The 56,402-nt window shown below is 57.7% G+C and carries 50 protein-coding genes, 4 tRNA genes, 3 rRNA genes and 1 pseudogene (2 of these 58 only partly in view); 31 read left to right on the plus strand and 27 right to left on the minus strand.

Annotated elements, in window-relative coordinates:
- A protein-coding gene (metF, locus tag QY76_RS03120; RefSeq protein WP_034165432.1) for a methylenetetrahydrofolate reductase crosses the window boundary here: on the plus strand, positions 1-147 show its final stretch. It extends 753 nt beyond the left edge of the window; only the last 147 of its 900 coding nucleotides appear in the window; its start codon lies beyond the left edge, outside the window; it ends in the stop codon at positions 145-147.
- Positions 148-195: 48 nt separating this feature from the next.
- Here the strand turns inward: metF and ppc are convergent, their stop codons facing one another.
- Together ppc and argE are read right to left on the minus strand one after the other, a co-directional pair.
- Entirely contained in the window at positions 196-2,829 is a 2,634-nt protein-coding gene (ppc, locus tag QY76_RS03125) for a phosphoenolpyruvate carboxylase (RefSeq protein ID WP_034165431.1), read from the minus strand.
- A 235-nt stretch (positions 2,830-3,064) separates the two neighbouring features.
- Positions 3,065-4,216 (minus strand): acetylornithine deacetylase, encoded by a 1,152-nt coding sequence (gene argE / locus QY76_RS03130; protein WP_034165430.1) that lies wholly within the window; start codon positions 4,214-4,216, stop codon positions 3,065-3,067.
- A 203-nt stretch (positions 4,217-4,419) separates the two neighbouring features.
- Between argE and argC the strand changes: the two genes are divergently transcribed.
- The 4 genes from argC to argH all read left to right on the plus strand — a co-directional run bounded on the left by argC (position 4,420) and on the right by argH (position 8,955).
- Positions 4,420-5,442 carry an N-acetyl-gamma-glutamyl-phosphate reductase gene (gene argC / locus QY76_RS03135; RefSeq protein WP_034165429.1) on the plus strand — a complete coding sequence of 341 codons (1,023 nt, stop codon included), beginning with the start codon at positions 4,420-4,422 and terminating at the stop codon, positions 5,440-5,442.
- Positions 5,443-5,471: 29 nt separating this feature from the next.
- Positions 5,472-6,245 carry an acetylglutamate kinase gene (argB, locus tag QY76_RS03140; protein ID WP_034165428.1) on the plus strand — a complete coding sequence of 258 codons (774 nt, stop codon included), beginning with the start codon at positions 5,472-5,474 and terminating at the stop codon, positions 6,243-6,245.
- A 38-nt stretch (positions 6,246-6,283) separates the two neighbouring features.
- On the plus strand, positions 6,284-7,501 hold the full coding sequence (locus tag QY76_RS03145) for an argininosuccinate synthase (RefSeq protein ID WP_034165427.1): 1,218 nt from the start codon (positions 6,284-6,286) through the stop codon (positions 7,499-7,501).
- Between the two features lie 71 nt (positions 7,502-7,572).
- Positions 7,573-8,955 carry an argininosuccinate lyase gene (gene argH / locus QY76_RS03150; RefSeq protein ID WP_045427985.1) on the plus strand — a complete coding sequence of 461 codons (1,383 nt, stop codon included), beginning with the start codon at positions 7,573-7,575 and terminating at the stop codon, positions 8,953-8,955.
- A gap of 26 nt (positions 8,956-8,981) precedes the next feature.
- On the opposite strand, the gene QY76_RS03155 is transcribed toward argH, so the two are convergent.
- Entirely contained in the window at positions 8,982-10,430 is a 1,449-nt protein-coding gene (locus QY76_RS03155) for a dihydrolipoyl dehydrogenase (RefSeq protein ID WP_034165425.1), read from the minus strand.
- Positions 10,431-10,516: 86 nt separating this feature from the next.
- Positions 10,517-11,251 (minus strand): glutathione peroxidase, encoded by a 735-nt coding sequence (locus QY76_RS03160; protein WP_034165424.1) that lies wholly within the window; start codon positions 11,249-11,251, stop codon positions 10,517-10,519.
- Positions 11,252-11,397: 146 nt separating this feature from the next.
- Here QY76_RS03160 and oxyR point away from each other — a divergent pair, with 146 nt between their 5' ends.
- The gene (gene oxyR, locus QY76_RS03165) at positions 11,398-12,321 is read left to right on the plus strand and encodes a DNA-binding transcriptional regulator OxyR (protein WP_034165423.1); all 924 of its coding nucleotides are present in this window, start codon (positions 11,398-11,400) and stop codon (positions 12,319-12,321) included.
- Here oxyR and sthA read toward each other — a convergent pair.
- The gene (sthA, locus tag QY76_RS03170; protein ID WP_071844102.1) at positions 12,304-13,743 is read right to left on the minus strand and encodes a Si-specific NAD(P)(+) transhydrogenase; all 1,440 of its coding nucleotides are present in this window, start codon (positions 13,741-13,743) and stop codon (positions 12,304-12,306) included. The two genes, oxyR and sthA, sit on opposite strands and share 18 nt — an antisense overlap.
- A gap of 207 nt (positions 13,744-13,950) precedes the next feature.
- Here sthA and fabR point away from each other — a divergent pair, with 207 nt between their 5' ends.
- Complete coding sequence (gene fabR / locus QY76_RS03175) at positions 13,951-14,631, plus strand: HTH-type transcriptional repressor FabR (protein ID WP_034165420.1); 681 nt, start codon at positions 13,951-13,953, stop codon at positions 14,629-14,631.
- An 8-nt stretch (positions 14,632-14,639) separates the two neighbouring features.
- Entirely contained in the window at positions 14,640-15,032 is a 393-nt protein-coding gene (locus QY76_RS03180) for a YijD family membrane protein (protein WP_034165419.1), read from the plus strand.
- A 48-nt stretch (positions 15,033-15,080) separates the two neighbouring features.
- Here QY76_RS03180 and trmA read toward each other — a convergent pair whose 3' ends face one another.
- The 3 genes from trmA to QY76_RS03195 all read right to left on the minus strand — a co-directional run bounded on the left by trmA (position 15,081) and on the right by QY76_RS03195 (position 17,801).
- Positions 15,081-16,181, minus strand: coding sequence for a tRNA (uridine(54)-C5)-methyltransferase TrmA (trmA, locus tag QY76_RS03185; protein ID WP_034165418.1), 1,101 nt, complete (start codon positions 16,179-16,181; stop codon positions 15,081-15,083).
- A 185-nt stretch (positions 16,182-16,366) separates the two neighbouring features.
- Complete coding sequence (locus QY76_RS03190; RefSeq protein WP_235439442.1) at positions 16,367-16,642, minus strand: hypothetical protein; 276 nt, start codon at positions 16,640-16,642, stop codon at positions 16,367-16,369.
- Positions 16,643-16,667: 25 nt separating this feature from the next.
- The gene (locus QY76_RS03195) at positions 16,668-17,801 is read right to left on the minus strand and encodes a porin (RefSeq protein ID WP_034165417.1); all 1,134 of its coding nucleotides are present in this window, start codon (positions 17,799-17,801) and stop codon (positions 16,668-16,670) included.
- Positions 17,802-18,037: 236 nt separating this feature from the next.
- On the opposite strand from QY76_RS03195, the gene aphA reads away from it, so the two are divergent.
- The 11 genes from aphA to QY76_RS03250 all read left to right on the plus strand — a co-directional run bounded on the left by aphA (position 18,038) and on the right by QY76_RS03250 (position 28,287).
- Positions 18,038-18,763 (plus strand): acid phosphatase AphA, encoded by a 726-nt coding sequence (aphA, locus tag QY76_RS03200; RefSeq protein WP_012850263.1) that lies wholly within the window; start codon positions 18,038-18,040, stop codon positions 18,761-18,763.
- 26 nt (positions 18,764-18,789) lie between these two features.
- Positions 18,790-19,602, plus strand: a complete 813-nt coding sequence (locus tag QY76_RS03205) for a 5'-nucleotidase, lipoprotein e(P4) family (protein ID WP_045427965.1) — start codon at positions 18,790-18,792, stop codon at positions 19,600-19,602.
- Positions 19,603-19,942: 340 nt separating this feature from the next.
- Positions 19,943-21,790, plus strand: a complete 1,848-nt coding sequence (gene btuB, locus QY76_RS03210; protein ID WP_034165414.1) for a TonB-dependent vitamin B12 receptor BtuB — start codon at positions 19,943-19,945, stop codon at positions 21,788-21,790.
- Positions 21,735-22,598, plus strand: a complete 864-nt coding sequence (gene murI / locus QY76_RS03215) for a glutamate racemase (protein ID WP_045427953.1) — start codon at positions 21,735-21,737, stop codon at positions 22,596-22,598. The genes btuB and murI overlap by 56 nt, the downstream gene beginning before the upstream one ends.
- A 384-nt stretch (positions 22,599-22,982) precedes the next feature.
- A 16S ribosomal RNA gene (locus QY76_RS03220) occupies positions 22,983-24,526 on the plus strand.
- 69 nt (positions 24,527-24,595) lie between these two features.
- Positions 24,596-24,672, plus strand: a tRNA-Ile gene (locus tag QY76_RS03225).
- 55 nt (positions 24,673-24,727) lie between these two features.
- A tRNA-Ala gene (locus tag QY76_RS03230) sits at positions 24,728-24,803 on the plus strand.
- 161 nt (positions 24,804-24,964) lie between these two features.
- Positions 24,965-27,872: ribosomal RNA gene (locus QY76_RS03235) — 23S ribosomal RNA — on the plus strand.
- A 91-nt stretch (positions 27,873-27,963) separates the two neighbouring features.
- A 5S ribosomal RNA gene (rrf, locus tag QY76_RS03240) occupies positions 27,964-28,079 on the plus strand.
- Together the 16S, 23S and 5S rRNA genes with 4 tRNA genes alongside form the textbook arrangement of a ribosomal RNA operon.
- 47 nt (positions 28,080-28,126) lie before the next feature.
- Positions 28,127-28,203 (plus strand) — tRNA-Asp (locus tag QY76_RS03245).
- An 8-nt stretch (positions 28,204-28,211) separates the two neighbouring features.
- Positions 28,212-28,287, plus strand: a tRNA-Trp gene (locus QY76_RS03250).
- Positions 28,288-28,382: 95 nt separating this feature from the next.
- Here QY76_RS03250 and hdfR read toward each other — a convergent pair.
- A complete protein-coding gene (gene hdfR / locus QY76_RS03255) occupies positions 28,383-29,204 on the minus strand; it encodes an HTH-type transcriptional regulator HdfR (protein WP_034164076.1) in 822 nt (273 codons plus the stop codon).
- A 119-nt stretch (positions 29,205-29,323) separates the two neighbouring features.
- On the opposite strand from hdfR, the gene QY76_RS03260 reads away from it, so the two are divergent.
- Positions 29,324-29,662, plus strand: coding sequence for a DUF413 domain-containing protein (locus QY76_RS03260; protein ID WP_012850258.1), 339 nt, complete (start codon positions 29,324-29,326; stop codon positions 29,660-29,662).
- Between the two features lie 41 nt (positions 29,663-29,703).
- Here the strand turns inward: QY76_RS03260 and QY76_RS03265 are convergent, their stop codons facing one another.
- From QY76_RS03265 to gpmM, 3 genes are read right to left on the minus strand one after another with little or no spacing between them, the layout of a single operon-like run.
- Positions 29,704-30,633 (minus strand): divergent polysaccharide deacetylase family protein, encoded by a 930-nt coding sequence (locus tag QY76_RS03265; RefSeq protein ID WP_045425920.1) that lies wholly within the window; start codon positions 30,631-30,633, stop codon positions 29,704-29,706.
- A 53-nt stretch (positions 30,634-30,686) separates the two neighbouring features.
- On the minus strand, positions 30,687-32,039 hold the full coding sequence (gene envC, locus QY76_RS03270; RefSeq protein ID WP_034164074.1) for a murein hydrolase activator EnvC: 1,353 nt from the start codon (positions 32,037-32,039) through the stop codon (positions 30,687-30,689).
- Positions 32,040-32,048: 9 nt separating this feature from the next.
- Positions 32,049-33,593, minus strand: coding sequence for a 2,3-bisphosphoglycerate-independent phosphoglycerate mutase (gene gpmM / locus QY76_RS03275; RefSeq protein ID WP_045425923.1), 1,545 nt, complete (start codon positions 33,591-33,593; stop codon positions 32,049-32,051).
- Between the two features lie 385 nt (positions 33,594-33,978).
- On the opposite strand from gpmM, the gene QY76_RS03280 reads away from it, so the two are divergent.
- From QY76_RS03280 to cysE, 5 genes are all read left to right on the plus strand, one after another.
- On the plus strand, positions 33,979-34,410 hold the full coding sequence (locus QY76_RS03280) for a rhodanese-like domain-containing protein (protein WP_015462555.1): 432 nt from the start codon (positions 33,979-33,981) through the stop codon (positions 34,408-34,410).
- Between the two features lie 24 nt (positions 34,411-34,434).
- Positions 34,435-34,683, plus strand: coding sequence for a glutaredoxin 3 (gene grxC, locus QY76_RS03285; protein ID WP_034164071.1), 249 nt, complete (start codon positions 34,435-34,437; stop codon positions 34,681-34,683).
- Positions 34,684-34,739: 56 nt separating this feature from the next.
- A complete protein-coding gene (secB, locus tag QY76_RS03290; protein ID WP_034164070.1) occupies positions 34,740-35,201 on the plus strand; it encodes a protein-export chaperone SecB in 462 nt (153 codons plus the stop codon).
- Positions 35,201-36,217: an NAD(P)H-dependent glycerol-3-phosphate dehydrogenase gene (gene gpsA / locus QY76_RS03295; protein ID WP_034164069.1), complete on the plus strand. Its 1,017-nt coding sequence runs from the start codon at positions 35,201-35,203 to the stop codon at positions 36,215-36,217. Before secB ends, gpsA begins: the two co-directional genes overlap by 1 nt.
- Positions 36,218-36,506: 289 nt before the next feature.
- A complete protein-coding gene (gene cysE / locus QY76_RS03300; RefSeq protein WP_034164067.1) occupies positions 36,507-37,328 on the plus strand; it encodes a serine O-acetyltransferase in 822 nt (273 codons plus the stop codon).
- 49 nt (positions 37,329-37,377) lie between these two features.
- Here the strand turns inward: cysE and trmL are convergent, their stop codons facing one another.
- The 3 genes from trmL to cpxR are packed head-to-tail and all read right to left on the minus strand — an operon-like array spanning position 37,378 to position 39,977.
- On the minus strand, positions 37,378-37,851 hold the full coding sequence (trmL, locus tag QY76_RS03305; RefSeq protein ID WP_034164066.1) for a tRNA (uridine(34)/cytosine(34)/5-carboxymethylaminomethyluridine(34)-2'-O)-methyltransferase TrmL: 474 nt from the start codon (positions 37,849-37,851) through the stop codon (positions 37,378-37,380).
- A 42-nt stretch (positions 37,852-37,893) separates the two neighbouring features.
- Positions 37,894-39,282 (minus strand): envelope stress sensor histidine kinase CpxA, encoded by a 1,389-nt coding sequence (cpxA, locus tag QY76_RS03310; RefSeq protein WP_034164065.1) that lies wholly within the window; start codon positions 39,280-39,282, stop codon positions 37,894-37,896.
- Positions 39,279-39,977, minus strand: a complete 699-nt coding sequence (cpxR, locus tag QY76_RS03315) for an envelope stress response regulator transcription factor CpxR (protein ID WP_012850247.1) — start codon at positions 39,975-39,977, stop codon at positions 39,279-39,281. The genes cpxA and cpxR overlap by 4 nt, the downstream gene beginning before the upstream one ends.
- Before the next feature lie 149 nt (positions 39,978-40,126).
- Here cpxR and cpxP point away from each other — a divergent pair, with 149 nt between their 5' ends.
- From cpxP to pfkA, 3 genes are all read left to right on the plus strand, one after another.
- On the plus strand, positions 40,127-40,606 hold the full coding sequence (gene cpxP / locus QY76_RS03320; RefSeq protein ID WP_034164064.1) for a cell-envelope stress modulator CpxP: 480 nt from the start codon (positions 40,127-40,129) through the stop codon (positions 40,604-40,606).
- 133 nt (positions 40,607-40,739) lie between these two features.
- Positions 40,740-41,642: a CDF family cation-efflux transporter FieF gene (fieF, locus tag QY76_RS03325; protein ID WP_012850245.1), complete on the plus strand. Its 903-nt coding sequence runs from the start codon at positions 40,740-40,742 to the stop codon at positions 41,640-41,642.
- Between the two features lie 298 nt (positions 41,643-41,940).
- Positions 41,941-42,903, plus strand: coding sequence for a 6-phosphofructokinase (gene pfkA / locus QY76_RS03330; RefSeq protein WP_034164062.1), 963 nt, complete (start codon positions 41,941-41,943; stop codon positions 42,901-42,903).
- A 129-nt stretch (positions 42,904-43,032) separates the two neighbouring features.
- Here pfkA and tpiA read toward each other — a convergent pair whose 3' ends face one another.
- Positions 43,033-43,797: a triose-phosphate isomerase gene (tpiA, locus tag QY76_RS03335; RefSeq protein WP_034164061.1), complete on the minus strand. Its 765-nt coding sequence runs from the start codon at positions 43,795-43,797 to the stop codon at positions 43,033-43,035.
- A 125-nt stretch (positions 43,798-43,922) separates the two neighbouring features.
- A complete protein-coding gene (locus QY76_RS03340; protein ID WP_045425928.1) occupies positions 43,923-44,552 on the minus strand; it encodes a DUF1454 family protein in 630 nt (209 codons plus the stop codon).
- A gap of 161 nt (positions 44,553-44,713) precedes the next feature.
- Between QY76_RS03340 and QY76_RS03345 the strand changes: the two genes are divergently transcribed.
- Positions 44,714-45,145, plus strand: a complete 432-nt coding sequence (locus tag QY76_RS03345) for a DUF805 domain-containing protein (RefSeq protein ID WP_034164059.1) — start codon at positions 44,714-44,716, stop codon at positions 45,143-45,145.
- A 40-nt stretch (positions 45,146-45,185) separates the two neighbouring features.
- On the opposite strand, the gene fpr is transcribed toward QY76_RS03345, so the two are convergent.
- Both fpr and QY76_RS03355 read right to left on the minus strand, forming a co-directional pair.
- Positions 45,186-45,932, minus strand: coding sequence for a ferredoxin--NADP(+) reductase (gene fpr / locus QY76_RS03350; RefSeq protein WP_045425931.1), 747 nt, complete (start codon positions 45,930-45,932; stop codon positions 45,186-45,188).
- A gap of 7 nt (positions 45,933-45,939) precedes the next feature.
- Entirely contained in the window at positions 45,940-46,560 is a 621-nt protein-coding gene (locus QY76_RS03355) for a metalloregulator ArsR/SmtB family transcription factor (RefSeq protein ID WP_034164055.1), read from the minus strand.
- A 305-nt stretch (positions 46,561-46,865) separates the two neighbouring features.
- Between QY76_RS03355 and emrD the strand changes: the two genes are divergently transcribed.
- Positions 46,866-48,050 carry a multidrug efflux MFS transporter EmrD gene (emrD, locus tag QY76_RS03360; RefSeq protein WP_045425934.1) on the plus strand — a complete coding sequence of 395 codons (1,185 nt, stop codon included), beginning with the start codon at positions 46,866-46,868 and terminating at the stop codon, positions 48,048-48,050.
- Positions 48,051-48,122: 72 nt separating this feature from the next.
- Here emrD and glpX read toward each other — a convergent pair whose 3' ends face one another.
- From glpX to QY76_RS03375, 3 genes are all read right to left on the minus strand, one after another.
- Positions 48,123-49,133 carry a class II fructose-bisphosphatase gene (gene glpX / locus QY76_RS03365; protein ID WP_034164052.1) on the minus strand — a complete coding sequence of 337 codons (1,011 nt, stop codon included), beginning with the start codon at positions 49,131-49,133 and terminating at the stop codon, positions 48,123-48,125.
- Between the two features lie 160 nt (positions 49,134-49,293).
- Positions 49,294-50,802: a glycerol kinase GlpK gene (gene glpK / locus QY76_RS03370; RefSeq protein ID WP_034164051.1), complete on the minus strand. Its 1,509-nt coding sequence runs from the start codon at positions 50,800-50,802 to the stop codon at positions 49,294-49,296.
- A gap of 75 nt (positions 50,803-50,877) precedes the next feature.
- Entirely contained in the window at positions 50,878-51,720 is an 843-nt protein-coding gene (locus tag QY76_RS03375) for an MIP/aquaporin family protein (RefSeq protein ID WP_034164049.1), read from the minus strand.
- 672 nt (positions 51,721-52,392) lie between these two features.
- Between QY76_RS03375 and zapB the strand changes: the two genes are divergently transcribed.
- Positions 52,393-52,635 carry a cell division protein ZapB gene (gene zapB / locus QY76_RS03380; protein ID WP_015462513.1) on the plus strand — a complete coding sequence of 81 codons (243 nt, stop codon included), beginning with the start codon at positions 52,393-52,395 and terminating at the stop codon, positions 52,633-52,635.
- Positions 52,636-52,712: 77 nt separating this feature from the next.
- Here the strand turns inward: zapB and rraA are convergent, their stop codons facing one another.
- The 5 genes and pseudogenes from rraA to ftsN all read right to left on the minus strand — a co-directional run.
- A complete protein-coding gene (gene rraA, locus QY76_RS03385; RefSeq protein WP_034164048.1) occupies positions 52,713-53,198 on the minus strand; it encodes a ribonuclease E activity regulator RraA in 486 nt (161 codons plus the stop codon).
- Between the two features lie 112 nt (positions 53,199-53,310).
- Positions 53,311-54,228 (minus strand): 1,4-dihydroxy-2-naphthoate polyprenyltransferase, encoded by a 918-nt coding sequence (locus QY76_RS03390; RefSeq protein WP_045425938.1) that lies wholly within the window; start codon positions 54,226-54,228, stop codon positions 53,311-53,313.
- A 188-nt stretch (positions 54,229-54,416) separates the two neighbouring features.
- Positions 54,417-55,747, minus strand: a pseudogene (gene hslU / locus QY76_RS03395) (HslU--HslV peptidase ATPase subunit).
- A gap of 12 nt (positions 55,748-55,759) precedes the next feature.
- Positions 55,760-56,290, minus strand: a complete 531-nt coding sequence (gene hslV / locus QY76_RS03400; protein ID WP_005290933.1) for an ATP-dependent protease subunit HslV — start codon at positions 56,288-56,290, stop codon at positions 55,760-55,762.
- Positions 56,291-56,377: 87 nt separating this feature from the next.
- Positions 56,378-56,402, minus strand: the end of a protein-coding gene (gene ftsN / locus QY76_RS03405; protein ID WP_071844103.1) for a cell division protein FtsN. The gene runs 929 nt beyond the window's last position; only the last 25 of its 954 coding nucleotides appear in the window; its start codon lies beyond the right edge, outside the window; it ends in the stop codon at positions 56,378-56,380.

The following is a 56,402-nucleotide window of genomic DNA, read 5'->3' on the forward strand; positions in this document are numbered from 1 at the left end:
GTCGGCGCCAACATTGCCATGGACATGGTGAAGCTGCTCAGCCGCGAGGGAGTGAAAGATTTCCACTTTTATACCCTGAATCGAGCCGAGCTGAGCTACGCCATTTGTCATACGCTGGGCGTGCGGCCGCAGAGGGACGTGGCGTGAGAGGCGTAAAAAAGCCCGCTGCCGCGGGCTTTTTCCTCTGTACCGTCGCTAGCCGGTATTGCGCATCCCGGCGGCGACGCCGGCGATGGTGACCATCAGCGCCTGTTCGACGTTGGCATCCGGCTGCTCCTGATGGCGTGAGCGGTAGAGCAGCTCAGCCTGCAGGACGTTGAGCGGATCGGTATAGACGTTACGCAGAGCGATCGACTCTGCGGCCCAGGGCAGATCGGCCATCAGGTGATCGGTGTTGGCGATGGCCAGCACCGCCTGAATATCCCGCTGTACCTGCTGGCGCAGCTCTGTGCCCAGTGGCCATAGGGCAGGGTCAACCAAGCGCTGATCGTAGTATTCGGCCAGCCACAGATCGGACTTCGCGAACACCATTTCCAGCATATCGATGCGGGTGGTGAAGAATGGCCAGCTGCGGTACATGCTTTCCAGCGCGTCGCGGCGCCCCTCCGCCATGGCCTCCTCCAGCGCGGCCCCGGCGCCCAGCCAGGCCGGTAGCATCAGGCGGTTTTGGGTCCAGGCAAAGATCCACGGGATCGCGCGCAGACTCTCTACGCCGCCGCTGGGACGACGTTTGGCCGGACGAGAGCCCAGCGGCAGCTTACCCAGCTCCAGTTCGGGCGTCGCCGAGCGGAAGTAAGGAACAAAATCTGGATTCTCGCGGACATAGCGTCGATAAAGCGCGCAGGAGGTCTGTGAGAGCTCGTCCATGACATCGCGCCACTCTTGCTTCGGCGCCGGCGGCGGCAGCAGATTGGCCTCCAGAATGGCGCTGGTATACAGCGTCAGGCTGCTGACGGCGATCTCCGGTAGGCCGAGCTTGAAGCGGATCATCTCCCCCTGTTCCGTTACGCGCAGGCCGCCCTTCAGGCTTCCCGGCGGCTGGGAGAGCAGGGCATCGTGCGCCGGCGCGCCGCCGCGGCCGATGGAGCCACCACGGCCATGGAACAGAGTCAGGGCGATCCCTGCGCCGTCACAGACGCGCACCAGCGCCTCCTGTGCACGGTATTGCGCCCAGGAGGCCGCCATCACACCGGCGTCTTTGGCAGAGTCAGAGTAGCCGATCATCACCATCTGTTTACCCTGGATAAAACCACGGTACCAGTCGATGCTCAGCAGCTGTGTCATCACCGCCTCGGCATTGTTTAGATCGTCGAGGGTTTCGAACAGCGGAGCAACCGGCAGATTGTACGGGCAGCCCGCCTCTTTCAGCAGCAGGTGGACTGCCAGAACATCGGATGGGGTACGCGCCATCGAGATGACATAGGCGGCGATGGCGCCGGCTGGCGCCTCAGCGATCACCTGACAGGTGTCAAAAACTTCTTTGGTTTCCGGCGATGGCGTCCAGTGACGTGGCACCAGCGGGCGCTTGGAGTTCAACTCGCGCAGCAGGAACGTCTGCTTATCCTCTTCAGACCAGGTCTCATAGTCACCCAGCCCCAGATAGCGGGTCAGCTCGGCCAGCGCTTCGGTATGGCGGGTACTTTCCTGGCGAATATCGATGCGTACCAGCGGCACGCCGAAGCAGTGGACCCGGCGCAGGGTGTCTAGCAGCTGGCCGTTGGCGATGATTCCCATACCGCAGGCCTTCAGCGAGCGGTAGCAGGTATGCAGCGGCTGCCACAGTTGATCGTTGCTGACCAGCAGATCGGCGGGGCGCGCCAGGCGCTCCCCTCGCAGACGCGCGTCCAGATAGGTCAGCGTATTGTTCAACTGTTGGCGCAGGCGCTTTAACACCTCGCGGTAGGGCTCCTGGGCATGTTCGCCCGCCAGCGCCCGCAGCTCCGGTGTACAGACGGTCATAGAGAGCTCTGATACCAGCACCTGGACATCGCGTAGGAATAGCTCCGCAGCCTTCCAGCGGCTGAGCAGCAGGGCGCGGCGGGTCACCTCGGCGGTGACGTTGGGGTTACCGTCGCGATCGCCGCCCATCCAGGCGGTGAAGCGCACCGGTACCGCTTCGACCGGTAGCTGGTAGCCAAGGGATTTTTCCAGCTGCTCATTAAACTCGCGTAGGAAGGCGGGAACGCCTTCCCATAGGCTGTTTTCAACCACGGCATAGCCCCATTTGGCTTCGTCGATGGGGGTTGGGCGGTTTTTGCGGATCTCGTCGGTGTGCCAGGATTGGGCCACCAGCTGGCGTAGGCGGCGCATGATCTGGTGACGCTCATAGTCGGCCAGATCGTCATGATCGAGCTGGCTGAGGCAGGTGTTTACCTCCACCAGTTTATGGATCAGCGTACGGCGAGCGATCTCGGTGGGGTGTGCGGTCAGCACCAGCTCGATGGAGAGGTTATCGACGGCCTGACGGATTTGCGCCTCGTCCAGATTTTTATTCTTCAGCCGGGTGAACAGGTGAGACAGGGCATCGGGATTGCTGGCAGCCTCGCCGTGTGGGGATATTCGGTGATATTGCTCCGCGACGTTGGCCAGATTGAGGAACTGGCTGAAGGCGCGCGCCACCGGCAACAGCTCGTCATTGGAAAGATTTTGCAGTGTGTTCAGCAACGCCTGTCGGCTGGCTTCATTGCCTGCGCGTGACGACTTGGACAGCCTGCGGATAGTTTCAACGCGATCCAGGATATCTTCTCCCAGCGCGTCCTTGATGGTATCGCCCAGCAGCTTGCCCAACATGCTGACATTGCCACGCATCGCCGAATATTGCTCATTCATAGAACCACTGCCCCTCCCAATACGTAAATTTCTTTCACTCGGAAATTGTAGAGTGCCTCTTTATAAAGCCACGTTCCGTCCTCTGCGTCAATTGACACAATTTCTTGCCAAAACACACAATTTAGCGCTGTTAACTGAAATTTAATTACGCAATGACCTGAAGAGGTCTAACTGATAACAGTTACATTGCAAACGCCGCCGCGTCATCGTTTGCCCGGGGCGGCACCTGCCGTGATCAGCGCTGACAAAAATGGTGGATTATCTGCGTCAGCAGGGTGCGCGTCGGCACAATAAAGTCGGTGGACAGATACTCATCCGGCTGATGCGCCTGCTCAATGGAGCCCGGGCCGAGCACCAGCGTTGGGCAGATCTCTTGCAGGAACGGTGCCTCGGTACAGTAGTTGACGGCCTCTGCTCGCTCCCCCAATAGCTGTTCTATTGCCAGTACCAGCGGCGCGTGGCGCGGGCATTCATAGCCGGGGATCGGCGGATGCAGATGCTCAATACGCAGACGTCCCGGCCACTGCGTCGCGATGGGCGCCAGCGCCTGATTCAGCAGCTCGCTGAGATCGTTCAGCGTCATTCCCGGCAGCGGGCGCATATCCAGGTGCAGTTCGCAGCAGGCGCAGATGCGGTTAGCTGCATCACCTCCGTGGATATGCCCCAGGTTCATGGTGGGGTAAGGGATATTAAAGGCCGGATTGTGGTAACGCTGCTGCAGCGTATTGCGCAGGGTGAGCAGGTGGCCGATGGCATCGTGCATGATCTCAATCGCGTTGACGCCGCGCGCCGGATCGCTGGAGTGCCCTGACTGACCGGTGATGCGGATGGCCTCGGAGAGATGGCCTTTATGGGCTCGGATCGGTTTAAGGGAGGTGGGTTCACCGATGATGCAGCAGTCGGGGCGCAGCGCGGTGCTGGCGGCAAAATAGCGCGCGCCCGCCATCGAGGTCTCCTCGTCCGCCGTCGCCAAAATGTAGAGCGGTTTATTTAGTTTATGCAGTTCGATATCGCGCAGGGTATCGATGATAAAAGCGAAGAATCCTTTCATGTCTGCGGTTCCAAGACCGTACAGGCGATTATCTTGTTCGCTGAGCGTGAAGGGATCTCGGGTCCAGCGCCCCTCGTCAAAGGGAACCGTATCGGTATGTCCCGCCAGCATCAGTCCTCCGCCTCCCTCACCATAGCTCGCTAGTAAATTGAATTTATTCCGTGTGTTAGGGACAGGCTGCACCTCGACACGCAGCCCGAGATCGCTAAGCCATCCTGCCAGCAGGGTGATTAACCGTTCATTACTCTGGTCCAGTGCGCCGTCGTTGGCGCTGATGGAGGGGGTTGCGATCAGCGCACGGTACAACGCGATAAATGAGGGTAATTGCGTATTCATGGTTGACAGCCTCAAGTTTGGATAGTATCAATATTCATGCAATAATTATGAATAAAAATACAATAAAGCATCATCGAATGGAACAGACAGGGACGCCCGAGTATTGGCAGCAGCGATGGGGCTAACTGGATGTGAGGTCAGGGGCTGAGGCATCTCAGCGCACGGCCGGTATCCACGGTTAACCAAGAGGAGCGATCGCCGCGATGTCCAGTATTCAGAAGTCGTTAAATGGGTTAATCGTTGGCGCCAGCGGCTATACCGGTGCTGAGCTTGCCGCCTATCTGCAGCGCCATCCCTACATCACCATAGCGGGTTTGACCGTGTCTGCGCAAAGCGTTGATGGCGGAAAATTGTTGTCAGATATTCACCCGCGGCTGAAAGGGGTGGTCGATCTCCCGTTGCTGGCCTGCGACGACAGCGCGGCGCTGGCCCCGCTGGCCGATGTGGTCTTTTTGGCGACCGATCATGCAGTTAGCCATCTTTTGGCGCCTGAGTTTCTGGCGGCCGGTTGCACCGTCTTCGATCTCTCCGGCGCCTATCGGCTCCGCAGCAGCAAGGCCTACTCGCAGTATTACGGCTTTACGCATCAACATCCCGAGTGGCTTGAGCAGGCGGTATATGGCCTGGCGGAGTGGCAGGGCGCTGCGCTGCGCACGGCGCAGCTGGTCGCGCTGCCGGGGTGCTACCCGACGGCGGCACAGCTGGCGTTAAAACCGCTGCTGGCTGCTGGGCTGATCGATACGGCGCAGTGGCCGGTTATCAACGCCGTCAGCGGCGTCAGCGGCGCCGGACGTAAGGCCAGCCTCGGCAGCAGCTTTTGCGAGGTGAGCCTGCAGCCCTATGGGCTGTTTACGCATCGTCATCAGCCGGAGATCGCCGCACACCTAGGCATTCCGGTGATTTTTACCCCCCACCTGGGCAATTTTCCTCGCGGCATACTGGAGACGATCCACCTACGGGTAAAAAGCGGCGTGGATGCGGCCGAGGTGGCGATGGCTTTTTATCGAGCCTATCAGGATAAACCATTGATCCGCCTGTATCAGGGAACGCTGCCGTCCATCGGCGCGGTGGCGGGTACGCCGTTTTGCGACATCGGTTTCTCCCTGCAGGGACAGCATCTGATCGTGGTTGCCGCAGAGGACAATCTGCTGAAAGGGGCGGCGGCCCAGGCGGTGCAGTGTATGAACCTGCGCTTTGGCTTTCCTGAGACGTGCGCTCTCCTTTAACCATCTATCCCGGACAGACAGAGGCAGCTATGGATCCGTTAATCATCAAACTCGGCGGCGTATTACTCGATAACCCACAGGCGATGGAGCGTCTCTTTCAGGCGCTGTTGGCCTACCGACATCATGATCGCCGTCCGATCGTCATCGTACACGGCGGCGGGTGCCTGGTGGATGAGCTGATGGCGCGCCTGCGGTTGCCGGTGGTGAAGCGGCAGGGTCTGCGGGTCACGCCGGCCGATCAGATAGGCATTATCAGCGGCGCGCTGGCGGGGACGGCGAACAAGACGCTACAGGCCTGCGCCATTGCGCACGGACTGGCGGCGATCGGCCTGTCGCTGGCCGACGGCGGGGCGGTACAGGTGAGTCCGCTGGATGCGTCCCTGGGACACGTTGGCCAGGCGCTGCCGGGATCGCCGCTGCTGCTGCGTCAGCTGCTGGCGGCGGATTTCCTGCCGATCGTCAGCTCCATCGGCATCAGCGCCGAGGGGATGCTACTGAATGTCAATGCCGATCAGGCGGCGACGGCGCTGGCGGCGACCCTGGGGGCGGATCTGCTGATGCTGTCTGACGTCAGCGGCATCCTCGATGGTAAGGGACAGCGTATCGCGGAGATGACGGCGCAGAAGGCACAGTGTCTGATCGAGCAGGGCATCATCACCGATGGGATGGTGGTAAAGGTGAACGCGGCCTTGGAAGCCGCTCGGACGCTGGGGCGTCCGGTTGATATCGCCGGCTGGCGTCACGCCGAAAAGCTGCCGGCGCTGTTTAACGGCGAAGCCGTCGGCACGCGTATTCATGCATAACACAACAACACGATTCGGTTAAGAATAAGGAAACCTGTATGGCAACCCAAAGCATCAACAAAATCGTTCTGGCCTACTCCGGCGGCCTGGATACCTCCGCCATCATTCCGTGGCTTAAGGAAAACTACGGCGGCTGTGAGGTTATCGCCTTTGTGGCGGATATCGGCCAGGAGCGAGAAGACCTGGTGGGCATCGAGCAGAAAGCGCTCCGCTCCGGCGCCTCCTCCTGCTATGTCGTGGATCTGCGCGAAACCTTTATCAAGGATTACGTCTATCCGGTGCTGAAGAGCGGCGCGCTCTATGAGGGCAGCTATCTGCTGGGGACGTCGATGGCCCGCCCGCTGATCGCGAAAGCGCAGGTTGAGCTGGCGCTGGAGCTGGGGGCCGACGCTCTGTGTCACGGCGCGACCGGGAAAGGCAACGATCAGGTGCGTTTTGAAACCACCTATACCGCGCTGGCACCGCAGCTACAGGTCGTGGCGCCGTGGCGCGAGTGGGATCTGCGTTCGCGTGAGGCGCTGCTCGACTATCTGAAGGGGCGCGATATTCCCACCACCGCCACGCTGGAGAAGATCTACAGCCGTGACGCCAACGCCTGGCATATCTCTACCGAAGGGGGCGTGCTGGAGAGCCCGTGGAGCCCGGCCAACCAAGACTGCTGGGTGTGGACCTGTGCCCCAGAGGAGGCGCCGGATCAGCCCGAGCTGGTGACCGTGGGCGTTGAAAAGGGCGAGGTCGTTTCGGTCAATGGGGTGGCGATGACGCCCTTTGGCTGCCTGCAGGCGCTGAATGCGCTGGGCGCCCGCCACGGCGTAGGACGTATTGATATCGTCGAAAACCGCCTGGTGGGCATTAAATCCCGCGGCTGTTATGAGACGCCGGGGGGCACCATCATGATGGCGGCGCTGCGCGGCGTGGAGCAGCTGGTACTGGATCGCGACAGCTTCCAGTGGCGTGAGAAGCTGGGTCAGGAGATGTCCTACGTTGTGTATGACGGCCGCTGGTTCGCACCGCTGCGTCAGTCGCTGCAGGCGTCGGCCGATGCGTTGGCCGACGCGGTGAGTGGCGAAGTGGTGATCAAGCTGTATAAAGGGCAGGCTACCGCCATACAGAAGAAGTCGGCCAACAGCCTGTATAACGAGGCTTTCGCTACCTTTGGTGAGGATGATGTGTACGATCACAGCCACGCCGGCGGCTTTATTCGTCTGTTCTCCCTCTCTTCGCGCATTCGCGCGCTGAACAGCGCAAAGCAGTAGTAGGCGCAGGACAGAACGCGGGCCGCGCTGCGGCCCGTCGATCATTTTATTCTGAGTACGGAGCAGTCACTATGGCACTTTGGGGCGGGCGTTTTTCCCAGGCGGCAGATCGCCGTTTTAAACAGTTTAATGATTCCCTGCGCTTTGATTATCGGCTGGCGGAGCAGGATATCATCGGATCCGTCGCCTGGTCCCGGGCGCTGGTGACCGTCGGCGTACTGACGGTACAGGAGCAGCAGCAGCTGGCGCAGGCGCTCGCAGCGCTGCTGGAGGAGGTTCGCGCCGATCCCCACGCTATCTTGGACAGCGATGCGGAGGATATTCACAGTTGGGTGGAGCAGCAGCTGATTGAGCGGGTCGGTGACCTGGGCAAAAAGCTGCATACCGGACGCAGCCGCAACGATCAGGTGGCGACCGATCTGAAGCTATGGTGTAAGGATCAGGGCGAGATGCTGCGTCAGGCTCTGATAGCGCTGCAGCAGGCGCTAACGGACTGTGCCCGCCAGAATCAGGATGCGGTGATGCCCGGTTATACCCATTTGCAGCGGGCGCAGCCGATCACCTTTGCCCATTGGTGTCTGGCTTATGTCGAGATGCTGGCCCGCGATGAGAGCCGCCTGGATGATGCCCTACGGCGTCTGAATAGCAGCCCGTTAGGCAGCGGCGCGCTGGCTGGTACCGCCTACCCTATCGATCGCGATCGGCTGGCCGACTGGCTGGGGTTCTCTGCCGCAACGCGTAACAGTCTGGACAGCGTATCCGATCGCGATCATGTCCTGGAGCTGCTGTCGGCGGCCGCTATCGGCATGGTGCATCTATCGCGCTTCGCCGAAGATCTGATCTTCTTTAACAGCGGCGAGGCCGGCTTTATTGAGCTGTCGGAGCGGGTAACCTCCGGATCGTCGCTGATGCCGCAGAAAAAGAATCCGGATGCGCTGGAGCTGATCCGCGGTAAGTGTGGGCGAGTGCAGGGGGCGCTCAGCGGCATGCTGATGACGTTAAAAGGGCTTCCGCTGGCCTACAATAAGGATATGCAGGAAGACAAAGAGGGGCTGTTTGATGCCCTGGACACCTGGATGGACTGTTTACAGATGGCGACGCTGGCGTTGGATGGACTGGCGGTTAAGCGCCCGCGCTGCGCCGAAGCGGCGCAGCAGGGATATGCGAATGCCACGGAGCTGGCGGATTATCTGGTAGCCAGAGGGATCCCGTTTAGGGAGGCGCACCACATTGTCGGAGAGGCGGTCGTGGCGGCGCTGGCGCAGGGTAAACCGCTGGAGGCGTTGCCGCTGGAGACGCTGCAGTCATTCAGTCCGGCGATCGGCGCCGATGTCTATCCACTGCTGGCGCTGGACTCCTGTCTGGCAAAACGCAGCGCCCGCGGCGGCGTGGCGCCGCAGCAGGTCGCACAGGCGATCGATGATGCCCAGCGGCGACTGGGTAACATTCTCTGATGCTCCGCGCGCCGGCGCGGGCGGGGTTAATCCCCCGGACAGCGCAGGCAGCGCTCAATTTCGTCGCTGCCCAGACGCAGTTTACTTTGCAGATCGCGCAGGGCGGTACGCACTCCCTCCTCAATGACCGGATGGTAAAACGGCATATCCAGCATCTGATTTACGGTCATCTGCTGTTGATGGGCCCAAGAGAGCAGATGGGCAAGGTGCTCGGCGTCCGGTCCGATCATCTCCGCGCCGAGGAAACGGCCGCTTCCCTGCTCTGCATAGACATGCAGCAGGCCAAGATTGCGCAGCATGACGCGCGATCGTCCCTGGTTTTCAAATGAGACCTCCCCGACGGCGAAGCAGCCGCAGGCGCCATATCGCTCATTCAACTCGCGGAAGGTGGAGCCCACCATCGCGATCTGCGGGTCGGAAAAGACCACCGAGAGGGGACTGCGGCGCAGTCCCGGGGTGATCTCGGGATAGCTACCGGCGTTCTCACCGGCAATGCGCGCCTGATCGCTGGCCTCGTGCAGCAGCGGCAGCTGGTTGCTGGCGTCGCCGGCAATAAAGATATGCCCGACGCTGGTCTGCATCGTCATGCGATCTGCCAGCGGTACGCCGCGCGCATCCAGCTGCAGGGTGGTGTTCTCCAGCCCCAGGCGGTCGACGTTGGGACGCCGGCCGGTGGCGGCCAGAACGTAGTCCACCAGGATATCCTGCGTCTGACCGTTCAGATCGCGATAGCGAATGAAGACCTGCTCCCCCTCACGCTGCAGGATCTCTACCTGTGCGTCGGGGTCGAGATAAAACTCTGCGCCCAGCTTATCTACGGCATAGCGGCGGACCTCGGCATCCGTCAACGGCCCGACGGCGCCGCCGACGCCGAATACCCTGACCTCGACGCCGAGCCGGTGCAGGGCTTGCCCCAGCTCAAGACCGATGACGCCGGGACCGAAGACGGCAACGGCGCGCGGCAGCGTATCCCAGGCGAACAGATCGTCGTTGACGATCAGGCGATCGCCCAGGGCATCCCAGGCGGCAGGCCATACCGGGCGTGAGCCGCTGGCGATGACGATGCGTTTGGCATGAATACGGGTATGTTCATCAACCTGCAGGGTGTGATCGTCCAGAAAGCGGGCGTAGCCAAGGATTTTGTCATCCGCGGGAATGCTGTCGACACCCTCCATGACGAAGCCGACGAAGCGATCGCGTTCGCGCTTCACGCGATCCATCACCGCTCGACCGTCAATGCGGACATCGCCCTGGGGATGGATACCGAAGCCGGGTGCGCGGGCGATCTGATGCACGGATTCTGCCGCGGCGATCAGCAGCTTAGAGGGCATGCAGCCCACGCGGGCGCAGGTGGTGCCAAAGGGACCGCCTTCTATCATCACCACGCTGGGGGTATAGCGTTTGGCTGCACGATAGGCGCCTAGCCCGGCGGTACCGCCGCCGATCACGGCAACGTCGACGTGTAATTCTTTCATTACATGATTCCTGGAATACCGAAAAAAAGGCGGGACGAGCCCGCCAATACGTTGGCTTTGATGGGCCATGGGTGGCCCTATTGTTGTTAAGCCTGTTGCAGGTAGTGCTCCAAATCATCGCTGCCGCCGATATGCTGGCCACCGATGTAAACCTGAGGCACCGTTGCTCTGCCGCTGATGGCGCGTAGGCTGACGGTGGTCGCGTCTTTACCCAGGATGATCTCCTCATACTGGATGCCGCGATCCTGTAGCATCTGTTTGGCCTTGCTGCAGTAGGGGCAGCCGGGTTTGGTAAACAGGGAAACCGAGGCCTGCAGCGTGTGCTCCGGCGCGAGGTATTTCAGCATAGTATCGGCATCGGAAACCTGGAACGGGTCGCCCGGCAGGTTCGGTTCGACAAACATCTTCTCGACCACGCCGTTGCGTACCAGCATAGAGTAACGCCAGGAGCGTGGCCCAAAGCCCAGATCCGCTTTTTCGACTAGCATGTTCATCCCGCGGGTGAACTCACCGTTGCCGTCGGGAATAAAGGTGATATGTTCGGCTTTCTGATCGTTTTTCCAGGCATTCATAACAAAGGTGTCGTTTACCGATACACACAGAATGCTGTCCACACCGTGCTGGTGGAATATCGGCGCCAGTTCGTTGTAGCGTGGCAAGTGGCTGGAAGAGCAAGTCGGCGTGAAGGCGCCCGGCAGTGAAAAGACGATGACGGTTTTGTCGCGAAACAGCGTGTCGCTGGTGACATCGAGCCACTTATCCCCTTGGCGGGTATGAAAGGTAACCGGTGGAACGCTTCTGCCTTCTTGACTGCTAAACATGTAATACAACCTTCCTTTCTGATCTGATACGAAATTTGCGATGGGACCTTGGTTTAGGATTTATTATTGTGACTCCCACTTGATAGTTCTAATCGTTCATTGCTATCTTATTCATCGATATTTACTATCGCTTGCGGGAGAACAACATGAATATCCGGGATTTAGAATATCTGGTGGCGTTGGCGGAGCACCGCCACTTCCGTCGGGCGGCGGATTCGTGCCATGTCAGCCAGCCCACCCTGAGCGGGCAGATCCGCAAGCTAGAGGATGAGCTGGGGGTGATGCTGCTGGAGCGCACCAGCCGTAAGGTTCTGTTTACCCAGGCGGGCCTACTGCTCGTGGAGCAGGCGCGTACGGTGCTACGAGAGGTAAAAGTGCTCAAGGAGATGGCCAGTCAGCAGGGTGAGGCGATGTCCGGCCCGCTGCATATCGGTCTGATTCCCACCGTTGGCCCCTATCTGCTGCCGCAGATCGTACCGATGCTGCACCAGGCGTTTCCCAAGCTGGAAATGTACCTGCATGAAGCGCAGACCTCGCAGCTGCTGGCTCAGTTGGACAGCGGAAAGTTGGACTGCGCCATTCTGGCGTTGGTGAAGGAGACGGAGGCGTTCATTGAGATCCCACTGTTTGATGAGCCGATGACGCTGGCGGTGTATAGCGATCATCCCTGGGCGGAAAAAGAGCGTATCGCGATGCCGGAGCTGGCGGGGGAGCATCTTTTAATGCTGGAGGATGGGCACTGTCTGCGCGATCAGGCGATGGGCTTTTGCTTTGAAGCCGGCGCCGATGAAGATACCCACTTCAGGGCGACCAGCCTGGAGACCCTGCGCAACATGGTCGCGGCAGGCAGCGGGATTACGCTGTTGCCCGATCTGGCCGTCCCTTCTCAGCGTCGGCGCGATGGCGTCTGCTATCTGCCTTGCTATAAGCCGGAGCCTAAGCGAACCATCGCTCTGGTCTATCGTCCCGGGTCGCCGCTGCGCGCACGCTACGAGCAGCTCGCGGAGGCCATCCGCGAGCATATGCAGCAGGTCATGATCCAGCGAGAGGCGTTAAAACAGGCGGTTTAGGCCGTTAAGCGCCGCCACGCGGTAGGCTTCTGCCATCGTGGGATAGTTGAAGGTGGTATTGACGAAGTATTCGATAGTATTGCCTTCCCCCTTCTGCTCCATGATCGCCTGTCCGATATGAATAATCTCTGCGGCGCGCTCGCCAAAGCAGTGGATCCCTAGGATCTGCTTGGTTTCGCGGTGGAACAGGATCTTCAGCCCTCCGACGTTCATTCCGGCAATCTGCGCCCGGGCCAGGTGTTTGAACTGCGAGCGACCCACTTCATACGGAATTTTCATCGCGGTCAGCTCCTGCTCGGTTTTTCCGACGGAGCTGATCTCCGGAATGGTGTAGATCCCGGTTGGAATATCTTCGATGAGGTGTGTATGGGCTTCCCCGCGGGTGATGACCTGCGCGGCGATGCGCCCCTGGTCATATGCGGCAGAGGCCAGGCTGGGGTAGCCGATGACGTCTCCGACGGCGTAAATATGCGGCACCGCGCTCTGATAGCGGGCGTTGACCTTCAGCTGACCACGCTTGTCTGCCTCCAGACCCACCGCCTCAAGACACAGACCCTCGGTATTACCCGTGCGGCCGTTGGCAAACAGCAGGCAGTCTGCCTTGACCTTTTTCCCGGAGCGCAGGTGAACGATAACGCCGTCCTCCAGCCCCTCAATCTGCTCAAACTCTTCGTTGTGGCGGATCACGACGCCGTTGTTCCAGAAGTGGTAAGAGAGTGAGTCCGACATCTCTTGATCCAGGAAAGAGAGCAGCCTATCGCGCGTATTAATCAGATCGACCTTAACGTTGAGGCCGCGGAAGATAGAGGCATACTCACAGCCGATAACGCCGGCGCCATAGATGATGATGTGGCTGGGTTCATGGTGCAGGTTAAGGATAGAGTCGCTGTCGTAAATCCGGGGATGGCTAAAGTCGACATCCTGCGGGTGGTAGGGGCGGGAGCCGCAGGCGATAACAATGTTGTCGGCCGTTAAGGTATCGCTGCTGCCGTCCGGGTAGGTCACGCTCAGCGTATGGGGATCGACAAAACGGGCCTCGCCGTAAAACAGCTGGCAGTGATTGCGTTCATAGAAGCCCTGACGCATTCGGGTTTGTTGGTTTATTACGCTGTCGGCGTGACGCAGGATATCGGGAAAGGTTGCGCTGATGAGGCGGGTATTATCACTGTAGAGCGGGTTTTGGTTAAATTCGATAATGCGGCTGACGGCGTGACGGAGGGCTTTCGAGGGGATGGTTCCCCAGTGGGTACATCCGCCGCCGACGCTGAATTGCCGTTCGACTACGGCAACTCGCGCCCCCTGTTTAACCAGTCCCATGGCGGCACCTTCACCCCCGGGTCCTGAACCAATAACGATGGCGTCAAAATGGAAATGCTGTTGCATGTTAGAGTAGGCCTTTTTTATACAAAACCACAACGCCATATTAACATGAAATGCTGTACAGCCCAATCATCCTTATTATTTATATGGAAAATAGTTATTATTAGCAGATAATTACGTAATATAACGCCATTTGCTGCCGTGATGGTTAATTCAGCGTGATAGGGCTAAGTTTGGTATAGTGAGGCGGTGGTAGCCAATAAAAGCGCCGGCCGTAAAACCGGACATGAAGAGAATAACGGATAGAATATGGGCGTCAGGGCACAGCAAAAGGAACGGACACGCCGTTCACTGATTGAGGCGGCATTTAATCAGCTCAGCGCCGAGCGCAGCTTCGCCAGTCTGAGCCTGCGAGAGGTTTCGCGTGAGGCAGGGATCGCGCCCACGTCGTTTTATCGCCATTTTCGCGATGTGGATGAGCTGGGGCTCACCATGGTGGATGAAAGCGGTCTGATGCTGCGTCAGCTAATGCGTCAGGCGCGTCAGCGTATCGCGAAGGGCGGTAGCGTGATCCGAACCTCGGTCGCGACCTTCATGGAGTTTATTGGTAATAATCCCAATGCGTTTCGTCTGCTGCTGCGTGAGCGATCTGGAACCTCGGCTGCCTTTCGCGCCGCGGTACAGCGTGAAATTCAGCATTTTATTGCGGAACTTGCCGACTATCTGGAAATCGAAAATCATATGCCGCGCAGCTTTACGGAAGCGCAGGCCGAGGCGATGGTCACCATTGTCTTCAGCGCGGGTGCCGAGGCGTTGGATATCGACAGCGAGCAGCGCCGTCAGCTAGAGGAGCGCCTGGTGTTGCAGCTGCGGATGATTTCCAAAGGTGTGTATTACTGGTATCGCCGTGAACAGGAGAAAGCGCACCTTGCGCACCTTGCGCAGGTTGCCGCGACGGCCATCGACGGCGGACATCATCACAAGTCATAGGGGAGGAGATGCGTAAACATCGTCTTGATATCGGAACATTGGTCTTGTCAGCCGTGGCAGGGTTATCCATCAGCGGATCGTTTTCTGCGTTGTTCAGCAGCGTCGTGCCGTTTTCTGTTTTTCCGCTGATCGCCCTGGTGCTGTCGGCCTATTGTTTACACCAGCGTTATCTTCACGTCGCCATGCCGGAAGGCATGCCGATGCTCTCATCCTCCTGTTTTCTGCTCGGCCTTCTGTTTTACAGCACGCTGATCCGCGTTGAATATCCCGCCATTGGCTCCAACTTTCTGCCCTCTTTACTGTGTGTGGCGCTGGTGCTGTGGATCGGCGTACGGATTAAAAGGCAGCGCGGCCGCGCCGCGCAGGATAGGGACGATGATGACGATGAGAGACACAGTTGAGTCGCATCGCCGCGGGCAGCCAGAGAGCTGCCCGTTTTTTTTTTGGGATCAGCGACGTTCCAGCAGTACCCCGCACTCCATATGGTGGGTATAAGGGAATTGATCGAACAGCGCCAGACGTGTAATCCGATGGCTCTGATTGAGCGTGTGAAGGTTATCGCATAGCGTCAGTGGATTGCAGGAGATGTACAGGATGTTCTGATATCCCTGCACCATACCCAGGGTTTCTGTATCCAGACCGCTGCGTGGGGGATCGACGAAGATGGTATTGCACTCATAGCTGTGCAGGTCGATGCCCTGCAGGCGGTTGAACGCCCGGACGCCCTGCATGGCCTGGGTAAACTCCTCAGCCGACATGCGGATGATCTGCACGTTGTCTATCTGATTGGCGGCAATATTGTACTGCGCCGCCGCGACGGACGGCTTGGCTATCTCGGTGGCCAGCACCCGACGAAAGTTGCGCGCCAGCGCCAGTGAGAAGTTGCCGTTGCCGCAGTACAGCTCCAGTAAATCTCCCGCCGCGCCGTGCGTGGCGTCCAGCGCCCACTCCAGCATTTGAATATTGATGGCCGCGTTGGGCTGGGTGAAGCTGTTTTCGACCTGGCGATAGATCATCTGGCGTCCTGCGACCGGCAATACCTCATCGACCCAGTCTTGGTCCAGGCAGATCTTGGTCTTACTGGCCCGTCCGATCAGCTGGATAGCGAATCCCTGACCGCGTAGTGCATCGCGCAGAGCCTCTGCGGCCTGCTTCCAGGCATCATCTAGCGCGCGGTGATACAGCAGGGATACGATAATCTGCCCGCTGCGAGTGGACAGGTAGTCTATCTGAAACAGTTTATGGCGTAGTGTTGGGTTGGGACGCAGAGCGTCGAGCAGCAGCGGCATCAGGCGGTTGATCAGCTCGCTGGCGGCCGGGAACTGATCCACCCGGATGCGCTGTTTGCTCTGGGGATCAAACATAATATGGTAGAGGTCATCGCCATCGTGCCAGATCCGGAACTCAGCACGCATGCGGTAATGGTTCGCCGGCGAGCGGAATGGCTGTACCGCAGGAGCGCCGAACGGCTGCATCATTTGCTCCAGACGGTGGATTTTTTCACTGAGCTGGTCGTCATAGTGTTCGGTTGGCAGCATGCTTGGCGTCATATCGGTTCTCATCGGCACGGGGAAGTTACGGCAGGTATGTTCATCCCACCGCACGGGGCGTCGGCGGGACGGGCAGTCAACGGTCGAGCAGATGGCCATCGGCCTGACTGCGTTTTGGTCCGCGATAGGTATCCCAAAGGATGCGATTGTAGGCGATGGACGTATGATGTCCAGTCCCGTGTGCGTTACTCTTCGCTTAGCGTGCCCTTGTAATAATAGCGGCAGCTGGCGCCGAAATGCTCAACGCGTTTGCTGACCAGCGCCATGGTTTCAAATTCGGAGAGGATATGTTCAGTTCTATAGCGGCTGATTCCAGTAAAGTGGATAATATCGGTGATGGTAAAGTAATAATCCGTATTTTTCTTTAGCAGAGAAAGTATCTTGTAGCTATTAATTAGCTCTGTTTTCTTTTTTTCCATAAAGCAGAGAGTATCAATTGAAGAGGGGACCGCCATTAGCATTAGGCGATCCCGGTAGGAGAAAATATTAGAACTTATAGTTCAGCATGGTGACAAAAACATCGTCGGTGCTGATGCCGTTATTTCGCGTGAAGGTGTTGTCATCCAGTAGGTTGATCTTATATTCAAAGATGAGTGCCAGGTTCTTGTTAAAAGAGTAGGTGGTCGCCAGATCGATGAATTTTACATAGGTTTGGTTACTGCCTGCGTTACCCTTGAGATCTTTTGCCGTTCCGTTGAGATAGGCGAGGGAGGGTTTCAGGCCGCAGTCAAACTGATACTGGGCCAACAGTTCATAGCCACGTGCCTTCGGTGCAAATCCATCCTGTTTGCCAATATAGTGCATATTCTTGACTTCACCATAGATGGCGGCCAGATAGACATTATGGTTGTCATAGCGGGCGCCAACGTTCCAGCCATCCGCTCGTTTCCCCAGATCATCCTGACGCTGCTCCAGCGTACGCGCTGAATTAGCGTATGCTCCGCCGATGCTGAGACCATTTTCGAAGCGGTAGACCAGCGAGGTCCCAACCCCATTGCCGTTCTGGTGTGCGACGCCGCGGGGGTTGCTGCTGAGCGGACCCGTCTGATTTTCCGGGTCGTTCCAGCCGTCATTTTTACCCTGTACCTGTAGTCCAAAATCCAGGCCGTCAACTAGGTTAAAAATATTACGGTTACGGTATGTGGCGACGTTATTGGTACGGTAGGTCATAAAGTTATCGACGCCGTCATAAGAGACGCCGCCGAATACCGGAATAGGCGCCCCGGTCCAACCATTAATATCGTTCAGGATCCCGTAGTTCCTGCCATAATCGAAGCTTCCGTATTGTCCGAAGCCTACGCCTGCATATCCTATACGCGTTGTGTTTTTGGTACTACCGGCACTTTCCGGTTGGTTTAATTTTACATTGTATTCCCAACGTGCATAGCCAATCATAAGATCATTGATTTTGGTTTCACCACGTAGAGTGAACTTTACCTTTGATTGATCTCCGGCAATATATTTATCTTGAGAAAAATAATGTCTTACCTTAAAAGAGCCATCTAAATAAACGCGATTGCCGTTCTGGTTGTAAATCTCTGCTGCATGTGAAATGAGCGGAAAAATACCAATGCAGCCTATGGTGGACAGGGCCACAAGCGAGCGGATTTTATTCATCATTGATTCCTGCTGATAATTATTAGACGTTATTAAAAATAAGAGCAACGGCGTTGCTTTTTTTATAATTATACAAATGACAGCTGGTTTTTTGTGATGAATGTCACGTATTTGCGTCTATTTGTAACATGAATGTCTTTAAACATAGATCATGATCACATTAATCACGCTGTTTGAGTCGATATAGTTTTATATATACAAATTGGACTCCCTCCATGCGAAATTAAGAGATTATCGCCATGTTTATAACCACAAAAAAATCACTGATTGCATTAGTCCTTGCTACAGCGGGTCTGATTTCCTCTCCAGCTTCCTTTGCCACTGAGACAGCCGCACAGCCGAATCTGGGCGCTACGCTGACGCAGTTAACGCAGCAATATCCGATTCACTGGATCTCTATTGAGCAGGTCGCTGAAAGTCTGAAAGGGAAGGCACCGATTAGCGTCGGTTTTGATATCGACGATACACTGCTATTTTCCAGCCCTGCGTTTTTCTATGGGAAACAAAAATTTTCACCTGACAGCAATGCGTTTTTGAAAAATCAGAAGTTTTGGGATGAAGTCAGCAGCAGCGGTTGGGATCGCTTCTCGATTCCCAAAGATTCTGGTCGTGCGCTGATGGAGCTGCATTTAAAACGCGGTGACCATGTCTATTTCATCACTGGTCGTCCGATGCCGTCTAATGGCAAAGAGGATTTGACGCAAACGCTGAAAGACGATTTCAAAATTCCGGATAATCAGCTGAATAAGGTGATTTTTGCCGGAACCAAACAAGATGCCAAAGTTGAATATATGCAGAAGCACCATATTACCATCTTCTACGGTGATTCTGACAATGATATTCAGGACGCCCGCAAGGCTGGCGCTGAAGGGATCCGGGTGCTGCGTCCACTGAACTCCACTAATAAGCCGATGCCGAAGAACGGGGCTTTTGGCGAAAAAGTCATCGTGAATTCCCAGTACTGATCGCGTTAATAGACAAGAAGGCATTGATGAAACATACGCTAAAACTGAGCCTGGCCGCGGCGGTGATGGTATTGGCCGGCTGCGCCGCCCACCCGCAGAGCGCACAGCAACAGCTGTCATCGCAGGCGACGCTGGCCGTGAATTGGATGCAACAGTCAGGCGAGTATCAGGCGCTGACCTGGCAGGCATTTAACGTCGCTAAAACTGCATTTCTCAACAATCCCGCGCCTAAAGGCAGTAAGAAGGCCGTGATTGTCGATATCGATGAAACCATGGTCGATAACACGCCCTATGCCGCCTGGCAGATCAAACAGTCACGCAGCTTCAGCGAGGCGGACTGGGATAAGTGGGTTGAGGCGCGTCAGGCTAAGGCATTACCGGGTGCGGTCTCCTTTGCCCGCTTTGTCCAGGACCACGGCGGCCGGGTCTTTTACATCTCCAATCGCTCGCAGCAGGGGCTGAGCAGCACGCTAGCCGATCTGAAGGCGCAGGGATTCCCTGATGTTAGCGCTGAGAACCTGCTGCTGAAAGACAGCAGCGGCAGCAATAAAGTCGCGCGTTTTAAACGTGTGACCGAGATGGGCTATTTCCCGGTGCTGTATGTCGGGGATAACCTGAATGACTTTACCGGGGCGACTTACCACCAGGACAATGCGGTGCGTAAAGACTTCGTGGCCGAAAATCATCAGAAGTTTGGCACGCAGTTTATCATTCTGCCCAACCCCTCTTACGGTGATTGGGAAGGCGGAATGGCGAAGACGTATTGGAAGCAGCCTGCGGCAGAAAAGCTGAAGATCCGTGACGCCAATCTGTCAGCCTGGACGCCGGCAGCCCAGTAACGTTGTTTTAGATGGCGCTTCGTAATATGAGGCGCTAGGTGTTTCGTTTTACTCTCTGTTGCGCCGTCGGCCTCCGCTTCCCCTGCCGTCGGCGCATTTTTTGCACATATAAACAGGTTGGCTGAGTCGCTATTTTAGTTAAAACAGAGACTAGTTTTACTGAACTGAGAATAATCCTCTAATTACCTTTCTTTTTTCTCTGATTCTCCCGTGACGAGAGCCGCTCAGCACGCGCGTCAGGGTATCCCTATGCCGATGCGCTGGGTAGAATGCTCTGTTTTTTGGGCGAGGCAGCAGGGAGCCGGCCCGTTATCTTGGGTGGAGAAAGAAGGTAATTATAATGAATAAGAAACATATGGTTATCGCGCTGCTTCCGGTGGCTGCATCCGTGTCGGTCAAGGCGCAGGCGGCGCAGAGCGAGATGGTAGTGACGGCCAGTCGTTTTACCCAGCCGGTGTCGACGGTGCTGGCGCCGATGGACGTTGTGACTCGGGACGATATCGACCGCTGGCAGTCCAAGAGTCTAGACGAGGTCATGCGTCGCTTGCCGGGAGTCGATATCGTCCAGAACGGTGGCTTGGGGCAGAGCTCCTCGCTGTACCTGCGCGGTACAGAGGCGCGACAGGCGCTGATTTTGGTCGACGGGATCCCTCTGGCTCGCCCCGGCATCACCAATGTGGCTGCGCTGAATCAGATCCCGCTCGCCATGGTGCAGCGTATCGAATATATCCGCGGGCCGCGTTCGGCGGTCTATGGCTCCGGAGCCATCGGTGGCGTTATCAATATCATTACGCTGGACGCCGAGCCAGGTGCGCAGCTGAGCGTGGGCACCGGTACCAATCACTACCAGCAGTATGATGCCGGGGGGCGTCAGCAGCTGGGAAATACAACCCTATCGTTGGCGGGCTCTTTTCAGACGACCCGCGGCTTTAATGTTCAGCCTGACTCGCCCTATGGGCCTGACGGCGATCGGGACGGGTTTCGTAATAAAGTGCTGTGGGGCGGGGTAGAGCACCGTTTCTCTGAGGCCTGGTCTGGTTTTGTCCGCGGCCATGGCTACAGCGAAGCCTCTGACTATGATGCGGGGAAATACGGCAGCGATAGCAGCGGTACCCTGCGCCAGCTGTACAACCACAGCTACGATATGGGACTGCGCTATCATGCCGGCGCTTATGCGTCGCAGCTGATCGCTGCTTATCAAAAGATTAAGGATTATAACTACGGCACAGTCTATGGCCGCTTTGGCAACGGCAGCTCCCTAGATGATCTGCGGCAGTACAACCTGCAGTGGGGCAATACCTACCGTTTTGACAGCGGCATGCTCAGCGCCGGGGCCGACTGGCAGCAGCAGCGTCTCACCTCGTCCGATAGCACCCGGATGCAGCGCTATCAGCGCTATGACGGCGGGCTTTACCTGAGCGGCCAGAAGCGCATGGGCGCAGTGACGCTAGAGGCATCCGGTCGGGGCGATAACGATCAGCAGTTTGGCTGGCACGGTACTTGGCAGAGCGCCGCCGGCTGGGAGTTTATCCCCGGCTACCGTGCGACGCTCTCTTACGGCACCGGTTTCCTGGCGCCGTCGCTGGGGCAGCAATTTGGCTCCGATCGTATGGATATACAAAGCAATCCCAACCTGCGCCCGGAGGAGTCGCGCCAGTGGGAGCTGGGGCTGAGTGGCCTGAGCGGTCCGCTGGACTGGCAGCTGTCGGCCTACCGTAATCAGGTTCGCAACCTGATCACCTACTTTAGCGATCCGATCACCCGACACGGACAGTACAGTAATATTGACTCGGCGACCATCAAAGGCGTCGAGTGGGTCGGCAGTATGGATACTTGGGCGCTGAGCCACCGCGTGACCCTGCAATATATTGATCCCCGAGATGATAAAACCGGAGACCTGCTGCCGCGTCGCTCCCGTCATCAGGGTAAGTACCAGTTGGATTGGAACCTTTGGGATCTCGGGATGGATCTGGCCTACCAGTATTTCGGCCGCCGTAGCGATAAAAGCGCGCCGGGCGGTAAGCTGCCCAGCTACAGCACGGTAGACATTTCGGCCTCTTATCCGGTTACATCCCAGCTCACGGTTCGTGGTAGAATTGGTAATCTGTTGGATAAAAATTATCAAACCGCTTATGGCTACCAAACCGCAGGACGGGAATATTATCTCTCCGGTAGCTACACCTTCTGATGATGTAGCCACTGCCAAGCCTACCGTGCTGGTGTTTGACTCCGGTGTCGGTGGGCTTTCTGTCTATCAGGAGATCCGCGCGTTACTACCGGATCTCCACTATATCTATGCCTTTGACAATCAGGGATTCCCCTACGGCGAGAAAGAGGCTGTGTTTATCACGGAGCGCGTGCTGCGCATCGTGGCGTCGCTGCATCAACGCCATACCCTATCGGCGATGGTTGTCGCATGTAATACCGCCAGTACCATTGTGCTGCCTGCGCTGCGTGCGCGCTTTCCCTTTCCCGTCGTGGGCGTGGTTCCCGCGATTAAGCCGGCGGCCAAGCTAACCCGCAACGGCATTGTGGGGCTGCTGGCGACTCGCGCGACGGTGCAGCGGGCCTATACCCATGAGCTGATCGCCCGCTTTGCGACAGACTGCCAGATAAAGATGTTGGGATCGGCGGAGCTGGTCGAGCTGGCGGAGGCGAAGCTGCACGGTGAGGCGCTGGATCTGCAGCGGCTGAGAACGATTTTGCGGCCCTGGCTGACGATGGCCGAGCCACCGGACACCGTGGTCTTGGGATGTACCCATTTCCCGCTGCTGCGCGATGAACTGGCGCAGGTATTGCCCGCCGGCACCCGTTTGGTGGACTCCGGTGCCGCGATCGCCCGCCGGGTTGCCTGGTTGATTGCCAATCAGGCGACGCTGCCGGGGAAAGATATGCGTAATGTTGCCTATGCGACGCAGTGTGATGCTCAGACGGCCGCCCTGCTGCCGGTATTGCGTCAGGTGGGTTTTGAGACTCTGCGGGAACTGAGTATATAAGCGGCAAAATAGGCGCCGTTGCTGAAAAGTTATTCGGTTGGCTCATTTTTTTGAAAATAGGGCTTGTCACGTCGCGAGAAGTCCCTATAATGCGCCTCCACTGACCGGGAACAACGACCAACTCGTCGCCCAGTCAGGCAGGGAAAGTAAAAATAAATGCTTGACTCTGCGGGCGAAAAGCGTAATATACGCAGCCCACGCCGTTGATAACTCAACGGGTTTTCACGGCGACGCTCTTTAACAAATTATCAGACAATCTGTGTGGGCACTCGCAAGATTCGTATTAAGCATTCCTCGGAATGCCAAAATATTTAAAGTCTTGAAGAGTGACAGCAGTTAATTCATTACGAATAAACAGTTTAATTTCTTTGAGCATCAAGCTTTTAATTGAAGAGTTTGATCATGGCTCAGATTGAACGCTGGCGGCAGGCTTAACACATGCAAGTCGAGCGGTAGCAGGGAGAAAGCTTGCTTTCTCCGCTGACGAGCGGCGGACGGGTGAGTAATGTCTGGGGATCTGCCTGATGGAGGGGGATAACTACTGGAAACGGTAGCTAATACCGCATAACGTCGCAAGACCAAAGTGGGGGACCTTCGGGCCTCATGCCATCAGATGAACCCAGATGGGATTAGCTAGTAGGTGAGGTAATGGCTCACCTAGGCGACGATCCCTAGCTGGTCTGAGAGGATGACCAGCCACACTGGAACTGAGACACGGTCCAGACTCCTACGGGAGGCAGCAGTGGGGAATATTGCACAATGGGCGCAAGCCTGATGCAGCCATGCCGCGTGTATGAAGAAGGCCTTCGGGTTGTAAAGTACTTTCAGTAGGGAGGAAGGTGTGAGCGTTAATAGCGTTCACAATTGACGTTACCTACAGAAGAAGCACCGGCTAACTCCGTGCCAGCAGCCGCGGTAATACGGAGGGTGCAAGCGTTAATCGGAATTACTGGGCGTAAAGCGCACGCAGGCGGTTTGTTAAGTTGGATGTGAAATCCCCGGGCTTAACCTGGGAACTGCATCCAAGACTGGCAAGCTAGAGTCTCGTAGAGGGAGGTAGAATTCCAGGTGTAGCGGTGAAATGCGTAGAGATCTGGAGGAATACCGGTGGCGAAGGCGGCCTCCTGGACGAAGACTGACGCTCAGGTGCGAAAGCGTGGGGAGCAAACAGGATTAGATACCCTGGTAGTCCACGCTGTAAACGATGTCGATTTGGAGGTTGTGCCCTTGAGGCGTGGCTTCCGAAGCTAACGCGTTAAATCGACCGCCTGGGGAGTACGGCCGCAAGGTTAAAACTCAAATGAATTGACGGGGGCCCGCACAAGCGGTGGAGCATGTGGTTTAATTCGATGCAACGCGAAGAACCTTACCTACTCTTGACATCCAGCGAATCCTGTAGAGATACGGGAGTGCCTTCGGGAACGCTGAGACAGGTGCTGCATGGCTGTCGTCAGCTCGTGTTGTGAAATGTTGGGTTAAGTCCCGCAACGAGCGCAACCCTTATCCTTTGTTGCCAGCGGTTCGGCCGGGAACTCAAAGGAGACTGCCAGTGATAAACTGGAGGAAGGTGGGGATGACGTCAAGTCATCATGGCCCTTACGAGTAGGGCTACACACGTGCTACAATGGCGTATACAAAGAGAAGCGACCTCGCGAGAGCAAGCGGACCTCATAAAGTACGTCGTAGTCCGGATTGGAGTCTGCAACTCGACTCCATGAAGTCGGAATCGCTAGTAATCGTGGATCAGAATGCCACGGTGAATACGTTCCCGGGCCTTGTACACACCGCCCGTCACACCATGGGAGTGGGTTGCAAAAGAAGTAGGTAGCTTAACCTTCGGGAGGGCGCTTACCACTTTGTGATTCATGACTGGGGTGAAGTCGTAACAAGGTAACCGTAGGGGAACCTGCGGTTGGATCACCTCCTTACCTGAAGATACGAAATTGTGTAGTGCTCACACAGATTGTCTGATAGATGTTCGAGCAAATACCTTATGCAGGCTTGTAGCTCAGGTGGTTAGAGCGCACCCCTGATAAGGGTGAGGTCGGTGGTTCGAGTCCACTCAGGCCTACCAACTCCCTTCCTGGGTGAAGCGGACGGTGGTAATAAGGTATCGGCAGTAAAGTCATGGGGCTATAGCTCAGCTGGGAGAGCGCCTGCTTTGCACGCAGGAGGTCTGCGGTTCGATCCCGCATAGCTCCACCATATTTCAGAACATACTGAGAAATCAGCATGTTGTGAAATATTTTGCTCTTTAACAATCTGGAACAAGCTGAAAATTCGAAAACAATCGAATTGCTTTTAATAAGTGATTCGAGAGTCTCTCAAATGCTTACAGCACGAAGTGAAACATCTTCGGGTTGTGAGGTTAAGTGACTAAGCGTACACGGTGGATGCCTAGGCAGTCAGAGGCGATGAAGGACGTGCTAATCTGCGATAAGCGTCGGTGAGCTGATATGAAGCATTATTAGCCGGCGATGTCCGAATGGGGAAACCCAGTGCAATCCGTTGCACTATCGTTAAGTGAATACATAGCTTAACGAGGCGAACCAGGGGAACTGAAACATCTAAGTACCCTGAGGAAAAGAAATCAACCGAGATTCCCCCAGTAGCGGCGAGCGAACGGGGAAGAGCCCAGAACCTGAATCAGTTTGTGCATTAGTGGAAGCGTCTGGAAAGTCGCGCGATACAGGGTGATAGCCCCGTACACGAAGGTGCACAGCTGTGAGTTCGATGAGTAGGGCGGGACACGTGTTATCCTGTCTGAATATGGGGGGACCATCCTCCAAGGCTAAATACTCCTGACTGACCGATAGTGAACCAGTACCGTGAGGGAAAGGCGAAAAGAACCCCGGCGAGGGGAGTGAAATAGAACCTGAAACCGTGTACGTACAAGCAGTGGGAGCATCCTTCGGGGTGTGACTGCGTACCTTTTGTATAATGGGTCAGCGACTTATATTTTGTAGCAAGGTTAACCGAATAGGGGAGCCGTAGGGAAACCGAGTCTTAACTGGGCGTCTAGTTGCAAGGTATAGACCCGAAACCCGGTGATCTAGCCATGGGCAGGTTGAAGGTTGGGTAACACTAACTGGAGGACCGAACCGACTAATGTTGAAAAATTAGCGGATGACTTGTGGCTGGGGGTGAAAGGCCAATCAAACCGGGAGATAGCTGGTTCTCCCCGAAAGCTATTTAGGTAGCGCCTCGTGAACTCATCTTCGGGGGTAGAGCACTGTTTCGGCTAGGGGGTCATCCCGACTTACCAACCCGATGCAAACTACGAATACCGAAGAATGTTATCACGGGAGACACACGGCGGGTGCTAACGTCCGTCGTGAAGAGGGAAACAACCCAGACCGCCAGCTAAGGTCCCAAAGTCATGGTTAAGTGGGAAACGATGTGGGAAGGCATAGACAGCCAGGATGTTGGCTTAGAAGCAGCCATCATTTAAAGAAAGCGTAATAGCTCACTGGTCGAGTCGGCCTGCGCGGAAGATGTAACGGGGCTAAACCATGCACCGAAGCTGCGGCAGCGACGCTTAGGCGTTGTTGGGTAGGGGAGCGTTCTGTAAGCCGTTGAAGGTGGCCTGTGAGGGCTGCTGGAGGTATCAGAAGTGCGAATGCTGACATAAGTAACGATAAAGCGGGTGAAAAGCCCGCTCGCCGGAAGACCAAGGGTTCCTGTCCAACGTTAATCGGGGCAGGGTAAGTCGACCCCTAAGGCGAGGCCGAAAGGCGTAGTCGATGGGAAACAGGTTAATATTCCTGTACTTGGTGTTATTGCGAAGGGGGGACGGAGAAGGCTAGACCGGCCGGGCGACGGTTGTCCCGGTTTAAGCGTGTAGGTGTGATGACCTGGCAAATCCGGTCATCTTTAACACTGAGGCGTGATGACGAGGCACTACGGTGCTGAAGTGGTTAATGCCCTGCTTCCAGGAAAAGCCTCTAAGCTCCAGATAACACTGAATCGTACCCCAAACCGACACAGGTGGTCAGGTAGAGAATACCAAGGCGCTTGAGAGAACTCGGGTGAAGGAACTAGGCAAAATGGTGCCGTAACTTCGGGAGAAGGCACGCTGGCACGTAGGTGAAGTCCCTCGCGGATGGAGCCGAAGCCAGTCGAAGATACCAGCTGGCTGCAACTGTTTAATAAAAACACAGCACTCTGCAAACACGAAAGTGGACGTATAGGGTGTGACGCCTGCCCGGTGCTGGAAGGTTAATTGATGGGGTCAGCCGCAAGGCGAAGCTCTTGATCGAAGCCCCAGTAAACGGCGGCCGTAACTATAACGGTCCTAAGGTAGCGAAATTCCTTGTCGGGTAAGTTCCGACCTGCACGAATGGCGTAATGATGGCCAGGCTGTCTCCACCCGAGACTCAGTGAAATTGAACTCGCTGTGAAGATGCAGTGTACCCGCGGCAAGACGGAAAGACCCCGTGAACCTTTACTATAGCTTGACACTGAACATTGAACCTTGATGTGTAGGATAGGTGGGAGGCTTTGAAGTGTGGACGCCAGTCTGCATGGAGCCGACCTTGAAATACCACCCTTTAATGTTTGATGTTCTAACCTGGCCCCGTGATCCGGGGTAGGGACAGTGTCTGGTGGGTAGTTTGACTGGGGCGGTCTCCTCCCAAAGAGTAACGGAGGAGCACGAAGGTTAGCTAATCCTGGTCGGACATCAGGAGGTTAGTGCAAAGGCATAAGCTAGCTTGACTGCGAGAGTGACGGCTCGAGCAGGTGCGAAAGCAGGTCTTAGTGATCCGGTGGTTCTGAATGGAAGGGCCATCGCTCAACGGATAAAAGGTACTCCGGGGATAACAGGCTGATACCGCCCAAGAGTTCATATCGACGGCGGTGTTTGGCACCTCGATGTCGGCTCATCACATCCTGGGGCTGAAGTAGGTCCCAAGGGTATGGCTGTTCGCCATTTAAAGTGGTACGCGAGCTGGGTTTAGAACGTCGTGAGACAGTTCGGTCCCTATCTGCCGTGGGCGTTGGAAGATTGAGAGGGGCTGCTCCTAGTACGAGAGGACCGGAGTGGACGCACCGCTGGTGTTCGGGTTGTGATGCCAATTGCATTGCCCGGTAGCTACGTGCGGAAAAGATAAGCGCTGAAAGCATCTAAGCGCGAAACTTGCCTCGAGATGAGTCTTCCCTTGGACCTTGAGTCCACTGAAGGAACGTTTAAGACTAAGACGTTGATAGGCTGGGTGTGTAAGCGTAGCGATACGTTGAGCTAACCAGTACTAATGATCCGTGAGACTTAACCTTACAACACCGAAGGTGTTTTTAGAGAGACGAATTTAGCTTGTTCAAGATTGGAACCGATGGCCAGTGATGGCGGTTGGTAAAACAGAATTTGCCTGGCGGCGATAGCGCGGTGGTCCCACCTGACCCCATGCCGAACTCAGAAGTGAAACGCCGTAGCGCCGATGGTAGTGTGGGGTCTCCCCATGCGAGAGTAGGGAACTGCCAGGCATCAAATTTAGCAGTACCCCGGAAACGGGTGTGATACAAAATTCGGTGGAGCGGTAGTTCAGTTGGTTAGAATACCTGCCTGTCACGCAGGGGGTCGCGGGTTCGAGTCCCGTCCGTTCCGCCACCCTATTTAGGGGCGTAGTTCAATTGGTAGAGCACCGGTCTCCAAAACCGGGTGTTGGGGGTTCGAGTCCCTCCGCCCCTGCCAGATAAAAAGCCTTCTGTGAAAACAGAAGGCTTTTTTGTTTTTCCCCTAACAACGTTTTCGCACGACGTTATTTCACCGCGATAATACCGGCGCCCTCAGGCGCTCAGCATCAAAAAACGGCGCAGATCATGCACCATGGGGTGGATCTCATCTACACGGTCGCTGTTGCGCAGCCAGATGGCATAGATCGGCCTTATTAGCGTTTCTGGGTGGGTTAGCTGCTGTAAGTCACTGGCAGCCCAAGAGATGGGTAAAAACGCGCTGGCGTGCAGCTGACGCAGAATACGCTCGGCTATCAACAGTGAGCTACTCTCCAGCAGGGGAGCGCCACTCTCGATCAGCGGCGAGGGCTGTGGGCTGAAGTCGGCTCCCCAGTCGAGGCGAATGAATGGCCGTACCGACGCACTTTTGCCGGCGGCATAGAGCCCCAGCGTAAACTCACCGACCCGTTCGCTTGTAAACTCATCGGCTTTGGGGATTTCGGTTGCGATGAGCAGATCCAGATGGCGCTCATGCAGCTGGCGGATATGAATATGGCGTTGGCCTGTGCGGGCCTCTAGCATCTGCGTGGGATGATTGCCGTAGAGCCGGGCAAGCCAGTCGGTCAGCACAGACTCCCATAGCAATGCCGGAGCTCCCAGTGACAGCGCCTTATGCTGGCGGGCGTTGATCATCTCCTGCTTAGCCAATAGCCAGGTATTCATCAGATTCTCTGCATAGGGCACGAGAGTCTGCCCGGCCGGCGTGAGCTGAATGTTATTGCGGTGGCGAGTGAATAGCTCGGTACCTACTTGATTTTCCAACTGACGGATGCGGAAGCTGACGGCGGACTGTGTCAGGTACAGTGATTCGGCCGCCTTACCAAAGTGGCGGGTACGGCTGACTTCCAGAAAGGTTTTGAGTAATTCGGTATCCACGGCGTATCCATAAAAATTTTAATCATGATGATTTAAATGTTTTGTTTTACAGGTTGTCAAGGCTAACTAATACTCCGCGCCATAAATAGCACGGCCATAGAGAATTAGGAGCGTGTCAGATGGCGGAAAGCTTCCACACTACTCATCGTTTCTTTGATAACAAGCACTACCCGCGCGGCTTTTCGCGTCATGGGGACTTTACGATCAAAGAGGCTCAGCTACTTGAGCGTTTTGGGTATGCATTTAATGAATTGGATCTCGGTACTCGCGAGGCGCAGACAGACGAAGAAGCTCTGTTTGTTGCCGTATGCCGCGGTGAGCGTCAGCCTGCGACGGAGGCGGAGAAGGTATGGGCGAAGTATGTCACCCGTATCCGTCGTCCCAAGCGTTTTCATACGCTCTCCGGCGGTAAGCCGCAGATGGAAGGGGCTGAAGACTATACCGAGTCAGATGATTAATAAAAAAGCGGGGCAATGTTTGCCCCGCTTTTTTATGTCTGTCATCCCAGCCAGAAGCGCCAGCGCGCCTGCAGCCATTTAACCGGCACGGTGTCCCTAACCCCTTCAGCCACGATCTGCCATGCCTGAGAGACATGAACCGGCGTGGAGGCGTGCTGTACCCGGCACTGCCTGATGCCGCCGAACGTGGGACGTTTAAGCGGGGGATGCGCTGGCTTGACCAACGGTGCCGGATCGGGGCGCGCGGCTTCGTTGAGTAAGGCGCTGGGCCTGACCAGGGTGATATCCAACGGCAGGGTGCGCAGCATCTGCTGCAGGACGCGTACCGTGGCCGGATGCGGGTGACCGATGGCGATGGCGGAGCCATTGCGCCGCGCGAGGGTTATCGCGCGATTGAACTGCGTCCGGATGGCGCTCTCGCTCTGAGCGTCATCCAGAAAGACTTTGCGCTTGATAACCTTGATACCTGTCCCCTGGGCGGCATTGCTGACTTGGCTATGGCCAATGGTCATGCTGTCGAGAAAGTAGAGCAAATGGTATTGCTCCAGCGCCCGCATGACTTTTTGCATACCGGTTAGGCTGGAGGTCATGGCGCTGCCCATATGGTTGTTCATGCCGACGGCATAAGGCACGTTACCCACCGCCTGGCGGATAATCCTCTGGATCTCCGCCTCGCTCATGGCGGGCTGTAGGGTATCGCGCTCAAGCGGCTGTTTGCTGAGGGGGGCCATCGGTAGGTGGATCAAGATCTCGCGCCCCTGTGCGTGGGCGCGTAGCGCCATCTCGCGTGCGTGGGGCGCATTGGGCAAGACGGCGATGGTAACGGGTAACGGCATCTCCAGCACCTGGTTTTCTTCGCGGGGGCGATACCCGAAGTCATCGATGACGATGGCGAGCTTTCCGGCCAGCGCCGGCGCAGCCAGTGCGCTGCAAAGCAGCGCCAGTGAACTAAGACGGATCAGTGAGCGCAAGGCTTATTCCTTCTCTCTGTACCAGCGTAATGGCGAAGCGATGAATGCCAGCGTTAGCGCCCCAGCCACGGCCGCGGGTTCACCGCCTGCCCCTGACGACGAATTTCGAAGTACAGGGCCGACTGCCCCTGACCGCCGCTGTCACCGACCAGCGCAATCGGCTGCCCGGCTTTGACCTGCGCGCCGACGTTAACCAAGGCGCTCTGGTTATAGCCATACAGGCTCATGTCGCCCTTGCCGTGTTCAACGACAACCACCAGCCCATACCCCTGGAGCCAGTCGGCCAGCAATACGCGGCCGTCGGCGATGGCGCGGACTTCGCTGCCTTCCGGCGCGGCAATGACCATGCCTTTCCAGCGCAGTTCACCCTGCAACGGCTCACCAAAGCCATGGATAGTGCGTCCCCGTACCGGCCAGATCGCCTGACCAGCCGGGCGTCCCAGGCCGCCTGTTCTGGCCAGCAGCGCCCGCTCGTTTTCGCTGGGTTTATAGGTGGTGCCTTTTTTCTTGGCCTGGGCTTCTTTTGCTTTCATTTCGGCCCGAACGCGGGCGGCTTCACGTGCTTCGCGTTCGGCTCGGGCACGGGCCTCTCGTTCGGCGCGGGCTATCTTGTCGCGCAGGCGAGTTTCATTCTGGCGCAGCTCACCGAGCTGCTGCTGATCTTTGGCCAAAGAGCTCTCCAGCGCCGTCAGCGTTTTTTGGCGGTTGGCGCGCGCCTGTTGCAGCAGCTGCTGAGCCTGTTGCTGAGTAGCCAGAACCTCTTTTTGCTTGGTCTTAGCGCTTTCCAGCTCACGCTTTTGCTGGCTGAGGTCGGTGCGGGTCTCCTGCAGCGCGGCGATATTCTGCTGCCGGGCGATGTTCAGATAGCCGAAATAGGACAGCAACCGCTCACTGCGCTGGCTCTCTTCACCGTTGAGCAGGACCTGCATCCCAGTGTGGCGGCCGAGACGAAACGCCATATCCAGCTGCTGTGCTAATAGCTTACTCTGTCCATTCTCTTTGCTTTGCAGTTTGCGGATAGAGGTGCTGAGCGCGGTGACCTGCTGCTCAAGCTGGGTGAGTTCAGCCTGGGTATCGTGCAGGGCTCTGCCAGCCTGGGCTATTTGTTTTTCTTGGGCTTTGAGCTGATCTTGCAGGGATGCGCGCTGCTGCTGCTGCTGTTTGACGCTCTTCTCTTTTTCAGCAATGTCCTGCTGGATGGACTGTAGCTGCTGTTTGTTGCTGTCTGCGCTGAATGCGGCGCAGGGGAAAAGGCTGATGCCGGCGAACAGTGCGCCGGCACAGAAGATGGGCAGCAGGGGCGAGGCGCCGCGGAACGCGTGCGCCGCTGGAGCGGCGCACGGGGTACTTCCGACGGATGACGCTGAGCCTGCGCTGGGCATGTGAAACAGATCTTTTCCCCTCATGGGGATCGATTATTTCACGATGAACAGCGGCTTGCCAGTCATCTCTTGCGGGACATCCATCCCCATCAGGGTCAGCATGGTCGGGGCGATGTCGGATAGTTTCCCGCCCTCGACAGCGCTAGCCTGCTTGCCGATGTAGATCAGCGGTACCGGCAGGTTGGTGTGCGCCGTATACGGCTGGCCGCTTTCCTGATCGCGCATCAGCTCCGCGTTGCCGTGGTCGGCGGTAATCAGCAGCTGACCGTCGGCTTTCTGCACGGCGTCAACTACCTGGCCAATACAGGCGTCCAGCGCCTCGACGGCTTTGATCGCCGCATCGTAAACGCCGGTGTGGCCAACCATGTCGCCGTTCGGATAGTTACAGATGATAGTGTCATACTTGCCGCTGCTGATGGCGGAGAGCAGCTTTTCGGTCAGCTCGGCTGAACTCATCTCCGGCTGCAGATCGTAGGTCGCCACTTTCGGTGAGTTGATCAGGATGCGATCTTCACCGTTGAATGGATCTTCTACGCCGCCGTTATAGAAGAAGGTGACGTGCGCGTATTTTTCGGTTTCGGAGATGCGCAGCTGGGTTTTATTGTGCTTCATCAGCCACTCACCCAGGGTATTGCTCAGCGAGGCCGGCGGGTAGGCGCATTCGGTCTTGATGTCGGCGGCATACTCGGTCAGCATGACAAAGCTGCCCAGCTTAACGGTTTTGCGGCGGGTGAAGCCGTCGAAGTCAGCGTTCACGAAGGCGCGGGTGATCTGACGTGCGCGGTCGGCGCGGAAGTTCATGAAAATCAGCGCGTCGCCATCCTGCATTGCGGCGTCGGCCTGGCCTGCGGCGCGGATGACGGTCGGCTTAACAAACTCGTCATTTTCACCGCGGGCATAAGCAGCCTGCAGCCCATCGATGGCATTATCGGCGTGGAATTCACCCTTGGCGTCGGTCAACAGATCGTAGGCCAGCTCGACACGATCCCAACGGTTGTCGCGATCCATGGCGTAGTAACGGCCGATCAGCGAGGCGATGCGCCCTTTGCCGAGCTCGGCGAAATGGTCAGTGAATCGTTTCAGTGTTGATTCCGCACTACGCGGCGGGGTGTCGCGACCATCGAGGAAAGCGTGCAGATAGATGGCCTCTGCGCCGCGCTGGGCTGCCAGATCTACCATCGCCAGGATATGGTCTTCGTGGCTGTGTACTCCGCCAGGGGACATCAGGCCCATGATGTGTACTGCCTTACCGGCGGCAACGGCATCATCCACGGCGTGGGTCAGCGCGGCATTGCTGTAGAAGTCGCCCTCTTTGATCTCTTTGTCCAGACGGGTCAGATCCTGGTATACGATGCGCCCGGCGCCCAGGTTGACATGACCGACTTCGGAGTTGCCCATCTGACCATCCGGCAGGCCGACATCCAGACCGGATGCGGAGATCAGCGTATGCGGATATTCAGCCCACAGGCGGTTCATCACCGGACGCTTAGCGTTGAGAATTGCGTTGTCCTGCTGATCTTCACGGTAACCATAGCCGTCAAGGATCACCAGAACCATCGGTTTTTTGGCGTTCGACATTGCAACAACCTCATATGTTGATAAGTTCAAGAATGAATAGCCGTGCACACGCGGTGTGGACTACGCCAGCGCTGTCCAGTCGGCGCGAGCGGCAGGCGCAGTGCGGAAAGAGGCGGGACACAACCCAATATACACGGCTATTCTGTCGTGAATTAGCGTAATTTTACTACAATCCATGGCGGATTGGCTGCAGAAAGATCAAGGGAAGCCCTTTTGTGTCCCGTCCCGACGCGGGTGAGGCGATGGCCCGGGGTAAATTTTCGTGCCAGGCCGCAGTTTCAGCGCCCGGCGCTCGGTAATCGGCTGTATTTGGAGCGAGGCAAAGGTATACTCTGATCCTTTGATTTAGCCCTTAACCGATCGGGAGTAGTAACCCCCCATGCAAATGCAAGAGATTATGCAATTCGTCACTGCCCACCCCGTGCTGAGCGTGGCGTGGATTGTGCTGTTTGTGGCGGTTGTCGTCATGACCCTTAAAAGCCGTTTCTCTAAAGTGAAAGAGGTGAGTCGCGGCCAGGCGACCCATCTGATCAATAAAGAAGACGCCGTTGTCGTCGATACCCGGACGCGTGAAGAGTACCGCAAAGGGCATATCGCCAACGCCGTAAACCTGACGCCGAGCGAGCTGAAGAGCGGTAGCCTTGGTGAGCTAGATAAGCATAAGTCACAGCCGGTGATCGTCGTGTGTGCTAACGGTATGACCTCCCGTCAGTCCGGCGAGCATTTGGTTAACGCCGGGTTTGCGCAGGTATATTCTCTGAAAGACGGTATCGCCGGCTGGCAGGGTGATAATCTGCCCTTAGCCCGCGGTAAATAAGCAGATATTGACTGAGGAGTCATCATGGCCAACGTTGAAATTTATACCAAAGCGACCTGCCCATTTTGCCTGCGCGCCAAGGCGCTGCTGACGGCCAAGGGCGCCGGGTTTGACGAGATCGCTATCGATGCAAACTCGGAAAAGCGCGAGGAGATGATCGCGCGTAGCGGCCGTACTACCGTACCGCAGATTTTTATCGACGGGCGTCATATTGGTGGCTGTGATGACCTGCACGCGCTGGATGCCCGCGGTGAACTTGACCCGCTGCTGTAAACCGGCATTGATGTTTGATAGGGATTACCCCATTACCTAAAGATTAGGAACCAACCATGTCTGAACAAAATAACACTGAAATGTCCTTCCAGATCCAGCGTATCTACACGAAGGACATCTCCTTTGAAGCGCCGAACGCACCGGCCGTTTTCCAGAAAGAGTGGCAGCCGGAGGTGAAACTGGATTTGGATACGGCCTCCAACCAGCTGGCTGATGGGGTGTTTGAAGTGGTTCTGCGCGTGACGGTTACCGCGACCATGGGTGACGAAACGGCGTTTCTGTGTGAAGTCCAGCAGGCGGGTATCTTTACCATCGCCGGCATCGAAGGTACCCAGATGGCTCACTGCCTGGGCGCCTACTGCCCGAATATCCTGTTCCCATACGCCCGCGAATGCATCACTAACCTGGTGGCCCGCGGCACCTTCCCGCAGCTGAACCTGGCACCGGTTAACTTTGACGCGCTGTTCATGAGCTATCTGCAGCAGCAGGCCGGCGAAGAGCCGACTCAGGAAGCGTAATGACAACGCCTGTCGCTTCCATGGCCGTTATCGGTGCCGGTTCTTACGGCACCGCATTGGCCATTACGCTGGCCCGTAACGGGCACCCGGTGGTGCTGTGGGGGCACGATCCAGCGCACATCGCGGCGCTGGAGGCTGCACGCTGCAATCAAGCCTTTTTGCCGGACGTCCGTTTCCCTGACACGCTGTCGCTGGAGACGGATTTGTCCCGTGCGCTGTCAGCCAGCCGCGATGTCCTCGTGGTCGTGCCGAGCCACGTGTTTGGTGACGTATTGCGTCAGTTGCGTCCCCACCTGAGGCCGGATGCGCGTCTGGTGTGGGCAACCAAGGGGCTGGAGGCGGAAACCGGGCGTTTATTGCAGGACGTGGCGCGTGAGGCGCTGGGGCCGGATATTCCGCTGGCGGTGATCTCCGGGCCGACCTTTGCCAAAGAGCTGGCGGCGGGGTTGCCGACGGCGATCGCCGTGGCCTCTCAGGACGCGGCGTTTGCCGAGGCGCTACAGCAGCTGCTGCACTGCGGCAAGAGCTTCCGCGTCTATCGTAACCCGGACTTCATCGGCGTACAGCTGGGCGGTGCGGTCAAAAACGTTATCGCTATCGGTGCCGGTATGTCGGATGGCATCGGCTTTGGCGCCAATGCCCGTACGGCCCTGATCACCCGCGGTCTTGCTGAAATGAGTCGGTTAGGGGTTGCTCTTGGCGCCGATCCGGCGACCTTTATGGGGATGGCCGGCCTGGGTGATCTGGTGTTGACCTGTACCGACAATCAGTCGCGCAACCGCCGCTTTGGCATCATGCTGGGGCAGGGGATGGGCGTCGATGAGGCCCAGACGCAGATAGGTCAGGTAGTCGAGGGTTACCGCAACACCAAAGAAGTGATGTCGCTGGCGCAGCGCTATGGCGTGGAGATGCCGATCACCGAGCAGATCTATCAGGTGTTGTATCGCCATAAGGATGTTCGTGAGGCGGCGCTCTCGTTGCTGGGGCGCGCCAGCCGGGATGAAAATGCCCGGTGATACGTTGGCGGGTATCTGCCGGGCCGGCGGATACCCGCTCTTTCCTCTCAGGGTGTGAGTCTCTCGGGATAATCATCACTCTCCCCTTGACCGGGCGCCACCGCGTCTGATTAATTACATCATTTATCGTCAGATTTTCTCCATTCTCTCTTTACCCCGGCTGGGTGACTCTCCCGGCAGCGTCGCTATTTCGGCGGCGACAGGCCTGTGCGTCTGACGTGACGGAGGGAGCGCAGAGGATCTGTTATTCGCATCGGCCGCCGCCTACTACGAGGATGGGAGCAATATCATGTCGACAGAAGAATTGGAAATCATCTGGCAAAATATTAAAACAGAGGCTCGGGGACTGGCGGAGTGCGAGCCGATGCTGGCCAGTTTTTTCCATGCCACCTTGCTGAAGCATGAAAACCTGTCCGGTGCCTTGAGCTATATTTTGGCTAATAAATTAGCTGATCCGATTATGCCGGCTATCGCGATCCGTGAAGTGGCCGAAGAGGCCTATCGCGCCGATCCCAGCATGGTGGAGTATGCCGCGCGCGATATCCTGGCGGTTCGCCAGCGCGATCCGGCGGTAGATAAGTATTCGACGCCGCTGCTGTACCTCAAAGGGTTTCATGCGCTGCAGGCCTATCGTATTGGACACTGGCTATGGCGCCAGGAGCGGCGAGCACTGGCTATTTATCTGCAGAATCAGATCTCGGTGGCCTTTGGCGTCGATATTCATCCGGCAGCGCGCATTGGCTGCGGGATCATGCTCGATCATGCCACCGGGATTGTTATCGGTGAAACGGCGGTCGTGGAGAATGATGTCTCGATCCTGCAGTCAGTGACGCTGGGCGGTACCGGGAAAGAGTGCGGCGATCGTCATCCTAAGATCCGTGAAGGGGTGATGATCGGTGCGGGTGCTAAAATTCTGGGTAATATCGAGGTGGGACGCGGTGCCAAGATCGGCGCAGGGTCCGTGGTGCTGCACCCGGTACCCGACCATACGACGGTGGCGGGCGTTCCGGCGCGGATCGTCGGCCGTCCGGAGAGCGATAAGCCATCCATGGACATGGATCAGCGCTTTAACGGCAGCAGCCATGACTTTGCGGACGGCAGCGGTATTTAACCGAGGTCGATTGTACCGTGAGAGGGACGTCTATGACGTCCCTCGCGCGTTATTGACGCCGCAGGGCGCCGGGATAGCCCAGCTGGCGCCACGCCTCATACACGACGACGGAAACCGCGTTAGACAGGTTCATGCTGCGGCTACTGGCCAGCATGGGGATGCGGATTTTCTGCGCTGCCGGCAGGCTGTCTAGGATCGTGGCCGGCAGGCCGCGGGTCTCCGGGCCAAAGAGCAGGTAGTCGCCGTCGCGATAGGTCACCTCGCTGTGGGCCGGGGTTCCCTTGGTCGTTAGAGCGAACAGCCGCGTCGGTTTTTCACCGCCGAGGAAGGCCGAATAGTTATGGTGACGGCGAATGCTGGCGAACTCATGGTAGTCCAGCCCGGCGCGGCGCAGGCGCTTATCGTCCCAGGTAAAGCCCAGGGGCTCTATCAGGTGCAGGTGAAAGCCGGTATTGGCACACAGTCGGATGATGTTACCGGTGTTGGGTGGAATTTCAGGTTCGAAGAGTACGATATTCAGCATTTGCGCCCCCAGATGTCAGGGGGCGCAGTATAGCGCAGCGCGTCAGGCTTTGCCCGCGCTGCTGCGCGTGGAGAGCGGTAGCCACAGCGTCAGGCGCAGACCGCCCAGCGGGCTGTCCTCGGCCCGCACCCAGCCATGGTGCTGTTCAACCACCGTAGAGACGATCGCTAGCCCCAGCCCGGTGCCGCCGGACTCGCGATCGCGCGCCTCATCGGTACGATAGAACGGGCGGAAGATCTGCTCACGATCCTGGGGAGCGACGCCCGGACCGTCATCGTCTACGTGGATGGTGATCCCGAGTCCATCACAGCTGAAGTGGATCGCGATATGGTGGTTGGAGTAGCGCAGGGCGTTGCGTACGATATTTTCGAACGCGCTGTCCAGCGCCGAGTGGCTGCCGAATAGCGGCCATGGGCCGGGAGGGGCGGTGACCTCCAGCTTTTTGCCGCGCTGTTCGGCTTCGAAGCTGGCGTTATCCAATACGTCAGACCACAGCTCATCCGCTCGCAGGGGCTCCCGCTCCAGCTCGGTTTTGTGCTGGTTGCGCGACAGCGCCAGCAGATCGTTGATCATGCTGTCCAGGCGCAGAGCCTCGGTTTCAATACGCGCCAGCTCGCTGTACTCGCCGTGGCGCCGGCGCATCAGGGCCGTGGCCAGCTGTAGCCGGGTCAACGGTGTACGCAGCTCGTGAGAGATATCGGAGATCAGACGCTGCTGCGCCTTCACCATCCCCTCAAGGGCGCTGACCATCTGGTTGAAGCTGACCCCGGTGGCCAAAAACTCCTGTGGCCCGGACTCCAGCTCAGGGTGCTGACGCAGGCTCCCGCTGGCGACCTCATCCGCCGCCATTTTCAGCTTACGCGCCGGGCTGGCCAGACTCCACGCCAGCCACAGCAGCAGCGGTGAGCTGATCAGCATGGTGACGAGCAACAGCAGCAGCGGACGATCGAACAGCAGGTTTACAAAGTCGGACTGCGGGCTGTTAGCGGGACGGATCAGATACAGCTGGTAGTTGTCCTCGCCGTCGCGGATCGGAAAGGGGCCCAGGATCTCCAGGCGCCCATATTTTTTCTTCTTGGGGTGATCGGCATTGTCGGACTGGCCGATAAAGTTACGCACGATCTGCATCTCGTTGCGCTGGGCCCCGATCACCCGTCCTTCACTGGTCACCAGCAGCAGGCGCTGCCCCGGCGGAGACCATTTATCGATGGCGCGGAACAGGCGCCGCCACCACAGCAGATCGTTTGGGGGGTCGACGGCCAGCTCGGCTTCTACGTGCTGCTCCAGCATGACGCCCTGGCGTCGCTCACTGTCCAGAAGACTGGTTATCTGGCGTGAGTCGAGCTTGGGCAGCATCAGTACCACCATCAGTACCAGCGCCAGCGTCAGCCAAAAAATGGCAAAAATACGCGCCGTCAGGCTATTGATCATGAAACGGATACCATCAGATAGCCGCGCCCGCGCAGCGTTTTAAACCACGGCTGGCCATCCTGGCGCTCCGGCAGTTTGCGGCGGAGGTTAGAGATATGCATGTCGATGGCGCGATCGAAGGGGGTCAGACGTTTACCCAAGACCTCCTGGCTAAGATGTTCGCGCGATACAACCTGCCCCAGATGCTGTGCCAGCAGGTACAGCAGAGTAAATTCGGTGCCGGTGAGTTCCAGGGGCTGGCCGTCAAAGCTGGCCTCTTGGCGGCCGGGATTCAGCTGCAGGCGATCGACCTGTAGGATCGGCGCACCGCTATCGCTGTTTTGCTGTTGTTCATTCCAGTTAGAGCGGCGCAGGATAGCCCGAATACGGGCAACCAGTTCGCGGTCATTAAAGGGTTTCGGCAGGTAGTCGTCTGCGCCCAACTCCAGCCCCAGCACCCTGTCGAGCTCGCTGCCGCGGGCGGTGAGCATAATAACCGGCGTCTGGTGGTGTTGACGCAGCTCTTTGAGGGTATCGATACCGTTTTTCTTCGGCATCATGACATCCAGCAGCAGCAGATCGATGCTGGCGTCCAGCATCGCCAATGCTTGCTCACCATCGTGAGCGACGATGACTTCAAATCCTTCAAGATCAAGAAGCTCTTGCAGAAGCGACGTCAGTTCGCGATCGTCATCAACCAGTAATATCTTATTCATTGGGTGTTACCTCCTGACGCAAAATACGATATCAAATGCCGCTAATCCATGACTTTACTTAGTTTTACATCCCCTGACGCATGTTTTCAGCTGTATGGGTAGACTACATACATCGATTCAATGAGCGGGCCGGTACTTAGGAGTGAGAGATGCATAAAACTGCAACCCTGACCATGGCCGTCCTGTTTATGATGACCTCCGTCGCTGTATACGCCGATGAAGGTGAACCGGTATGTCGCTGGCATCAGGGTAACGATATGATGCAACAGAGTATGGATCATAACTACATGTTTGATGGTGTGAACCTTACTGAACGACAGCGTCAGCAGATGCGGGATTTAATGCAGACGACGCGTCACGGTTTTTCGAGCATAAAGCTGCATGATATCGAAGCCATGCATCGCCTGGTGACGACAGAAAATTTTGATGAGGCCGCGGTGAAAGCCCTGGCTGAGAAGATGGCGCAGGAGAGCGTGATCCGCCAGGTCGAAATGGCCCGGATACGCAATATGATGTTTAACCTCCTCACGCCGGATCAGAAGTCCCAGTTAAACGCACGCTATCAGCAGAAAATTGCCGGTTGGCAGCAGCAGATAGCGTACATGCAGAATACTTCTGCCCAGAAGTAGTGTACGACCGAGTAGCACCCTGTTTTTCCTTGCCATAGACACCATCCCTGTCTTCCCCGCCATGATGGCGGGGCTTTTTTTTGTCTGTAATTCGCTATACTGGGCGGCTGATTAAACAACCTTTGGGTGAACTATGCATCAGCAATATGCTCGATTGGTGAAGGTGGCCGCGCTTAGCGCGACGGCGACAGCCACTATCTTGCTGATTTTGAAAATTTTAGCCTGGTGGCATACCGGGTCGGTCAGCCTGCTGGCGTCGCTGGTGGACTCGCTGGTCGATATCGCGGCCTCGTTGACCAATCTGCTGGTGATCCGCTACGCCCTGCAGCCGGCGGATAAGGATCATACCTTTGGCCACGGCAAGGCCGAGTCGCTGGCCGCGCTGGCACAGAGTATGTTCATCTGTGGTTCCGCGCTGTTCCTGTTCCTGACCGGTTTCCAGCACCTGCTCAAGCCGGAGCCGATGAACGATCCCGGCGCCGGGATTTGGGTTACGGCGTTTGCGCTGGTGTGTACCCTGGCGCTGGTGACCTTTCAACGCTGGGTGGTACGTAGGACCCAGAGTCAAGCGGTGCGCGCCGACATGCTGCATTACCAGTCCGACGTGTTGATGAACGGGGCCATTCTGGTCTCTCTGGGATTGAGCTGGTACGGTGTGGCCAGGGCTGACGCGCTGTTCGCGCTGGGGATCGGGGTCTATATCCTCTACAGCGCCCTGCGTATGGGGTACGATGCGGTGCAGTCCCTGCTCGATCGGGCTCTGAGCCCCGAGGAGCGGCATCTGATCGTCCGTATTGTCCGCGAGCACCGCGGCGTCCTGGGCGTACACGATCTGCGTACCCGCCAGTCCGGCCCAACCCGTTTTATTCAGTTACATCTAGAGATGGACGATACGCTGCCGTTGGTAGATGCTCATGCTATCGCCGACGGCGTTGAGCACGATCTCCTGCAGCACTTCCCCGCCGCGGACGTGATTATTCATCAGGATCCTACCTCGGTGGTTCCCGCTGAACAAAAAGGGCTGTGGGAGAGCTAAAAAAATACCAGTTTGTGAGCCGGGTTACAGCGCGGCTATTTTTTTCGCGCAGTAAAATATTTACCATGTAGTGGGCTGACCTGAATCAATTCAGCTTGATTACTTTGCTATAATATTACACAGTAATTAAATTGAGTGTTCATTTTCTGTACCAGCAGGCGGAGTCCACGGCCAGCGGCGCTGGCGATGGGCAAGCGTGGGGTGTCGCGTAGGCCGTCGCCATTCCCGACGGCCGGGGCCAGGGTTGTACGCGCCAAGCCATTCCTAAGAAATAGTATCCACAAGCTCAGAGGTAGTCATGATCAAAAAAATCGGTGTTTTGACCAGTGGCGGTGATGCGCCGGGCATGAACGCGGCCATCCGCGGCGTCGTGCGTGCGGCCTTATCCAAAGGGTTAGACGTTTACGGCATCCATGATGGCTACCTCGGTCTGTATGAAGGACGCATTGAACAACTGGATCGCTATAGCGTTTCCGACGTGATCAACCGCGGCGGCACTTTCCTTGGCTCAGCCCGCTTCCCGGAGTTTCGCGACGAGAAAGTGCGTGAAAAGGCCGTAGAGAATATGCGTGAGTTTGGCTTGGATGCGCTGGTGGTGATCGGCGGCGACGGTTCTTATCTGGGGGCTAAGCGCCTGACCGAGATGGGATTCCCCTGTATTGGCCTGCCGGGAACTATCGATAACGATGTGGCCGGCACCGATTACACCATCGGGTATTTTACGGCGCTGGAAACTGTTGTGGAGGCCATTGACCGTCTGCGCGATACCTCCTCTTCACACCAGCGTATCTCCATCGTCGAGGTGATGGGGCGCTACTGTGGCGACCTGACGCTGGCGGCGGCGATCGCCGGCGGCTGCGAATATATCGTGCTGCCGGAGGTGGAATTCAAGCGCGAAGAGCTGGTCGAAGAGATTCAGGCCGGCATCACTAAAGGCAAGAAGCACGCTATCGTTGCCATCACCGAGCATATCTGTGATGTGGATGAGCTGGCCAAGTTTATCGAACAGGAGACCGGCCGCGAAACTCGCTCGACCGTACTGGGACATATCCAGCGCGGCGGTGCGCCGGTGGCCTATGACCGTATCCTTGCGTCCCGCATGGGAGCCTACTCCATTGAGCTGCTGCTGCAGGGATACGGCGGCCGCTGCGTGGGGATCCAGAACGAAAAGCTGGTGCATCACGACATCATCGATGCGGTTGAAAATATGAAGCGTCCGTTTAAGGGCGATTGGCTGGATACTGCCAAGATACTGTTCTAACGGCGCTTGTAGCGCCTCTGCCTCACAGGGCCCCGCGTGCGGGGCTTTTTTATGAACGGTGCGCGGACGCTGCCAAAAAAAACGGCTCCCATCGGGAGCCGTTGCATTCGGCGCTGACAGAGCGGCGCTTTAGGCTTTAGCGGCGGCGGCAGCGCGCACGATGGTGGCGAACGCGTCGGCCTTCAGTGAGGCCCCGCCGACCAGCGCACCGTCGATATCCGGCTGCTTGAACAGATCGGCCGCATTGGCTGCGTTGACAGAGCCGCCGTACTGGATGATGACGTCCTGTGCGGCTTCAGCGTCGTGCTTGGCAACGTGATCGCGGATAAATTTGTGTACCGCCTGAGCCTGTTCCGGCGTGGCAGATTTGCCGGTGCCGATGGCCCATACCGGTTCATAGGCGATAACGGTGCCTTTAAACACCTGGGCACCCATGGTTTTCAGTACGGCATCCAGCTGGCGGGCGCAGACCTCTTCCGTTTTTCCGGCTTCGTTTTCGGCTTCCGTCTCACCGATGCACAGTACCGGGATCAGACCGGCTTCTTTCAGCGCGGCAAATTTTTCTGCGATGAACGCGTCGCCTTCTTTGTGGTAGGTACGGCGCTCTGAGTGACCAATGATGATGTATTTGGCACCGATGTCTTTCAGCATCGCTGCGGAGATTTCTCCGGTGAATGCGCCGGAGGCATTGATACCGACGTCCTGGGCACCGAGGGCGATACGGCTACCGGCCAGTTCGTGGGCGGCCATATCCAGATAGACTGCCGGCGGGGCGATGGCGACATCGCAGTTTGCAACGTCGCTCAGTTCACCGCGCAGGGCGGCAACCAGTTCATGAACCATGTGGCGGCTACCGTTCAGTTTCCAGTTACCCATAACTAATGGTTGACGCATTTTCTTTCCTCCAATTGGGAAACACATAATCGAAATCAACTCGCCTTGTCGGCATATTCGGTCTGACAGTATAAAAATCTTGGGCGTCAGACACTTTGTTTTCCATCATCAAATGGCTAGGGACCTCAGGATCCAGCACCCTCTGATAGTGAAAGCTTAATCGGTTCAACAGCGAAAGTAATGCCTTTTTCACCGCTATCAGATACCACATAGCGTAAAGAACCATCCTGCTGGCTGTAATAGGGCTGGCTGCGGCCGCGGCTCAGGAGCTCTGCGGCTTTCTCTAGGCTCTGCTGCGGGGAGAGGGTCGGGGAGAAGCTTTGCATCAGGGCGGCCATGTAGCGGATAGCCAGCTGGCGATCGGGCGTTTCAGCGCCGTTGCGGGCGCCCCGTTTCCCTTTGCCCCGCTCCCCGTCCTCGCGGGGGAGATAAGTTATCTGCAGACTCTTGATTTTGCCGGTACCTTTCTCCAGAACAACTGAGGAGTAAACGGCGGCATTGATGCGCGTCGCGGCCCGGGTCAGCGGCAGATTTTCATCTCTGACGCTGATGGCGCGGTACTCTTCCAGCGGCAGCGATGGAAAAGCCTGATTATAGTGAGCGCGGAAGTTGACCAAGGTGAGATCGAACGTCGGTGCGCCGGGGCGCAGATAGGGTGCGGGCTGAGGCGCCTCTCCGGTGGTCTGCGGCGGTGCGGCATAGACGGCCGGCTGATAGGCCAGCAAGAACAGGGATAATAGCGTGATCCGTGACATGATTCTGATCCGGTATACAGCGGGATGGCGATCCGAAAGATGATTAAAGCGTTTTCTGACGCCGGTTGTCAAAAAGGTGCGTAAAAATTCCGCGATGCGGCGCCGGGATCGGGTACACTGCGCCGCTCTGTTGACTGAACCGAACGACAAAAGGATGAGTGATGGGCCTACAACAGTGGTGTTTTTCTCTGCGCGGCCGCCTGGGCCGTCAGGCATTCTGGATTTGGATGGGCGTCTGGGCGCTGCTGCTGCTGGCGCTGTTCTCTCTGGCCGGTGCGGCGCTGATCCCGTTACAGGCCGCGGCGTTTCTATTGGTTCTCTCGCTGTGGCCCACGGCTGCGGTATGGGTCAAGCGTCTGCACGATCGCAATAAGTCGGGGTGGTGGGCGCTGCTGGCGGTGGTGGCGTGGATACTGGCCGCCGGGAACTGGGAGATCCTGGGCGGGCTGTGGACATGGGCGCTGGGGCGATTTTTGCCGCTGCTGATCTACGTCATGCTGCTGCTGGACTGCGGTGTCTTCGTTGGTTCGGCGGGCGATAACCGCTATGGACCTCCGCCGCCGGCGCTGAACTGGCGCCGCATCGGAGCGTAAGCCGGAGGGACGACGCCGGAAAGTCCCGGCGTCAGACGTATCACCAGTAGTGTTCGCTGGTGATCTGGCCCGGTTTGCGGCGCAGATGCTTGCGCATCGCGCGGGTCTCTTTCAGCAGCTGCTGCGTATCTCGTACCATCTGAGGGTTCCCACACAGCATGACGTGGCTCTCCTCTGCGCTGATCGGCAGGCCAACGGCAGCCTCCAGCGCGCCGCTGGCGATCAGATCGGGGATACGCCCCTGCAGGGCTCCGGGCGCCGCCTCGCGGCTGACGACGGCCTGGATGCACAGCTTACCGCCGTAGCGCTGCGCCAGATGCTGCATCTGCGGCAGGTAGCTGAGATCGGCGGCGTGGCGGACGGCGTGTACCAGCACCAGATGGTCAAAGCGGGTCAGGTCGTGGCCCTCTTCCAGCATGGACAGATAGGGCCCGAGCGCGGTGCCGGTGGCCAGCATCCACAGCGTCCCGCAGTCCGGAACCTCATCCAGCACAAAAAAGCCGTTGGCTTCATCGCTGACCAGCAGGGTATCGCCCGGCTGTAGCGCCGCCAGGCGCGGGCTGAGCAGTCCGTCCGGTACCGTGACCAGATAAAACTCTAGCGTGTCGCTGCTTGGCGGATTGACGAAGGAGTAGGCGCGCTGAACGCGTTCGCCGCCGATATCCATCCCCAGCTTGCCAAATTGCCCGGCCTGAAACGGCTTGATGGGCGCCTGCAACTGAATACTGAACAGTTTATCGGTCCAGTGCTGAACCTGTGTGATGGTGCCCGTTACCCATTCGGCCATACGTGAATCACTCCCGGGATGTTATGCGGTAGGCGCAGCGGCGTGAGTCACTGATGATGTGCTCCACGCGCTCAACGTGATACTTCGAGCCCAGCAGGCGGTTGAGCAGCCGCAGCTCGGAGTGACACAGCTTACCGCAGGTATTGGCGGCGACGCCAATCGGACAGTGGTTTTCAATCAGTACCACCGCATTATTTTCGAATTCGACCTCTGCCATATAGCCATCGTCCTGGCGCAGGCGCGCCAGTGCCAGAAAGCGAGCCTCACCTTCAGGATGTTGCGCCAGCTCGCTGACGTAGCGGGCATACAGGGCATCCTCGCGGATCTCGATCAGCTGCTCAACGCCCTGGCTGCCGAACAGCTTTTGCGTCCCTTCCAGCAGCGTGCGCGACAGATCGCGGTGGCGATCGGGGAATTGGGCATGGCCTTTATTGGTCAGCGACCAGAAGCGAGTGGGGCGCCCCACCTTGGTGCGGGACTCTTCGTAGCACACCAGCTCGCGCTGCTCAAGCTGCTGTAAATGCTGACGCACGCCCATAGTGGTAATGGCAATGCGTTCGGCCAGCATTTTTGCCGACTGTGGTCCTAGGCTTTTTAGCTGAAGCAGAATCAATTCAGGTGTCTTCATGGCACAGATCCTTGTGGTAAGCGAGACATTAATGAACGATTCAGTTTAATAACTTATAAAACATCGTTAAATGATAAATGCTCTTTATTTTAAATTGGTCGCAGAATAGCTGCCGAGTTGTCACATTTACTTTACGCCTGCGGCGATAACATCTGACAACAAAAATCAGGGTAAAGAGCGAGTGGTTGAATATTTTTTAGCTTTATCTGTTAGATTATGCGCCAGAATATGGTCATTGATTCTACACATATGGCCAAGTAATGGTTTATAATTCTGGTTAATAATGCGTTGGTAAACGTAACATAATGAGAAAGCTAGAAAATTTTCACCTGTTGGTCATGTTGATCCTGTTGGTTGCCGTCGGTCAGATGGCACAGACGATTTATGTTCCCTCAATCCCGGATATGGGACGCGATCTGGGCGTGCGCAGCGGCGCGATACAAAGCGTGATGGCGGCATATTTGCTGACCTATGGTGCCTCGCAGTTGATCTATGGTCCGCTCTCCGATCGCATCGGCCGTCGGCCGGTGATCCTGGCCGGGATGGGCATTTTTATGCTGGGCGCGCTGCTGGCGCTGCTGGCGCCCAGTCTGCACCTGCTGGTGATAGCGGCGGCGCTACAGGGGATGGGTACCGGCGTCGCCGGGGTGATGGCCCGCACCATGCCGCGCGATCTGTACAACGGTACCGCGTTGCGTTACGCCAATAGCCTGCTGAACATGGGGATTCTGGTCAGCCCGCTGCTGGCGCCGGTGATCGGTGGCCTGCTGGACGCCTTTATCAGCTGGCGCGCCTGCTATGCGTTCCTGCTGCTGCTGTGCGCCGGGGTGGCCTATAGCATGTTCCGCTGGCTGCCGGAGACCCGACCGGCCGCGGCGGGTCACAGCAACCTGTTCAGCAGCTACCGTCAGCTGCTGGGGTGCGGCAGCTTCGTCTGCTATCTGGTGATGCTGATCGGAGGACTGGCGGGGGTCGCGGTGTTTGAGGCCTGCTCCGGCGTTCTGCTGGGCGGCGTGCTGCACTTAAGCGGTATTGTGGTCAGTATTCTGTTTATTCTGCCGATCCCGGCGGCGTTCTTTGGCGCGTGGTACGCTGGGCGTCCGGGTAAACCCTTCGCTACCCTGATGTGGCATGCGGTGCTGAGCTGCCTGTTGGCTGGGGTGCTGATGTGGATGCCGAGCTGGTTTGGCATCATCAATATCTGGACGCTGATCGTACCGGCGGCGCTGTTCTTTTTTGGCGCCGGCATGTTGTTTCCGCTGGCGACGACCGGTGCCATGGAGCCGTTTCCGCTGTTGGCCGGGGCCGCCGGCGCGCTGGTGGGGGGACTGCAGAACGTCGGATCTGGCGCGATGGCCTGGTTTTCCGCCCTGCTACCGCAGAACGGGCAGTTTAGCCTGGGGATGCTGATGAGTGCGATGGCAGTAATGATTTTGCTGTGCTGGCTGCCGATTGCGCACAAGGTGCGTCAGCAGGGACAGATCATGTAATACGCAGGATGTCGGACTGATACACAGCGGCGTACCGAAGGGCACGCCGTTTTACGTTGGCCGCCCGCGCCGTTACAGAATGATATCGCGGATCTGGGCGTCTTTACGCTCCAGATAGTGGGTCGACCGGATGCGGCGAATGGTGCGGGACTTACCGCGGATCAGCAGGGTTTCGGTGGTGGCGACGTTACCCTTACGATAGATGCCCTCCAGCAGGTCACCCTTGGTGATCCCGGTAGCGGAGAAGATCACGTTATCGTTGCGCGCCATATCGCCGAGGGTCAGCACCTCACCGGCGCAGATCCCCATCTGCTCACAGCGCTGTAGCTCCTGTTCGCCCAGGCGGCGGTTTTCCGGCGTATCGCCTTTCACCTGGTGGCGGGCCAGCAGGCGGCCCTGCATGTCGCCGTCCAGCGCGCGGATCACCGCGGCGGAGACAACCCCCTCAGGCGCGCCGCCGATGCCATACATGACATCCACTTCGCTTTCCGGCATGCAGGTCAGGATCGAGGCCGCGACGTCGCCGTCGGGAATGGCAAAAACGCGTACGCCCAACGCCTGCATCGCGGCGATGTTAGCGTCATGACGCGGCTTGGCCAGGGTGATCACCGTCAGATGGGACAGCGGCTTGCCCAGGCGGTCGGCAATGTTGCGCAGGTTGGTCTCCAGCGGCAGATTGAGATCGACGCAGCCTTTGGCCTGAGGGCCGACGACCAGCTTCTCCATATACATATCCGGCGCATGCAGGAAGGTGCCTTTATCGCCGACGGCCATCACCGCCAGCGCGTTGGCCTGCCCCATGGCGGTCATGCGGGTTCCCTCAATCGGGTCGACGGCGATGTCGACCTGATCGCCCTGGCCGCTGCCGACGCGCTCACCGATGTACAGCATCGGCGCCTCGTCGATCTCCCCTTCGCCGATGACGATCTCCCCGTCGATATCGACCTGATTGAGCATGATGCGCATGGCGTTGACCGCGGCGCCGTCCGCCGCATTTTTGTCGCCGCGCCCTAACCACTTATATCCGGCCAGTGCCGCGGCTTCGGTGACGCGGGAGAACTCGATGGCTAATTCACGTTTCATGATGGTCCTGCAGTGATGAGATAAATAAGCAATAAGATGACGGGGGGCGATTCTAGCACAGGCGCAGTGAAACGTTTGCGTTGGAAAAACGCCGTAACCTTGACCAAAAATAAAAAAGGGGGCGATTCATTCGCCCCCGCCGTCGGCCTATCACCGGTGATCAGTCGTGATCTTCCCAGGCCTGCGCGCGCGCCACCGCTTTCTTCCAGCCGCTGTAGCGATAGTTGCGCTCGACGGTTTCAATGCCGGGGCGGAACTCACGCTCAATGCTGGCCTTGCTGCTCAGCTCCTCCAGATCGCTCCAGTAGCCGACGGCCAGGCCGGCCAGGTAGGCCGCGCCGAGCGCCGTGACCTCCAGCACCGCCGGGCGTTCAACCCGAGTCCCGAGGATATCTGACTGGAACTGCATCAGGAAGTTGTTGGCCACCGCGCCGCCGTCGACGCGCAGGGACTGCAGGCGGGTATTGGCGTCGGCCTGCATGGCATCCAGCACATCGCGGGTTTGGTAGGCGATGGACTCCAGGGTGGCGCGGATGATGTGGTTATTGTTGACACCGCGGGTCAGGCCAAAGATGGCACCGCGGGCATAAGGGTCCCAGTAAGGGGCACCCAGGCCGGTAAAGGCCGGCACCACGTAGACGCCGTTGCTGTCTTTTACCTTGGTGGCAAAGTACTCGGAGTCTGCCGCGTCGTTGATGAGCTTCAGCTCGTCGCGCAGCCACTGAATCGAGGCGCCGCCGATGAATACCGCCCCCTCCAGCGCGTAGTTCACCTCGCCGCGCGGGCCGCAGGCGATGGTGGTCAGCAGGCCGTGCTGTGACGGTACCGCCTCTTTGCCGGTGTTCATCAGCAGGAAGCAGCCGGTGCCGTAGGTGTTCTTTGCCATCCCCGGCTGCACACACAGCTGGCCAAACAGCGCCGCCTGCTGGTCACCGGCGATACCGGCGATAGGGATACGGGTTCCGCCCTTGCCGCCGATGTTGGTTTTTCCATAGATTTCGGAGGAGGCGCGCACCTGCGGCAGCATCGCGCGCGGGATATCCAGGACCTCCAGCATGCGCTCATCCCAGTCTAGCGTGTGGATGTTGAACAGCATGGTGCGGGAGGCGTTGGTGTAGTCGGTGACGTGTACCCGCCCTTGGGTCATCTTCCATACCAGCCAGGTATCGACGGTGCCGAACAGCAGCTCACCGCGCTGGGCGCGTTCACGGGCGCCTTCGACATGGTCGAGGATCCACTTCACCTTAGTGCCGGAGAAGTAGGGGTCGACCACCAGGCCGGTGTTGTGGCGGATGTACTCCTCCAGTCCGTCGCGCTTGAGCTTTTCACAGATATCGGCGGTACGGCGGCACTGCCAGACGATGGCGTTGTAGATCGGTTTACCGGTCTCTTTTTCCCAGACGATGGTGGTTTCACGCTGGTTGGTGATGCCGATGGCGGCAATCTGATCGGATTCGATATCGGCTTTGGCCATCGCCTCCGTAAGGGTAGAGCTCTGGGTCGCCCAGATCTCCATCGGGTCGTGCTCCACCCAGCCGGCCTTGGGGTAAATCTGTTCGAACTCGCGCTGGGAGGCGCTGATGATATTGGCATCGTGGTCGAGGATCACGGCGCGGGAGCTGGTGGTGCCCTGGTCAAGAGCGACAATATATTTTTGTTCGGTTGTCATGATCGTTGTCCTGGTTGGGTATTCGGTGTACGGAGTTCGCTCAAATGCCGGGGAGTATCCTCCCCGGAAACCTTATCAAGCTTTGGATTTCTCGCTGCTCTTTTTCTCGTCTTCTGCAATACAGACATCGCAGGGTAGGTGACGGCCAATCAGCGCGCGGTAGCCAAAGGCCCCCAGGCAGGCCCCGATAATCGGGCCGGCGATGGGAACCAGGAAGTAAGGAATGCTGCGCCCGCCGGTGAAGGCGATCTCGCCCCAGCCGGCCATCCAGGCGAAGGCTTTCGGGCCGAAGTCACGGGCCGGGTTAAGGGCAAAGCCGGTCAGGGGCCCCATGGCCGCGCCGATGACGGCGATCAGGACACCGATCAGCAGCGGTGCCAGCGGCCCGCGCGGGATGCCGTTACCGTCGTCGGTCAGCGCCAGAATCAGGCACATCAGAATGGCGGTGATGACGGTTTCAACCAGCAGCGCCTGCCATACGGTGATGTGCGGATTCGGGTAGGTGGAGAAGATCCCCGCCAGGGTCAGGCTCTCTTCGCTGCCGCGTACCATATGATGGGTTTGCTCATAGTCGATGAACAGATTGTGGTACATAGCATAGACCAGCGCGGCGGCACAGAATGCGCCGGCGATCTGGGCGATGATGTAGGGGAGCACTTTGCGGCGCTCAAAGCAGGCGAACAGCCACAGGGCGATGGTGACCGCTGGGTTGAGGTGGGCGCCGGAGATGGCGGCCGTCAGGTAGATGGCCAACGCGACCCCCAAGCCCCAAATGACGCTGATTTCCCATAGGCTCAGCGTGGCTCCGGCCAGCTTCAGGGCGGCCACGCAGCCACAGCCGAAGAAGATCAGCAGGGCGGTGCCCAGGAATTCGGCGATACACTGTCCTTTTAATGTCGTACTCGCGGTCTGGCTCATAAAAGAAATCCTGCGACGAAGAGGTGGAAGATAAATGCCCGGCGCTGAAGGGAACAGGTTACGGGTGCGATGTGAATTTATCGTTAACGAGCGAAAACGAGAAATAGCGAAATTTAAATGTGTGTGTGTCGTCAAAAAAATGGTTGATATCGCTTATTTTGTGCGATTTATGCCTGAAAAGTTTTGTGATCTGTCTACTGACTTGGATCACTCTGGTAGAGCATTGTTCTTTTTATGTTTGATTGTAACTTTTTTTTAAACTGACTTTTTCAGCGTAAAGCGCACGAGATTGTGCCTGAATGTGTTACAGACTGGGACGCGGCCTAGACAGTGAGAGGTGGGCTACATACAATCGAGGTAATCTAGGCTGTGACCCGTGACGCCGGGTGAATAGCGTGGCAAGGGGTCAAAGGGCGCCGCCCCTCTGGGACGCGTGCCGGACGGCGCGTCGTCGTAAACCGAGGTCTGCTACGCCCTGCGACCTTCGTTTTGACAATGCGCCTTTGACGCTGCATCGACGCTGGATACGGTGACGGGAGCACGGCTAAATGGATTGCGTGCGTAGGCCTGACGGCCTGCGCGGTTAGGGCGCCAATTTGAATGTGTGTGCCGCCGCAGGGCGGCCTGCATAACGGCAAGACGTACGCCTGGCTACTATTAAGGGGACAGACCATGTCATTTGAAGTATTTGAGAAACTGGAAGCGAAAGTTCAGCAGGCGATTGACACCATTACCCTGTTGCAGATGGAAATCGAAGAGCTGAAAGAGAAAAACAATCAGCTTAATCAAGAGGTTCAGCAGGCCGCTAGCAACCGTGAAGGGCTGCTGCGTGAAAATGAGCAGCTGAAGCATGAGCAGGGGGCATGGCAGGAGCGCCTGCGCGCGCTGCTGGGAAAAATGGATGAGGTGAACTGATTGCCGTCGTTGCACGGTTCACTATAATAAAAGGCGCTCGATGAGCGCCTTTTGACCCTCGGGAAGCGTGTCGCTTCTTATTCGATATCCAGCGGCTCTTCCGCCAGAATAATGCCGGTGTTATCGGCATACAGATGATCGCCGGAGAAGAAGGTGACGCCGCCAAAGTTGACGCGGATATCGCTCTCTCCGATGCCTTCGCTGTCGGCGCCGGCGGGAATGGCGGCCATGGCCTGAATGCCGATGTCCAGTTCCTCCAGGTCATCAACCTGACGCACCGCGCCATAGATCACGATGCCCTCCCATTCATTTTGCACCGCCAGACGCCCCAGTTCGGCGTTAACCAGCGCCCGACGCACCGAGCCGCCGCCGTCGATGACCAAAACGCGTCCCCGGCCATTCTCCTCCAGCAGATCGTAGAGCAGGCCGTTGTCTTCAAAGCATTTGACCGTGGTAATCTGGCCGCCAAAGGAGGAACGCCCGCCAAAATTGGAGAACAGCGGTTCCACAACATTCACCTCTTCATGGTAAATGTCGCACAGTTCGGAAGTATCGTATTTCATGGGTCCACGTCCGGTTGCCGCAGGGATTATCAGTATATCCCTTTAATGCGGCTGTTTGCAAAAGCAGCAGTATCACCCGCGCGCGACGCGGGTGATACTGCTGCGGAGGGGATTAGCTCAGAACGGTGCCGATGGCGAAGAGCAGATTGGTCAACAGGGCGCTTTTCACCATGTTTTCCAGCATGGGGCGCATGGCCTCCGGCGAGCGCTGGTGCAGGACGTAGCTGGCGTGGCGGTACAGCATGGGAACGGCCAGTACGAACAGCCAGCCCGCCAGACTATGCAGATCCAGCAGGGCAAACAGCGCCAGACACAGCACTGCGCCGCCCAGCAGGGCTACGTGATAGTAGCGGGCGTTGCGCGGCCCCAGGCGTACTGCCAGGGTGTTTTTGCCGTTGCGGGCATCGTTTTCGATATCTCGCAGGTTATTGATATTCAGCACCGCCGCCGCCAACAGGCCGCAGGCCGTTGCCGGTAGCATCACCACGCTGTTAAAGGAGCCCGCCTGTAGATAATAGGTGCCGGCAACGCTCAGCCAGCCAAAGAAGATCAGCACCGAAATATCGCCCAGACCGATATATCCATAGGGGCGGGTGCCGACGGTGTAGGTGATGGCGGCGATGATGGCCATCAGACCGAGCAGCAAGAACCCGATGATATCCTGAGGTTTTTGGCAGGCGACGGCGATCAGCGCGCTGCCGGAGACGATGGTCAGCAGCACGGTGATGATCAGGGCCCGCTTCATCTGCGCCTGGGTGATCACGCCTTTTTGCATACCGCGCAGCGGCCCAATGCGCTCCGGGGTATCGCTGCCCTTGACGGCATCGCCGTAGTCGTTGGCCAGATTGGAGAGGATCTGCAGCAGCGCCGCCGTCAGCAGCGCGAGCAGAGCGATGCCGAGATTAAAGGTTTGCTGCCAGGCGGCGATGGCCGAGCCGGTCACTATCGACGCCAGCGCCAGCGGCAGCGTACGCAGACGCAGGCTTTCCAGCCAGGCTCGAGGCCGGCTGATCGGGGTTAATGAAGTCATTATATGGTTTCAGTCACTAGGGGCATGTGACCCTCAGCGAGGCGCTGAGCGGCCCGTTGCCGGGTTATCTCATGTGTTTATCTTAACAAACCGTTAGCTGTCTGTTGCCTCAACCAGTGGCAATAAAAAGGGGGAAGGCAGACGCCTTCCCCCTGGCAAAGACCGAAAAGGACGGTTTCTACGGGTGATTATAGAATAAACCGGCTCAGATCTTCATCTGCTACCAGCTCATCGAGGTGATTACGTACGTAATCGGCATCGATGGCGATCGCCGTGCCGTGCATTTCGCTGGCGTCAAAGGAGATCTCCTCCATCAGACGCTCCATCACCGTGTGCAGACGACGGGCGCCGATGTTTTCCGCGCTCTCATTCACCTGCCAGGCGGCTTCGGCGATGCGGCGGATACCGTCGGCGCTGAAGCTGATGTTAACGCCCTCGGTCGCCATCAGCGCCTGATACTGCTCGGTCAGCGAAGCGCTTGGCTCCGTCAGAATGCGTTCGAAGTCTTCGGTGGTCAGTGCCTGCAGCTCAACGCGGATAGGCAGACGGCCCTGCAGCTCCGGGATCAGATCGGCGGGGCTGGAGACCTGGAACGCGCCGGAGGCGATGAACAGAATATGGTCGGTCTTGACCATGCCGTGCTTGGTATTGACGGTACAGCCTTCGATCAGCGGCAGCAGATCGCGCTGTACCCCTTCACGGGAGACGTCCGGGCCGGAGCTTTCGCCGCGCTTACAGATCTTGTCGATTTCGTCGATGAAGACGATTCCGTTTTGCTCTACGGCGTCGATAGCCTGCTGTTTCAGCTCTTCCGGGTTGACCAGCTTGGCGGCCTCTTCTTCGATCAGCTGTTTGAAGGCATCCTTGATTTTCACCTTGCGCGGCTTGGTTTTCTGACCGCCCAGGTTTTGGAACATGGACTGTAGCTGGTTGGTCATCTCCTCCATTCCCGGAGGGGCCATGATCTCGACGCCCATCGGGGAGGCCGCCAGCTCGATTTCAATCTCTTTATCATCCAGCTCGCCTTCGCGCAGCTTTTTGCGGAAGGTCTGACGCGCCGGGGAGCTTTCATTGGTTTGTTCGGTCTGTCCCCAGTTGTTCTTGGCCGGGGGATCAGGGCGTCGAGGATCCGCTCTTCCGCCATCTCCTCTGCGCGGTAGCGGTTTTTCTCGATGGACTGCGCCCGGATCATTTTCATCGCGGAGTCGGTCAGATCGCGGATGATGGAGTCCACTTCTTTACCGACATAGCCGACTTCGGTGAACTTGGTCGCTTCGACCTTGATGAACGGCGCGTTGGCCAGCTTTGCCAGACGGCGGGCGATTTCGGTCTTACCGACGCCGGTTGGACCGATCATTAGAATATTTTTGGGGGTGACTTCGTGGCGCAGCGCCTCGCCCAGCTGCATACGGCGCCAGCGGTTGCGCAGCGCGATCGCGACGGCGCGTTTAGCCGAGTGTTGGCCAATGATGTAACTGTCGAGTTCGCTGACAATTTCGCGTGGGGTCATTTCAGACATGATATACAGTCCTTACGCTTTGGAGTCTAATTCTTCAATGGTGTGGAACTGGTTGGTGTAAATGCAGATATCACCTGCAATTCCCAGCGCCTTTTCTACGATATCGCGGGCACCCAGCTCGGTGTTTTCCAACAGCGCGCGCGCCGCTGCCTGGGCATAGGGGCCGCCGGAGCCAATGGCGATCAGATCGTTTTCCGGTTGTACTACGTCGCCGTTGCCGGTGATGATCAGCGACGCGTTTTCATCGGCGACGGCCAGCAGCGCCTCTAGCTTGCGCAGCATACGGTCGGTACGCCAGTCTTTGGCCAGCTCAACCGCCGCTTTAACCAGGTGGCCCTGATGCAGCTCTAACTTGCGCTCAAACAGCTCAAACAGGGTAAAGGCGTCGGCGGTGCCGCCGGCGAATCCAGCGATGACGCGGTCGTTATACAGGCGGCGGACCTTACGGACGTTGCCCTTCATTACGGTGTTGCCCAGCGTGGCCTGACCATCCCCACCGATCACTACTTTGCCGTTACGGCGAACGCTAACTATTGTTGTCATGAACAGACCCCCGTGGCTATAAAGTAATCCTCCCGTCGCGCGGGACGGGAGGCATTACCCGATTACATGGGGGAGATTTCGCGGATTTCAACCCCCGGCGGCGAGGGTGATG

This window comes from Edwardsiella sp. EA181011, assembly GCF_000800725.1.
Classification (GTDB): Bacteria; Pseudomonadota; Gammaproteobacteria; order Enterobacterales; family Enterobacteriaceae; genus Edwardsiella; species Edwardsiella anguillarum.

Excerpts from the sequence above, each read along its gene's own strand:
- secB (WP_034164070.1), top strand. The coding sequence starts at position 34,740 with ATGTCTGAACAAAATAACACTGAAATGTCCTTCCAGATCCAGCGTATC.
- QY76_RS03180 (WP_034165419.1), top strand. The coding sequence starts at position 14,640 with ATGCGTAAACATCGTCTTGATATCGGAACATTGGTCTTGTCAGCCGTG.
- argH (WP_045427985.1), top strand. The coding sequence starts at position 7,573 with ATGGCACTTTGGGGCGGGCGTTTTTCCCAGGCGGCAGATCGCCGTTTT.
- aphA (WP_012850263.1), top strand. The coding sequence starts at position 18,038 with ATGTTTATAACCACAAAAAAATCACTGATTGCATTAGTCCTTGCTACA.
- glpK (WP_034164051.1), bottom strand. The coding sequence starts at position 50,802 with ATGACAACCGAACAAAAATATATTGTCGCTCTTGACCAGGGCACCACC.
- gpsA (WP_034164069.1), top strand. The coding sequence starts at position 35,201 with ATGACAACGCCTGTCGCTTCCATGGCCGTTATCGGTGCCGGTTCTTAC.
- QY76_RS03160 (WP_034165424.1), bottom strand. The coding sequence starts at position 11,251 with ATGTTTAGCAGTCAAGAAGGCAGAAGCGTTCCACCGGTTACCTTTCAT.
- QY76_RS03145 (WP_034165427.1), top strand. The coding sequence starts at position 6,284 with ATGGCAACCCAAAGCATCAACAAAATCGTTCTGGCCTACTCCGGCGGC.
- QY76_RS03390 (WP_045425938.1), bottom strand. The coding sequence starts at position 54,228 with ATGACTTCATTAACCCCGATCAGCCGGCCTCGAGCCTGGCTGGAAAGC.
- QY76_RS03195 (WP_034165417.1), bottom strand. The coding sequence starts at position 17,801 with ATGATGAATAAAATCCGCTCGCTTGTGGCCCTGTCCACCATAGGCTGC.
- grxC (WP_034164071.1), top strand. The coding sequence starts at position 34,435 with ATGGCCAACGTTGAAATTTATACCAAAGCGACCTGCCCATTTTGCCTG.
- ppc (WP_034165431.1), bottom strand. The coding sequence starts at position 2,829 with ATGAATGAGCAATATTCGGCGATGCGTGGCAATGTCAGCATGTTGGGC.
- cpxA (WP_034164065.1), bottom strand. The coding sequence starts at position 39,282 with ATGATCAATAGCCTGACGGCGCGTATTTTTGCCATTTTTTGGCTGACG.
- rraA (WP_034164048.1), bottom strand. The coding sequence starts at position 53,198 with ATGAAATACGATACTTCCGAACTGTGCGACATTTACCATGAAGAGGTG.
- QY76_RS03190 (WP_235439442.1), bottom strand. The coding sequence starts at position 16,642 with ATGCTAATGGCGGTCCCCTCTTCAATTGATACTCTCTGCTTTATGGAA.
- argC (WP_034165429.1), top strand. The coding sequence starts at position 4,420 with ATGTCCAGTATTCAGAAGTCGTTAAATGGGTTAATCGTTGGCGCCAGC.
- glpX (WP_034164052.1), bottom strand. The coding sequence starts at position 49,133 with ATGAAACGTGAATTAGCCATCGAGTTCTCCCGCGTCACCGAAGCCGCG.
- trmA (WP_034165418.1), bottom strand. The coding sequence starts at position 16,181 with ATGACGCCAAGCATGCTGCCAACCGAACACTATGACGACCAGCTCAGT.
- envC (WP_034164074.1), bottom strand. The coding sequence starts at position 32,039 with ATGAGGGGAAAAGATCTGTTTCACATGCCCAGCGCAGGCTCAGCGTCA.
- trmL (WP_034164066.1), bottom strand. The coding sequence starts at position 37,851 with ATGCTGAATATCGTACTCTTCGAACCTGAAATTCCACCCAACACCGGT.
- argE (WP_034165430.1), bottom strand. The coding sequence starts at position 4,216 with ATGAATACGCAATTACCCTCATTTATCGCGTTGTACCGTGCGCTGATC.
- cpxR (WP_012850247.1), bottom strand. The coding sequence starts at position 39,977 with ATGAATAAGATATTACTGGTTGATGACGATCGCGAACTGACGTCGCTT.
- btuB (WP_034165414.1), top strand. The coding sequence starts at position 19,943 with ATGAATAAGAAACATATGGTTATCGCGCTGCTTCCGGTGGCTGCATCC.
- sthA (WP_071844102.1), bottom strand. The coding sequence starts at position 13,743 with ATGGCGTTGTGGTTTTGTATAAAAAAGGCCTACTCTAACATGCAACAG.
- QY76_RS03205 (WP_045427965.1), top strand. The coding sequence starts at position 18,790 with ATGAAACATACGCTAAAACTGAGCCTGGCCGCGGCGGTGATGGTATTG.
- argB (WP_034165428.1), top strand. The coding sequence starts at position 5,472 with ATGGATCCGTTAATCATCAAACTCGGCGGCGTATTACTCGATAACCCA.
- oxyR (WP_034165423.1), top strand. The coding sequence starts at position 11,398 with ATGAATATCCGGGATTTAGAATATCTGGTGGCGTTGGCGGAGCACCGC.
- emrD (WP_045425934.1), top strand. The coding sequence starts at position 46,866 with ATGAGAAAGCTAGAAAATTTTCACCTGTTGGTCATGTTGATCCTGTTG.
- QY76_RS03375 (WP_034164049.1), bottom strand. The coding sequence starts at position 51,720 with ATGAGCCAGACCGCGAGTACGACATTAAAAGGACAGTGTATCGCCGAA.
- cysE (WP_034164067.1), top strand. The coding sequence starts at position 36,507 with ATGTCGACAGAAGAATTGGAAATCATCTGGCAAAATATTAAAACAGAG.
- QY76_RS03280 (WP_015462555.1), top strand. The coding sequence starts at position 33,979 with ATGCAAGAGATTATGCAATTCGTCACTGCCCACCCCGTGCTGAGCGTG.
- hslV (WP_005290933.1), bottom strand. The coding sequence starts at position 56,290 with ATGACAACAATAGTTAGCGTTCGCCGTAACGGCAAAGTAGTGATCGGT.
- murI (WP_045427953.1), top strand. The coding sequence starts at position 21,735 with ATGGCTACCAAACCGCAGGACGGGAATATTATCTCTCCGGTAGCTACA.
- QY76_RS03345 (WP_034164059.1), top strand. The coding sequence starts at position 44,714 with ATGGGCCTACAACAGTGGTGTTTTTCTCTGCGCGGCCGCCTGGGCCGT.
- pfkA (WP_034164062.1), top strand. The coding sequence starts at position 41,941 with ATGATCAAAAAAATCGGTGTTTTGACCAGTGGCGGTGATGCGCCGGGC.
- fpr (WP_045425931.1), bottom strand. The coding sequence starts at position 45,932 with ATGGCCGAATGGGTAACGGGCACCATCACACAGGTTCAGCACTGGACC.
- cpxP (WP_034164064.1), top strand. The coding sequence starts at position 40,127 with ATGCATAAAACTGCAACCCTGACCATGGCCGTCCTGTTTATGATGACC.
- gpmM (WP_045425923.1), bottom strand. The coding sequence starts at position 33,593 with ATGTCGAACGCCAAAAAACCGATGGTTCTGGTGATCCTTGACGGCTAT.
- fabR (WP_034165420.1), top strand. The coding sequence starts at position 13,951 with ATGGGCGTCAGGGCACAGCAAAAGGAACGGACACGCCGTTCACTGATT.
- QY76_RS03260 (WP_012850258.1), top strand. The coding sequence starts at position 29,324 with ATGGCGGAAAGCTTCCACACTACTCATCGTTTCTTTGATAACAAGCAC.
- tpiA (WP_034164061.1), bottom strand. The coding sequence starts at position 43,797 with ATGCGTCAACCATTAGTTATGGGTAACTGGAAACTGAACGGTAGCCGC.
- QY76_RS03355 (WP_034164055.1), bottom strand. The coding sequence starts at position 46,560 with ATGAAGACACCTGAATTGATTCTGCTTCAGCTAAAAAGCCTAGGACCA.
- zapB (WP_015462513.1), top strand. The coding sequence starts at position 52,393 with ATGTCATTTGAAGTATTTGAGAAACTGGAAGCGAAAGTTCAGCAGGCG.
- QY76_RS03155 (WP_034165425.1), bottom strand. The coding sequence starts at position 10,430 with ATGAAAGAATTACACGTCGACGTTGCCGTGATCGGCGGCGGTACCGCC.
- fieF (WP_012850245.1), top strand. The coding sequence starts at position 40,740 with ATGCATCAGCAATATGCTCGATTGGTGAAGGTGGCCGCGCTTAGCGCG.
- QY76_RS03340 (WP_045425928.1), bottom strand. The coding sequence starts at position 44,552 with ATGTCACGGATCACGCTATTATCCCTGTTCTTGCTGGCCTATCAGCCG.